This is a genomic window from Arsenicicoccus sp. UBA6765, from assembly GCF_002453335.1.
GTDB lineage: Bacteria > Actinomycetota > Actinomycetes > Actinomycetales > Dermatophilaceae > Arsenicicoccus > Arsenicicoccus bolidensis.
Genome location: NZ_DKGR01000020.1, coordinates 1 through 56,487, shown reverse-complemented (window position 1 = coordinate 56,487; position 56,487 = coordinate 1). Strand labels below are relative to the sequence as shown.

At 72.1% G+C, this 56,487-nt stretch carries 53 protein-coding genes (1 of these 53 only partly in view); 20 read left to right on the top strand and 33 right to left on the bottom strand.

Annotated features, from left to right (window positions below; all coding sequences use genetic code 11):
- From B4K29_RS05865 to B4K29_RS05850, 4 genes are all read right to left on the bottom strand, one after another.
- Positions 1–475: the 5' portion of a DUF4328 domain-containing protein gene (locus B4K29_RS05865; protein ID WP_286966614.1), read on the bottom strand. 359 nt of this gene lie to the left of the window's left edge; only the first 475 of its 834 coding nucleotides appear in the window; it begins with the start codon at positions 473–475; its stop codon lies beyond the left edge, outside the window.
- A 127-nt stretch (positions 476–602) separates the two neighbouring features.
- Entirely contained in the window at positions 603–4,112 is a 3,510-nt protein-coding gene (locus B4K29_RS05860; RefSeq protein WP_286966613.1) for a DEAD/DEAH box helicase, read from the bottom strand.
- Positions 4,113–4,249: 137 nt separating this feature from the next.
- Positions 4,250–5,002: a cobalamin B12-binding domain-containing protein gene (locus B4K29_RS05855; RefSeq protein ID WP_169516829.1), complete on the bottom strand. Its 753-nt coding sequence runs from the start codon at positions 5,000–5,002 to the stop codon at positions 4,250–4,252.
- A 68-nt stretch (positions 5,003–5,070) separates the two neighbouring features.
- Positions 5,071–5,697 (bottom strand): TetR/AcrR family transcriptional regulator, encoded by a 627-nt coding sequence (locus tag B4K29_RS05850; protein WP_286958174.1) that lies wholly within the window; start codon positions 5,695–5,697, stop codon positions 5,071–5,073.
- Positions 5,698–5,790: 93 nt separating this feature from the next.
- Here B4K29_RS05850 and B4K29_RS05845 point away from each other — a divergent pair, with 93 nt between their 5' ends.
- Together B4K29_RS05845 and B4K29_RS05840 are read left to right on the top strand one after the other, a co-directional pair.
- On the top strand, positions 5,791–6,558 hold the full coding sequence (locus B4K29_RS05845; protein WP_286966612.1) for a VOC family protein: 768 nt from the start codon (positions 5,791–5,793) through the stop codon (positions 6,556–6,558).
- A gap of 1 nt (position 6,559) precedes the next feature.
- A complete protein-coding gene (locus tag B4K29_RS05840; protein WP_286966611.1) occupies positions 6,560–7,051 on the top strand; it encodes an SRPBCC domain-containing protein in 492 nt (163 codons plus the stop codon).
- Between the two features lie 332 nt (positions 7,052–7,383).
- On the opposite strand, the gene B4K29_RS05835 is transcribed toward B4K29_RS05840, so the two are convergent.
- Together B4K29_RS05835 and B4K29_RS05830 are read right to left on the bottom strand one after the other, a co-directional pair.
- Entirely contained in the window at positions 7,384–9,528 is a 2,145-nt protein-coding gene (locus B4K29_RS05835; protein WP_286966610.1) for a glycosyltransferase family 39 protein, read from the bottom strand.
- A gap of 125 nt (positions 9,529–9,653) precedes the next feature.
- Complete coding sequence (locus B4K29_RS05830) at positions 9,654–10,367, bottom strand: GAP family protein (protein ID WP_286966609.1); 714 nt, start codon at positions 10,365–10,367, stop codon at positions 9,654–9,656.
- A 119-nt stretch (positions 10,368–10,486) separates the two neighbouring features.
- Here B4K29_RS05830 and B4K29_RS05825 point away from each other — a divergent pair, with 119 nt between their 5' ends.
- Entirely contained in the window at positions 10,487–11,776 is a 1,290-nt protein-coding gene (locus B4K29_RS05825) for a sensor histidine kinase (protein ID WP_286959779.1), read from the top strand.
- Positions 11,773–12,453 carry a response regulator gene (locus B4K29_RS05820; protein WP_286966608.1) on the top strand — a complete coding sequence of 227 codons (681 nt, stop codon included), beginning with the start codon at positions 11,773–11,775 and terminating at the stop codon, positions 12,451–12,453. The genes B4K29_RS05825 and B4K29_RS05820 overlap by 4 nt, the downstream gene beginning before the upstream one ends.
- 251 nt (positions 12,454–12,704) lie before the next feature.
- Here B4K29_RS05820 and B4K29_RS05815 read toward each other — a convergent pair whose 3' ends face one another.
- From B4K29_RS05815 to B4K29_RS05805, 3 genes are all read right to left on the bottom strand, one after another.
- Positions 12,705–14,444: an NAD-binding protein gene (locus B4K29_RS05815; protein ID WP_286966607.1), complete on the bottom strand. Its 1,740-nt coding sequence runs from the start codon at positions 14,442–14,444 to the stop codon at positions 12,705–12,707.
- Positions 14,445–14,509: 65 nt separating this feature from the next.
- Complete coding sequence (locus B4K29_RS05810; protein ID WP_029211135.1) at positions 14,510–14,896, bottom strand: DUF6394 family protein; 387 nt, start codon at positions 14,894–14,896, stop codon at positions 14,510–14,512.
- Between the two features lie 98 nt (positions 14,897–14,994).
- Positions 14,995–15,405: a VOC family protein gene (locus B4K29_RS05805; RefSeq protein ID WP_029211134.1), complete on the bottom strand. Its 411-nt coding sequence runs from the start codon at positions 15,403–15,405 to the stop codon at positions 14,995–14,997.
- Positions 15,406–15,781: 376 nt separating this feature from the next.
- On the opposite strand from B4K29_RS05805, the gene B4K29_RS05800 reads away from it, so the two are divergent.
- The 5 genes from B4K29_RS05800 to B4K29_RS05780 all read left to right on the top strand — a co-directional run bounded on the left by B4K29_RS05800 (position 15,782) and on the right by B4K29_RS05780 (position 22,988).
- Entirely contained in the window at positions 15,782–16,627 is an 846-nt protein-coding gene (locus B4K29_RS05800) for an aldo/keto reductase (RefSeq protein WP_019286754.1), read from the top strand.
- Positions 16,628–16,828: 201 nt separating this feature from the next.
- Positions 16,829–17,935 carry a glycosyltransferase family 1 protein gene (locus B4K29_RS05795; RefSeq protein ID WP_286966606.1) on the top strand — a complete coding sequence of 369 codons (1,107 nt, stop codon included), beginning with the start codon at positions 16,829–16,831 and terminating at the stop codon, positions 17,933–17,935.
- Between the two features lie 136 nt (positions 17,936–18,071).
- Positions 18,072–20,060: a solute carrier family 23 protein gene (locus B4K29_RS05790; protein ID WP_286966605.1), complete on the top strand. Its 1,989-nt coding sequence runs from the start codon at positions 18,072–18,074 to the stop codon at positions 20,058–20,060.
- Positions 20,061–20,496: 436 nt separating this feature from the next.
- The gene (locus tag B4K29_RS05785) at positions 20,497–21,978 is read left to right on the top strand and encodes a hemolysin family protein (RefSeq protein WP_286959775.1); all 1,482 of its coding nucleotides are present in this window, start codon (positions 20,497–20,499) and stop codon (positions 21,976–21,978) included.
- Positions 21,975–22,988 (top strand): hemolysin family protein, encoded by a 1,014-nt coding sequence (locus B4K29_RS05780; protein WP_286966604.1) that lies wholly within the window; start codon positions 21,975–21,977, stop codon positions 22,986–22,988. The genes B4K29_RS05785 and B4K29_RS05780 overlap by 4 nt, the downstream gene beginning before the upstream one ends.
- Positions 22,989–23,147: 159 nt before the next feature.
- Here B4K29_RS05780 and B4K29_RS05775 read toward each other — a convergent pair whose 3' ends face one another.
- The 10 genes from B4K29_RS05775 to B4K29_RS05730 form a co-directional block, all read right to left on the bottom strand.
- Complete coding sequence (locus B4K29_RS05775) at positions 23,148–24,161, bottom strand: hypothetical protein (protein ID WP_286966603.1); 1,014 nt, start codon at positions 24,159–24,161, stop codon at positions 23,148–23,150.
- A gap of 172 nt (positions 24,162–24,333) precedes the next feature.
- On the bottom strand, positions 24,334–25,023 hold the full coding sequence (locus B4K29_RS05770; RefSeq protein WP_286966602.1) for a TlpA family protein disulfide reductase: 690 nt from the start codon (positions 25,021–25,023) through the stop codon (positions 24,334–24,336).
- 5 nt (positions 25,024–25,028) lie between these two features.
- Positions 25,029–25,955: a c-type cytochrome biogenesis protein CcsB gene (gene ccsB, locus B4K29_RS05765; protein ID WP_239264176.1), complete on the bottom strand. Its 927-nt coding sequence runs from the start codon at positions 25,953–25,955 to the stop codon at positions 25,029–25,031.
- A gap of 2 nt (positions 25,956–25,957) precedes the next feature.
- The gene (gene resB / locus B4K29_RS05760) at positions 25,958–27,463 is read right to left on the bottom strand and encodes a cytochrome c biogenesis protein ResB (RefSeq protein ID WP_029211125.1); all 1,506 of its coding nucleotides are present in this window, start codon (positions 27,461–27,463) and stop codon (positions 25,958–25,960) included.
- A gap of 14 nt (positions 27,464–27,477) precedes the next feature.
- The gene (locus tag B4K29_RS05755) at positions 27,478–28,197 is read right to left on the bottom strand and encodes a cytochrome c biogenesis CcdA family protein (protein ID WP_019286763.1); all 720 of its coding nucleotides are present in this window, start codon (positions 28,195–28,197) and stop codon (positions 27,478–27,480) included.
- 1 nt (position 28,198) lies between these two features.
- Positions 28,199–29,167, bottom strand: a complete 969-nt coding sequence (locus tag B4K29_RS05750; protein WP_019286764.1) for a tetratricopeptide repeat protein — start codon at positions 29,165–29,167, stop codon at positions 28,199–28,201.
- A 289-nt stretch (positions 29,168–29,456) separates the two neighbouring features.
- Positions 29,457–31,004: an ammonia-forming cytochrome c nitrite reductase subunit c552 gene (locus tag B4K29_RS05745; protein WP_286958473.1), complete on the bottom strand. Its 1,548-nt coding sequence runs from the start codon at positions 31,002–31,004 to the stop codon at positions 29,457–29,459.
- 4 nt (positions 31,005–31,008) lie between these two features.
- On the bottom strand, positions 31,009–31,497 hold the full coding sequence (nrfH, locus tag B4K29_RS05740; RefSeq protein ID WP_286966601.1) for a cytochrome c nitrite reductase small subunit: 489 nt from the start codon (positions 31,495–31,497) through the stop codon (positions 31,009–31,011).
- 164 nt (positions 31,498–31,661) lie between these two features.
- Complete coding sequence (locus tag B4K29_RS05735; RefSeq protein WP_019286767.1) at positions 31,662–32,366, bottom strand: response regulator; 705 nt, start codon at positions 32,364–32,366, stop codon at positions 31,662–31,664.
- Positions 32,363–32,962: a sensor histidine kinase gene (locus B4K29_RS05730; protein ID WP_286966600.1), complete on the bottom strand. Its 600-nt coding sequence runs from the start codon at positions 32,960–32,962 to the stop codon at positions 32,363–32,365. Before B4K29_RS05730 ends, B4K29_RS05735 begins: the two co-directional genes overlap by 4 nt.
- Positions 32,963–32,976: 14 nt before the next feature.
- Between B4K29_RS05730 and B4K29_RS05725 the strand changes: the two genes are divergently transcribed.
- On the top strand, positions 32,977–33,288 hold the full coding sequence (locus B4K29_RS05725) for a hypothetical protein (RefSeq protein WP_286966599.1): 312 nt from the start codon (positions 32,977–32,979) through the stop codon (positions 33,286–33,288).
- A 37-nt stretch (positions 33,289–33,325) separates the two neighbouring features.
- On the opposite strand, the gene ligD is transcribed toward B4K29_RS05725, so the two are convergent.
- Both ligD and B4K29_RS05715 read right to left on the bottom strand, forming a co-directional pair.
- Complete coding sequence (gene ligD / locus B4K29_RS05720) at positions 33,326–34,342, bottom strand: non-homologous end-joining DNA ligase (protein WP_029211117.1); 1,017 nt, start codon at positions 34,340–34,342, stop codon at positions 33,326–33,328.
- Complete coding sequence (locus B4K29_RS05715) at positions 34,339–34,806, bottom strand: DoxX family protein (protein WP_029211116.1); 468 nt, start codon at positions 34,804–34,806, stop codon at positions 34,339–34,341. Before B4K29_RS05715 ends, ligD begins: the two co-directional genes overlap by 4 nt.
- 387 nt (positions 34,807–35,193) lie before the next feature.
- Here B4K29_RS05715 and B4K29_RS05710 point away from each other — a divergent pair, with 387 nt between their 5' ends.
- The gene (locus B4K29_RS05710) at positions 35,194–35,394 is read left to right on the top strand and encodes a helix-turn-helix domain-containing protein (RefSeq protein WP_019286771.1); all 201 of its coding nucleotides are present in this window, start codon (positions 35,194–35,196) and stop codon (positions 35,392–35,394) included.
- 92 nt (positions 35,395–35,486) lie between these two features.
- Here B4K29_RS05710 and B4K29_RS05705 read toward each other — a convergent pair whose 3' ends face one another.
- From B4K29_RS05705 to B4K29_RS05690, 4 genes are all read right to left on the bottom strand, one after another.
- On the bottom strand, positions 35,487–36,446 hold the full coding sequence (locus B4K29_RS05705) for an exodeoxyribonuclease III (RefSeq protein ID WP_286966598.1): 960 nt from the start codon (positions 36,444–36,446) through the stop codon (positions 35,487–35,489).
- A gap of 13 nt (positions 36,447–36,459) precedes the next feature.
- On the bottom strand, positions 36,460–37,863 hold the full coding sequence (locus B4K29_RS05700) for a polysaccharide deacetylase (RefSeq protein ID WP_286966597.1): 1,404 nt from the start codon (positions 37,861–37,863) through the stop codon (positions 36,460–36,462).
- A gap of 169 nt (positions 37,864–38,032) precedes the next feature.
- Positions 38,033–38,791: a 3-hydroxybutyrate dehydrogenase gene (locus B4K29_RS05695; RefSeq protein ID WP_286966596.1), complete on the bottom strand. Its 759-nt coding sequence runs from the start codon at positions 38,789–38,791 to the stop codon at positions 38,033–38,035.
- 116 nt (positions 38,792–38,907) lie between these two features.
- A complete protein-coding gene (locus tag B4K29_RS05690) occupies positions 38,908–40,305 on the bottom strand; it encodes a GntP family permease (protein WP_286966595.1) in 1,398 nt (465 codons plus the stop codon).
- A gap of 195 nt (positions 40,306–40,500) precedes the next feature.
- Here B4K29_RS05690 and B4K29_RS05685 point away from each other — a divergent pair, with 195 nt between their 5' ends.
- Positions 40,501–40,902, top strand: coding sequence for a hypothetical protein (locus B4K29_RS05685; protein ID WP_286966594.1), 402 nt, complete (start codon positions 40,501–40,503; stop codon positions 40,900–40,902).
- 224 nt (positions 40,903–41,126) lie between these two features.
- Positions 41,127–42,974 (top strand): choline/carnitine O-acyltransferase, encoded by a 1,848-nt coding sequence (locus B4K29_RS05680; RefSeq protein WP_286966593.1) that lies wholly within the window; start codon positions 41,127–41,129, stop codon positions 42,972–42,974.
- Positions 42,975–42,991: 17 nt separating this feature from the next.
- Here the strand turns inward: B4K29_RS05680 and B4K29_RS05675 are convergent, their stop codons facing one another.
- From B4K29_RS05675 to B4K29_RS05655, 5 genes are all read right to left on the bottom strand, one after another.
- Entirely contained in the window at positions 42,992–44,836 is a 1,845-nt protein-coding gene (locus B4K29_RS05675; protein ID WP_286958506.1) for an ABC transporter ATP-binding protein, read from the bottom strand.
- Entirely contained in the window at positions 44,836–45,717 is an 882-nt protein-coding gene (locus B4K29_RS05670; protein ID WP_286958509.1) for an ABC transporter permease, read from the bottom strand. The genes B4K29_RS05675 and B4K29_RS05670 overlap by 1 nt, the downstream gene beginning before the upstream one ends.
- Positions 45,714–46,787, bottom strand: a complete 1,074-nt coding sequence (locus B4K29_RS05665) for an ABC transporter permease (protein ID WP_286966592.1) — start codon at positions 46,785–46,787, stop codon at positions 45,714–45,716. The genes B4K29_RS05670 and B4K29_RS05665 overlap by 4 nt, the downstream gene beginning before the upstream one ends.
- Positions 46,787–48,322, bottom strand: a complete 1,536-nt coding sequence (locus B4K29_RS05660; protein WP_286959752.1) for an ABC transporter substrate-binding protein — start codon at positions 48,320–48,322, stop codon at positions 46,787–46,789. Before B4K29_RS05660 ends, B4K29_RS05665 begins: the two co-directional genes overlap by 1 nt.
- A gap of 120 nt (positions 48,323–48,442) precedes the next feature.
- The gene (locus tag B4K29_RS05655; protein ID WP_286958522.1) at positions 48,443–49,324 is read right to left on the bottom strand and encodes a peptidylprolyl isomerase; all 882 of its coding nucleotides are present in this window, start codon (positions 49,322–49,324) and stop codon (positions 48,443–48,445) included.
- Positions 49,325–49,657: 333 nt separating this feature from the next.
- On the opposite strand from B4K29_RS05655, the gene B4K29_RS05650 reads away from it, so the two are divergent.
- Genes B4K29_RS05650 through B4K29_RS05640 form a run of 3 tightly spaced genes read left to right on the top strand, consistent with a single transcriptional unit; the run spans position 49,658 to position 51,808 of the window.
- Positions 49,658–50,098, top strand: coding sequence for a DUF6069 family protein (locus tag B4K29_RS05650; RefSeq protein ID WP_286966591.1), 441 nt, complete (start codon positions 49,658–49,660; stop codon positions 50,096–50,098).
- A gap of 22 nt (positions 50,099–50,120) precedes the next feature.
- Positions 50,121–51,206, top strand: coding sequence for a sensor histidine kinase (locus B4K29_RS05645; protein WP_286959750.1), 1,086 nt, complete (start codon positions 50,121–50,123; stop codon positions 51,204–51,206).
- Entirely contained in the window at positions 51,203–51,808 is a 606-nt protein-coding gene (locus B4K29_RS05640; RefSeq protein ID WP_286958534.1) for a response regulator transcription factor, read from the top strand. The genes B4K29_RS05645 and B4K29_RS05640 overlap by 4 nt, the downstream gene beginning before the upstream one ends.
- Positions 51,809–51,957: 149 nt before the next feature.
- Here the strand turns inward: B4K29_RS05640 and B4K29_RS05635 are convergent, their stop codons facing one another.
- Together B4K29_RS05635 and B4K29_RS05630 are read right to left on the bottom strand one after the other, a co-directional pair.
- Positions 51,958–52,542 carry a DUF664 domain-containing protein gene (locus B4K29_RS05635; protein WP_286959749.1) on the bottom strand — a complete coding sequence of 195 codons (585 nt, stop codon included), beginning with the start codon at positions 52,540–52,542 and terminating at the stop codon, positions 51,958–51,960.
- Positions 52,539–53,186, bottom strand: coding sequence for a GNAT family N-acetyltransferase (locus B4K29_RS05630; protein WP_019286788.1), 648 nt, complete (start codon positions 53,184–53,186; stop codon positions 52,539–52,541). Before B4K29_RS05630 ends, B4K29_RS05635 begins: the two co-directional genes overlap by 4 nt.
- Positions 53,187–53,355: 169 nt before the next feature.
- Here B4K29_RS05630 and B4K29_RS05625 point away from each other — a divergent pair, with 169 nt between their 5' ends.
- Complete coding sequence (locus tag B4K29_RS05625) at positions 53,356–53,739, top strand: hypothetical protein (protein WP_286966590.1); 384 nt, start codon at positions 53,356–53,358, stop codon at positions 53,737–53,739.
- 147 nt (positions 53,740–53,886) lie between these two features.
- On the opposite strand, the gene B4K29_RS05620 is transcribed toward B4K29_RS05625, so the two are convergent.
- A complete protein-coding gene (locus B4K29_RS05620; protein WP_019286790.1) occupies positions 53,887–54,804 on the bottom strand; it encodes an SDR family oxidoreductase in 918 nt (305 codons plus the stop codon).
- 170 nt (positions 54,805–54,974) lie between these two features.
- On the opposite strand from B4K29_RS05620, the gene B4K29_RS05615 reads away from it, so the two are divergent.
- The 3 genes from B4K29_RS05615 to B4K29_RS05605 all read left to right on the top strand — a co-directional run.
- Positions 54,975–55,334 carry a YciI family protein gene (locus B4K29_RS05615; protein ID WP_286958546.1) on the top strand — a complete coding sequence of 120 codons (360 nt, stop codon included), beginning with the start codon at positions 54,975–54,977 and terminating at the stop codon, positions 55,332–55,334.
- Positions 55,334–55,681 (top strand): YciI family protein, encoded by a 348-nt coding sequence (locus B4K29_RS05610; protein ID WP_019286792.1) that lies wholly within the window; start codon positions 55,334–55,336, stop codon positions 55,679–55,681. The genes B4K29_RS05615 and B4K29_RS05610 overlap by 1 nt, the downstream gene beginning before the upstream one ends.
- 6 nt (positions 55,682–55,687) lie before the next feature.
- Positions 55,688–56,487, top strand: an 800-nt coding sequence (locus tag B4K29_RS05605) for an RNA polymerase sigma factor (protein ID WP_286966589.1), incomplete at its 3' end; no start/stop codon positions are given.

Sequence of the window (56,487 nt, the reverse complement as noted above, 5' to 3'; positions counted from 1 at the left end):
CGCGGTCGAGGTCGCTGACGTTCTGGAAGGGGAACCACAGGTTCGCGACGGGGATGAACCACGACCCGACGTGCCAGCCCGGCGACCGCCGCACCGCGCGACGGTCGACCCTCGCGCTCGAGGCGAGCCGGTGCTGCCAGACCAGCCAGCAGATGCCGGCGGCGAGCAGGAGCAGCAGATAGGGGACGAGCAGCTGGAGGGTGAGGCGGTCCGCGGCGTCGAGGTCGGAGTCGAGCCCTTCGCGGCCGGAACCGACCTCGCCGAGGAGTCGCAGCATCCGGATGCCCCCGGCGAGCTGGGCGAGCTCGAGGAGTCCTACGAGCCCGATCAGCACGGTGAGCGCCGTGCCGAGCGTCCGGAAGCTCCGGTCGAGGGGCGGTCCCGAGGGTGGTGCGGCGAACCAGCCCTGCGGCTGGTGGGCGGAGCTCTGCTGCATGGCGCCGGGCTCGTGGCCGGGCGACGTCGGTGTCGACATGAGCACAGTGTCCGCCGTGGACACGCACGGTGAGGAACGTTCGGGTTTGCCCCCCTCTTTGGTCACCCATTCGGGCGTATGACGACCTCTGATCCAGGCCGCCGACAGGGGAAGGACCAGGCCCCCTCTAGTCGAGAAGACCGCGGATGTCGTCAGCCGTGACCGCGCCGGACATCGCGTCGCCGTCGTCGACGACCTGGGCGAACAGCTCGCGCTTGCGCTGCTGCAGCGCCACGACCTTGTCCTCGATGGTGTCCTCCGAGACCAGGCGATAGACGTTGACGTGCTTGTCCTGCCCGATGCGGTGGGTGCGGTCGATGGCCTGGGTCTCGGCGGCGGGGTTCCACCAGGGGTCGAGGACGTAGACATAGTCCGCCTCGGTGAGGGTGAGCCCGAAGCCGCCGGCCTTGAGCGAGATCAGGAACGCCGGCTGCGTGCCCGTGCGGAAGTCCTCGATGCGCTCGGCGCGGTTGCGGGTGCGTCCGTCCAGGTAGCTGTAGTCGATGCCCTCACGGTCCAGCCGCTCGCGCACCAGCCGCAGGTAGCCGGTGAACTGACTGAACACCAGCGCCCGGTGGCCCTCGGCGGCGAGCTCGCCGAGGTGCTGGACGAGCAGGTCGATCTTGGCGCTCTCGCCGGCGCCGGCGTGGGACCCGTCGACGAGGGCGGGGTGCAGCGCGAGCTGGCGCATGGCGGTCAGCGCCCGCAGGATCGCGATGCGGTGCTTGCTGAAGTCCTCGTCGAGCAGCCCCAGCAGGCGTTGCCGCTCGCGCTGCAGGTGCCGGTCGTAGATGGTGCGGTGCCGCGGGTGCAGCGGCACCGTCACGACCTGCTCCTGCTTGGGCGGCAGCTCGCGCGCGACCTGCTCCTTGGTCCGGCGCATCATCAGCGGGCGGATGCGGCGACGCAGCGTGGTGAGGAGCTCGGCGCCCTCGCCGGCCTCGATCGGCTTGACGTAGGTGTCGCGGAACTCGACGGGCCTCGGATAGAGCCCCGGCGCAGCCACGGACAGCAGCGACCACAGGTCCATGAGGGAGTTCTCGAGCGGGGTGCCGGTGATGGCGAGCTTCATGCCCGCGTCGAGGCGGCGCACCACCTGGTAGGTCTTGGCCTGGTGGTTCTTGACGAACTGCGCCTCGTCGAGGACGAGCCCGCCCCAGCGCCGCGACAGATAGGCGTCCTCGTCGAGCCGGACCAGCGCGTATGACGTGACGACGACGTCCGCGCCCTCGATCACCGTCTCGAGCGTGGCACCGCTCTTGCGCAACGTGCTCATCACGGTGGTCACCCGCAGGTCGGGGGTGAACCGGGCGGCCTCGGAGGCCCAGGTGCCGACGACGCTGGTGGGCGCCACGATGAGCAGCGGGTCCGCGAGGTCGCCGCGCTCCTTGGCGCGCAGCACCATCGCGAGGGTCTGCAGCGTCTTGCCGAGGCCCATGTCGTCGGCGAGGATCCCGCCGAGCCGGGCCTCCCACAGCAGCGAGAGCCACTGGAAGCCGTCGAGCTGGTAGGGCCGCAGGGTGGCCTGCAGGCCCTCGGGCACGGGGCGGTCGCCGGAGGCGAGCCCCAGCAGGGCGTCGACGGTCTGCTGCCAGCGGCTGCTCTGGCGCTCGACGACCCCGAGCTCGACCAGCTCGTCCCAGAGCCCCGCGTGCAGGGCGTTGACCCGGAGCGGCCCGTCGGGCTCGTCCTGCAGGTCGGCCGCCTCGCGCAGGATCGCCGCGAGCGCGATCAGGCGCTCGTCGTCGAGCCGCAGCCAGGTGCCCGAGGGCAGCACCAGCACCTCCTGGCCGGTGGTCAGCGCCACGATGAGCTCGCGCAGCGGCACGTCCTGCTCGTCGACGGTCACCGACACGTCGAGGTCGAACCAGTCGGTGCTCCTGCTGCCGTGACCGCCCGCGGAGGTCGCCGAGCGGGTGAGGGCGTCGGCCTCTGGGGAGTCCGGGCCGCCACCGCCCGCCGCACCACCGCCGGTCGCACCACCGTCGACCGCGCCACCGCCGTCGTCCGCGTCGTCGAGACCGAGGGACACGACCGGCGCCGACGTGGCCTCGACGTAGTCCGGCAGCTCCGAGGCCTGCTCGACGACGACGTCCGGGTCGTCGCGCAGGGTGGGCAGGACGTCGGCCAGGGCGATGGTCTGAGCAGGTTGCAGGGTGGCGCCGTGGGCGTGGGTCCAGTCGGTGCCGATCGGCAGGGCACCCGCCAGGAGGGGTCGCAGCACGTCGTCGAGCCGACCCACGACGAGCGCCTCGGCCTCGTGGTCGCGCAGCCGCTCGGCCGCTCGGGCCGCGGGGTCGCGCGGCGACCAGCGCTGGGAGTGGCGAGCCCGCCGGGACGCCCCGCCGGCGGGGGGCGCGGGCACCTCGCGCGCGACCGGGGGGATGTCGACGTGCTGCCCCGCCACGTCGTAGCGCCAGCCCAGCCGGACCTCGGTGCGGTGCCCGGGATGCGGTGTCACCTGCACGAGCAGGCGGGGCTGGGCGGACGCCTCGGTCTCGAGGTCGGGGTCGAGCACCACGTGCACGCGGCGCCGCAGCGCCGGCAGCTGTTCGATGACGAAGCTCGGCCAGTCCTCCATCGGCACCCGCAGGGAGCTCTCGCGCAGCAGGGACTCCTCGACGCGCGTGAGCGGCGGGTCCAGCCCCACGATCACGAGGCCGTCGTCCGTGGTGGCGTAAACCCCGACGGCCGGGAGGCCGATCGGCTCGGTCTCGACGCCGTCGAGGCTGGGCGGGAGGGCGAGGTGGGCGCGCATGACGACCTCGGACCCGCGCTCGGTCTCCTCACGCTCCAGGTGCAGCTCGAAGCGGCCGGACTCCTCGGGCACCAGCACCGGGCGGCCCTGCTCGTCGACGAGGGCGACCCCGGACTGCTCGACGTCGCGCAGCAGCCGCACCGCGGCGGGGCCCACCTCGCCGAGGGTGACGCGCTCGACGGCGGCGTAGGCCGAACCCGTGCGTCGAGCTCGCACCGCGCGCGTGATCTCCTGCAGCGCCTGCTCCTGCAGCGGGTCGATGTCGGCCTTGACGGTGCCGTAGAGCGCGCCGGGGTCGAGCCCGGTCCAGCTGATGCCCGTGCGGATCCACCCGCGGGCGCCCTCGACCAGCGGCGTCATCGTGATGCTCGAGCCCCAGTCGCCACGACCCCGCGGCGGCTGGGTCACCGCCAGCTGCAGAGCCACGCGATCGGGGACGTCCTCGGCCGCCACCGCGCCGAGGGCGTCGCGCCAGTGGGCGCGGTGGGCGGGCGGCATACCTCGCCACCAGTGACCACCGGAGTCGTCGAGCGCGCCGGACTCGGCGCGCTCCTCGGCGTCGCGGACCTGGGCCTGCAGGATGAGGGCGACCACGTGCTTGCAGTCGGCGCCGACGGGGCAGGTGCACGACGAGGTCCAGCTCGAGTGCCCGGGTCGCCCGGGATGGTCGCGCAGCTCGGCCCAGGCGGCGTAGGGCTTGGCCCGGGACCCCTCGACGGTGCCGTGGAGGCGCCGACGATCACCGGACGGGACGATGTCGAGCACCCGATCTCGACGGGCATAGGCCTGCCCGCGCTGGACCGATCCCGACCCGCACAGGCGAGCCAGCACCACCGCGTCCAGATCGGTCAGGCGGGTCGCCTGCACCAGCTGCACCACTGAGACCTCCTCGACCACCCCGACTGCCCCACCCTAGCCACCAGGACCGACAGACCCCGACCATGCCCAGGAGGCAGACGCCCGGCGAGCGGCCGGTCAGCGCTCCCGGGACAGGCTCCACGAGTCCCCCACAGACCTCAGGAGGCGCCCGCGAAGGAGTCGTCGGCGACGTCCATCGAGGCAGGCCCCGGACCGGGCTCGCGCACGAGACGCGCCGCCACGTCGACGGCCTGCACGGGATCGGGCGGCAGCAGCGCCGCACCCAGCTCGCGCGCGACCTCGGGACGGGCCCCACCACCTCCGAGGGCCGTGCGGTACTGCGCGCACAGCCGGCGCATGCTCGCCGACCGCGAGGTGAAGACCGAGGGGCGGGAGCCGGCCAGGACCAGCAGGTCGGCCGAGGACTGACGACAGGTCACCGCGATGGCCGCGGTGGGGGTGTCCGCGCCGAGCAGGAGCACCCGCCAGCCCTCGCGCTGCAGGAGCAGGGCGAAGCAGCTGAGCACCAGGTCGTGCCGCTCCCCGGGCGGGCAGGCGAGCACCGCCGTGTGGCGCGTGCCGGGCTCCACCTCGAGCGCCAGCGCCGACAGCCGTCGCGCGAGGACGCCGCTGGCCAGGTGCTCGTGCGCCACGCCCAGCCGTCCGCTCTCCCACTGGTCACCGATCTCGCGGAGCAGCGGCATGAGGACGAGCTGGATGACGTGCTCGACCGAGCCCGCGGCGAAGGCGTCGTCCAGCGCGCTCCCCAGGGCGACGGGGTCGAGGGCGGCGACGGCCGTCAGCACGGCGTCGACGTGGGCGGACGCGTCGGTGAGGACGGCCTGGCCCCGCTGCGGGCCGCGGCGGGCGACGTCGCCGAGCGCCACGGGGGGCGGGAGATGGTCAGGCACCGGGATACCGTACGACGCCCGCCCTCACCGCCGGGCGGGATGCGTCCGGACGGGTGACGGGCGGTCCGTCATACCTGCGTGACCCCCACGACGATGCTGTCGACCACCCGCTCCGACAACGCGTCCACCGCCTCGGGCGGCAGCTCGCGCAGCGGACCCTGGACGACCAGCATCGCGAAGCCGTGCACCGCCGACCAGGCCGGGACCTCGGCGTGCGGGCGCCGCTCCGGGGGCAGGCTGCCGTCGACGACCATCTGGTCGAGGGCGTCGGACAGCAGCTGGTATGGCGTCCGCCCGCTGTCACCGTAGGCGACCGGATCCTCGGTGCGGGCCCGGTCGACCGGCTCGAGGTAGGCCGCCTGGAAGAGCCCCGGCTCCGCCCTCGCGAAGTCGATGTAGCCGAGCCCGACGGCCCGCATCCGGTCCCGTCCGGCGGGCTCGTGCAGGGCGTCGAGGCGGCGCTCCATGGCGCGTGCCGACATCCCCTGGCCGTGCCCGGCGACGACCAGCATGAGCGCGTCCCGGTCCGCGAAGTGACGGTAGGCGGCGTTGACGGACACCCCCGCCCGCCGCGTGATGTCACGCAGGGTCACCGCGTGGGGGCCGCTCGTGCGGGAGACGTCGATGGCCTCGCGCAGCAGGGCGGCCCTGAGGTCCCCGTGGTGATAGCTGGACCTGCGGGGTGTTGCGGTCATCACACCTCCATGTATACGGTGTTCACATCCTACCCCGTGGCACCCCCCACGACGTCATCGGCCCCCCTTCCACCGTCCGCAAGGAGCACCCCCATGACCGCACGCACCACGGCCCAGACCCCCGGCACCCCCACCTGGCTCGACCTGTGGGTCGGCGACATCCCCGCCACCGCGACCTTCTTCCGGGACCTGCTGGGCTACGACATCCCCGACGGCACCCCGGAGTTCGGCGGTTACACCGTCGCCCACCGCGACGACCGCTATGTCTTCGGCATCGGCACGGACATGCCCGGGCAGCAGCACGACCTGGCCTCCCTCTATCTCGCGACCGACGACGTCGAGGCGACCGTGGCCAGGGCGCAGGAGCTCGGCGCCACGATCCTCAAGGAGCCCACGGAGATCCCCGGTCACGGCCACATGGCCGTCGTCACCGACCCCGGCGGCGTCACCGTGGCCTTCTGGCAGGCGACGGGGATCGTGGGCTACGGCGCGGTCGACGAGCTCGGCTTCCCGTGCTGGCAGGACTGCCTCACCGGCGACGTCGAGCGGTCCGCCGCGTTCTACCGCGACCTGTTCGGCTTCACCACCGAGCCGATGGGCGACGGCGTGCTGCTCGCCAGGCTCGGCGACGACGGCCACTTCACCATCGGGGCCTGCACCGAGGTCGACGACCCGCACTGGGTGTCCTACCTGCTCGTGGAGGACCTCGACGCCATGACGGCCCGCGCCCGGTCGCTCGGCGCGTCGGTGACGATGGGGCCGATGGACATCCCCTTCGGACGGTTCGTGCACCTGGCCACGCCCGGCGGCGCGCCGTTCGGCCTCTTCCAGGGCACCGGCGACCTGCCCGCCGAGGCCTGAGGTGCACGAGCTGCACGGCACCGTCTCGCACGACGACGGCCTGACCCTCGCCCTGACCCGAGACATCGCGATCCCCGTCGAGGAGCTGTGGTCCTGGATCACCGAGTCCGACCGCACCGCCCGGTGGTACGGCCCGTGGTCGGGCGAGGGCCGCGTCGGCGCCACGATCCAGGTGACGATGGCGAGCGAGGAGGGATCCCCGACGATGGGGATGCGCATCACCGAGTGCTCCCGCCCGCACCGCCTCGGCCTCGCCTCGGATGCGCCGCCGCCGTTCGCGTGGCCCCTCGCCCTGGAGCGCGCGGCGCGAGACGGTGGCTCGTCGATCACGTTGCGGCACACGCAGATCCCCGCCGAGATGTCCCTGGGCGACATCGGACCCGGGTGGGAGTTCTACCTCGACCACCTGGTCTGCGCGATCGAGGGACGCGAGGCGGCGCCATTCGAGGACTACCTGCGCGACCTGTCCGAGCGCTACGCCGCCCTCGCCTGACCCGCCCCCTCCCCCCAAGATCGTGAGGGTTTCGTCCACCTTTCTTGGACGAAACCCTCACGATCTTTGGAGGTGGGGTGGAACTGTGAGGGGGCGGGGAGGCGCGTGAGCCGAGGCCGGGGGCTCCCTGACATCGGGGCCACTCCTGGTGGTGATAGCAACCAGAAGTGGCCCCGTTCCTGTGGTGGCGCGGCGCCACCTGTCAGCCCCGTCGTCGGGGAGCTTTGGTGCTGCCTGGGCAACACCTTGTCTCCCCAGCGACGGGGCTCGTATGCCGACGCCGCCTGCCCTCACGCGGGGTGGGGGCGGGCGGCGCCGGCATACGGCCTCGGTCAGCTGGTCGGCGAGGTGAGGTCGTAGACCGGGGTGCCGCCCACCGTCGTCGCCGTGTAGTGGGACTGGACCCACGCGGTGATCTGCGAGGCGGTCGAGGTGCTGTCGCTGCCGCCGGGGCCACCGCCGGCTCGCCCGCCGGAGACGAAGTAGTGGATCCGGCCGTCCGCGACGTACTGCTGGAACTCCGCGAGGGTCGGGCTGGCGTCGGTGCCGCTCCAGCCGCCGATCGCCATGACGGCGGTGTCGGTGCTGAGGATGTAGCCCGCCGCGGTCTGGTCGCCGACGACGGCGGCGGACCAGGTGGTGCCGGCGTTCTGCAGGAGCGTCGTGACGTCATCGGCGGACGTGGTGGTGCCCGTCGACGAGCCGCTGGAGCCGGCTGAGCTGCTCGAGCTGGCCGAGCTGCTCGGGCCAGCCTGCCCCGCCGGCGCCGGACCCGTCTGACCCGTGGGCGCCTGACCCGTGGGCGCCTGACCTCCGGGAGCGCCGCCTGTCCGACCCGCGCCACCGGCCACGGCAGGCCCGCTCGTCGGCGTGGAGCCGGTGTGGCTCTGGCCGATCGTCGCGACCGTCCAGGCGGTGGTGCCGGCGAGGCCGCCGAGCGAGCCGACCAGCAGGGCCACGGCCGCCGCCTTGCGGAACCGCTGCTCGCCGCCCAGCGCCACGAAGCCCATCGCGCCGAGGGTGGTGACCGCCAGGGCGATCCAGCGCAGCGCCGGCAGCCACGAGTCCGCGTGGACGTGCAGGAGGTAGACGCTCCACACGCCCGCCACCGCCACCGCGCCACCGAGGACGACGCGCCACACGAGCGACGAGCGACGGTCCCAGGCGAGGCGCCCGCCGATGGCGATCACGGCGGCGATGGCCGGGGCGAGGGCGACGGAGTAGTAGGGGTGGACCGTGCCCTCCATGAAGGACAGGATCAGCGCCGACACGAGCAGCCAGCCGCCCCACAGGATCAGCGAGGCGCGGGCGGCCGAGGCGCGGGCGGCCGAGGTGCGGGCGGCGCGGCCGGCGGCCACGAACCCGGCGACGAGCAGGACGAGCGCGGTGGGCAGCAGCCAGGAGATCTCGGCGCCGAAGGCCGACCCGAACATCCGGGTGATGCCCGTGGCGCCGCCGAACATCCCCCCGCCACCGCCGCCACCACCGTTGCCCTCGCCGCCGAGGATCCGGCCGAGGCCGTTGTAGCCGAGCGCGAGCTCCCACAGCGTGTCGTTGGTCGAGCCACCGATGTAGGGACGCGAGGACGCCGGCCACAGCGACACGAGCGCGACGAACCAGCCGGCACCCACCATCATGGCGAGGCCCGCGGCCACCAGGTGACCGAGACGCGTGCGCAGCGAGAACCGCGCGGCCACGAGATAAGCCAGGGCGAACGCCGGCACGACCAGCAGGCCCTGCAGCATCTTGGTGAGGAAGGCGAAGCCGATCGCCGCGCCGCACGCCACCATCCACCACAGCGCCGCCTTGCCGCGGGTGGTCTCGATCGCACGGACCACGAAGTAGGCGGCAGCCGTCATCAGCAGCACGAGCAGCGCGTCGGGGTTGTTGAACCGGAACATCAGCGCGGCGACGGGGGTGAGCGCGACCAGCAGCCCCGCGACCAGACTGGCGACGTGGCCGGACACGCGGCGCACGGATGCGGCGGTCAGCGCCACGGTCCCGACGCCGGCGAGCGCCTGCGGCAGCAGCATCGCGACGCTCGAGAAGCCGAAGATCCGGCAGCTCAGCACCATCAGCCACAGCGCGACCGGGGGCTTGTCGACGGTGATGGAGTTCGCGGAGTCGAGCGAGCCGAACACCCACGCCGTGAGGTCCTGCGTCCCGGACTTCACCGCGGCGGCGTAGAAGTCGTTGGCGTAGCCGTTGCTCGAGAGGTTCCACAGATAGAGGGCCGCGGTCAGCGCCAGCAAGGCCCACAGGGCCGGCCGGGCCCACCGGGGAGCCGCCGCGTCTGAGGGTGTCGAGCCGGCGACGGTGGTCGCGCCCGAGGGGGTGGTCGGGTCGGAGGACGAGCCCGGCCGTATGCCGTCCGGCGCCCCGGCGGTCGCCCCGGTCGCCGTCTCGGCGCCAGGTGCGGCCACCGACGCCGTGCGCGGCCAGAGGCGGCGGCGCAGGAGTGGTGTGGTCGTGGTCATGTGCGGTCCTTGGCGTGGGGGCGGTGGGCGGTCCGACATACGACCTGCCCTCGGTCACCACCGACTCTGCGGCGCGGGACTATCGCGATCCGTTGAGGTTCCTGTGAGGCGCCCATGACCGCGGCTCACCCCCAGACGGCGCCGCGCAGGATCAGGACGCCCATGATCGCGAGGATCCAGGCGACGGTCTCGCCGCTCTGCCGCTCCATCCACGCGGCGAGCCGGCGCAACGTCGGCTCGACGCGTGACCCGAGCCCCAGCCGCAGGGCGAGCAGCACGAGCGCCGGCGCGATCATCAGGAGGCAGTAGCCCACGAGCACCACGACGCGCCCCGTCATCGGCAGGGGGGACGCGCTGAGCATCCCGATCGCGGCGAGGTAGGGCAGCATCGACGCCGCCTCCACGGTGGCCGCCGCGAGCGCGAGCCCGATCAGCGCACCCGCGCCGCCGCCGGCCGCGTCGACACCCATGGCCCGGGCGCGCCACCGGCTCACGCGGGTCGCGGCGCCGTCGTTCGCGCGCTCGCTCCGCGCCTTGCGGTTGCCTGGGAGCAGGATGCCGATCGCGATCAGGCCGATCCCGACCACCTTGCGCGCGAGCTGTCCAGTCTCGGTGTCGAGCCAGCCCGACAGGTCGTCGAGGAAGGTCACGGCCCCGGCGCTCAGCAGCAGCCCGAGGACCCAGTAGAACGCGGCGATCGTCCCGAGGAACACGAGCACCCGCGCGGCGCGGATCCGGCCTGGCGTGAGCAGGAACCACACGGGGATCAGCAGCGTGCCGAAGCTCGTGGCGTCGATCAGGGCGAGCAGGACCAGCGGTCCGAGGAGTGCGAGTGTCATGCCCCGACCCTCCGCCCGGCCGGGTGCGCGGCGCGTCGGCCGGTCGGCCGATCCTCGCGGGTGGGGGCTACATCCTTCGGCGTATGCCGGAAGGGCGGCGTGCGTGCTGCAATGGCACGGTGAACCAGACCGCCGACCTGCCGCGGCGCGACGTCGACCTCGACGTGCGCGGGCCGCTGCTGATGGCGGTGGTGGGGCTGCTGCTCCTGCAGATCGACCTCGTCGACATCTGGGGCGACAGCCTGCCCGGGCCCGACAACCGGTGGTGGCACGCGGTGCCGCTGCTGGCGCTGTGCGCGCTGATGGCCTGGCGGCGACGACGGCCGATGACCTGCCTGGCGCTGGGCCTGGTGGTGTTCGTGGCCGAGGCGGCGTTCGGCGGGAGCGTGGGGTCGCTGCTGGTGACCATCGAGCTGGTCTATGCGGCCGGGCTGCACGGGCGGCGTCCCGTCGTGGACTACCTGGAGTGGGTGGTGGCCGGCGCCGTCCTGCTGTCCGGCGGAGTCACCCTGGCCGCGACCCGTGACCTGCGCCTGGCCGTGCTGACGGCGCTGACGGTGTTCGCCGTGTTCGGCACGTCCTACTGGTGGGGGGCCTCCAGCCGCAAGCAGCTGGACCTCGTCGAGGCCGAGCGCCGCCGCGCCGCCGACGAAGCCCGCCTCGCCGAGCTGCGCGAGGCCGACGCCCGCCGCTCCGAGCGCGAGCAGATGGCCCGTGACCTGCACGACGCCCTGTCCGGCAGCCTGTCCGCCATCGCGATCCACGCCGAGGCGGGGCTGCAGAGCGAGGCAGCACGCGACGAGGCCCTGCGGGTCGTGCGGGCGACCTCGCGCCAGGCGATGGGCGAGCTGCAGACGATGCTGACGGTGCTGCGGCCCGACCCTGCGGCGACCTCGTCCCCGCTGCTGCAGGGCCCGCAGGACCTCGCCGGCGTGGTCGAGCAGGCTCGCGCCCGCGGCCTGGCGGTCCGCCTCGAGGTGTCCCCCGACCCGCTGCCGCCGCTGCCCGCCGCGGTCGGGCAGGCCGCCCACCGGGTGCTGCAGGAGTCTCTGCACAACGTCGGTCGCCACTCCCCCTCGCGGTCCGCCGTCGTGGGGATCCGCGCCCACGGCGACCTGGAGCTCGAGGTGGTGTCGGTCGGCGGAGCGCCGGCGCCCTCGTCGAGCTCGGCGGGCTCTGCGGGGTCGGGGTCCTCGGGGTTGGGCCTGCACACGATGCGGGAACGCGTCACCGCCCTCGGCGGCTGGCTGGACGCCGGCCCATCTCCCTCGCCCGCTGCCGGTCGAGGCGACGGTCCGGGCGGAGGTGCGGACAGCGTCTCCGGCGGTGGCACGGAGCAGTGCGGCGACCCCGAGGTGTGGCAGGTCCGCGCCGTCATACCGCTGCCCTCTGCAGGAGAAGCCACATGATCACCGTCCTGCTCGCCGACGACCACGCGACCGTGCGCTCCGGGCTGCGGCTGCTCCTGTCCGCGCAGCCCGACCTCGAGGTGATCGGCGAGGCCGGCGACGGCGCCGTGGCCGTCGCGCAGGCCCGCGCCCTGCGGCCCGACGTCACGCTCATGGACGTCCGGATGCCCGGCGTCGACGGGTTGGCCGCCACGGAGCAGATCGTCGCCGCCGGGTGGTCGCGGGTGCTGGTGCTGACCAGCTTCGAGGTGGACGAGTACGTCGCGGGGGCGCTGCGGGCGGGCGCCGACGGCTACCTGCTCAAGACGGTCGACGCGGGTCCGCTGGCCGACGCCATCCGTCGGGTCGCCGCCGGCGAGGCGGTGCTGGCGCCGGAGGTGACGCGGCAGGTCATCGCGGGCTTCGCCGCGGCGCAGGCACCGCGCACGCCCCCGACCAGCCTCGATGGCCCCGCTGCTGCCGCCGCGGCCGACCGGGTCGCCCGCCTCCACGACCTCACCGACCGCGAGCGCGAGGTGCTCGAGGTGATCGCGCAGGGCCTGTCCAACGCCCAGATCGCCGCGGCCCTGACCATCAGCGAGGCCACCGCCAAGACGCACGTCTCCCGCGTCCTCGCCAAGCTCGGCTGCACCTCGCGCGTTCAGGCCGCGATCCTCGCCCGCGAGGCCGGCAGCTGACCGCACGTCCCCGCCCCACGCGTGAGAGGGCACGTCTCGTCCCTCCCCGCGTCCGCGAGCCACCACGTCCGCCCACTCACTGATCCGGCCCCGGCAGCGGGGAGCTTTGGTGTCGCCATGGCAGCACCAAGCTTCCCCAACGGCGGGGGTGGGGTGTCGTGGCGAGACGGGCGGGCGGGGTGGGGCGTCGTGGCGAGACGGGACGGGCGAGACGGGGCGGGGTGGGGCGGGACGGGACGGGCGAGCGGAGGTCAGGTGCGGCGCTGGCGGCGACGCTCGACCGCGCGCGTCACGGCCCGCCCGACCCACGTGATCGGCACGTCGCGCCCGGTGGCGGCGTGCTCGACCGCGGTCTCCTGCAGCAGCACCGGCGTCATGGAGGCGAGGGCCCCGAGGCGCCCGGCCACGAGCACCTGGTCGCCGGGGCGCAGCAGCATGTCCTCGTCGGGCATGTGGTGCGGGGTGCCGTCGCGCATGAGCACGAGAGGGACGACCGCGAGCATCCGCTCCCGGTCCTCGGGGTCGCGCAGCAGGTCGCGGAGCCTGAAGTCGTGGTTGCGCACCCAACGCGTGAGGGCGGGCGCGTTGCGGAGGTCGATGGTCACGAGGTCCCGCTCGGGGGCCTTGCGGCCGCACCGGTCGGTGAGGCGGGTGAGCGCGGCGGCCGCCCAGTCCTCGTCCTGCCCCAGCGCGTGCTCGACGAAGGTCCAGAAGGTCGGCGTCACGACCCGCGCCAGCACCTCCGAGGCGACGAGGTCGCTGGGGGTGTAGACGGAGTCGATGTCGAGGGCGCGCACCAGGGCACGGCGCTCGGTGGAGTGCTGGCGCACGACCACGAAGATCTCGGGGTCCACGAGGCGCGCGTGCTCGGCCATGGCGAGGTTGAGGGTGTCGCTGTCGGACCCGGCGATGAAGCCCGTGGCTCCCCGCAGCTCGGGGTAGCCCTCGTGCGGGTCGACCCACTCGACCTCCTGCCCGGCCCGGCTGAGGTCGTTGCAGATCTCGTCGCGGAAGTGGCCCTCGGCCGCGACGATCCAGCGACCGTCGTGCTTGTCCTCGCGCCGGGCCTGCAGCGGCATGCCCGCCGAGCTCATCAGCCACGAGACGAGGTGGAAGGTCGTGGGGCGCTGCATCGCGAGCAGCAGGTAACCCCCGAACCGGTCGCTGGGGTTGATCACGGCGGCCGCGCTGAAGTCGTGCATGCGTTCCTCGGTGACCCGGCTGTGGCAGCGCGCGAGGACGGGCAGCTCGGGACGCAGGAGGTCGACGCACATCACGACGGCGAGGTTGACGTCGTCGTCGTCGGTGAGGGCGATCACGCCCTCGCAGTTGGGCAGCCCCAGCCCAGCCAGACCGAGGACCCCGGGCAGGGAGGCGTCGGCGTCGATGCCGGGGACGTCGGCGTGCAGCTGGTCGGACGAGAGCTTGTCGACGCGGTCCTTGTCGCTGTCGATGACGACCATCCGCCGCCCGGCCTCGTCGAGCTCGGCGCACACCGCGCGCCCCGACTGGCCGTAGCCCGCGACGATGAAGAACGGTTCCTTGATGGTCATCACGCGCCGGCGGAAGCGCTGCGTGGCCACCGCCTCACGGAAGGCCGCGTCCTGGAAGAGCGCGAGCAGCGTGCCGATCGCGTAGGCCCAGCCCACCACGGTGCTGTAGATCGAGAAGGTCACCCACAGCCGCTGGATCGCCGTGAACGGCACGATCTCGCCGAACCCGATGGTCGTCGCGGTGTAGCTGATGAAGTAGAACGCGTCGAAGGGCGAGATCCGCTGCCCGTCCTTGCCGGGGATCAGCGCCAGCCCGAACACCGAGATGGAGAAGATCGCCACGAGGACGACGAGCGGGGTGCGCATCCGTCGGAGCACGAGAAAGATCGCGTCGGTCGAGGGCACCTCGGTGGGGACGCGGACGCGCTCGCGCGGTCGCCGCACGCCGTGCTGTCGGGTCGAGGGGCGCGCGAAGAAGAGGAGAAGCGGGTTGGTCATGCCCGCACCTCCTCGTCGGACGCGCCCTGGTCAGCCATGACGGGAGCGGTATGCCGCAGCCGGGGTCACCGGCGGCGGAAGGACACCGTCTCGGCGACGAGCAGCACCAGCGACACCATGTTGGCGAGGGCCGCCCCGCAGGCGAGGGAAACGACGCTCGCGATCTCGGGACCGGTGATGGACTCGGAGTGCGACGACGTGAAGTAGATGTAGAGCGACGCGGCGGCGATCAGCTGCAGCACCGCGACCAGGCTCGTGGCGAGGTGGGTGGCGCCGATCTGCGTGCGGTCGCCGAACTTCAGCACCAGGGCGACGACGTTGACCACGATCGCGGCATACAGCTCCCAGATGTTGTGCATGTCCGGGTCGCCGAGGTCGCCGACGACGAAGCCGAAGTTCACCGTCGCCGCGAGCAGCACGAAGAACCCGAAGATGACCTTCTCGAGATTCACCCTGCCGAGGCTACCTGCGCGGGCGCGGACATCGGGGACGGTCGACGCCGACCGGCGCATAACGATCTGTCGCGCCGACCTCCCCGACAGGCCGTGGATCAGGCGGCGGCGCCGGCGATGTTGCACATCCAGGCGACGCCGAACCTGTCGGTGACCATGCCGAACTCGTCGCCCCACATCTGCTTCTCGAGCGGCAGGGTCACCTGACCGCCCTCGGCGAGGCCGGCGAAGTAGCCGCGCAGCTCGTCGGCGTCGTCACCGGACAGGCTGCAGGAGATGCGGGCGCCGTCGTCGTGCGGCATGCCCTCGGGGGCGTCGGACACCATGAGCGTGTAGCCGGCCGCGGTGTCGAGCTGGCCGTGCATGACCTTGTCCGCATCGGCCCCCTCGGTGCCCATCTGGCCGAAGGTCATGATGCGGGGTTCGCCGCCGAAGACGGACGCGTAGAAATCGAGGGCCTCACGGGCCTGGTCGACGAAGGAGATGTAGGGGTTCAGGACGGACGACATGGTGGACTCCCGGTGGTTTCAGGAACGTCGGACGACGCGGTGGCGGGCTGCCAGTTCGCAGCGTAGCCGTGACCTAGGACACACCCCAGGGGCTGCGGACGCCGGCCACCCCGACGGGTGCCCGCACGCCGCCTGACGGTGGTCGCACCCGGCATACGACCGAGGTCGCACCACCCGGCCGGCGGGTCCCGACCATGGGCCGATGTGCGCGAGCGCCCGCGGGCGAGAGCGTGGAGCCATGACCACCCACGACCTGTTCACCGTCGCCATCGCCTTCGTCGTCGCCGCGCTCCTGCTGGCCATGACGTCGGTGCCGTTCCTGCTCGACCTCGCCGACCGGGCGGCCGCCTGACCGGCGCCGTCCTAGGGTGGCCGTATGACGCGCACCACCGCCTTCGCCGGCCACCGGGTCCCCGCGATCGGCCTCGGCACCTGGAACGTGGGTGACTCCGCCGCCGCGCACGACGAGGAGGTCGCCGCCCTCCGGGCCGGGCTCGACGCGGGGCTGAGCGTCATCGACACGGCCGAGATGTACGGCTCGGGCCGCTCCGAGGAGCTCGTCGGCGAGGCCCTGCGAGGACGACGCGACGACGCGGTCCTCGTCTCCAAGGTGCTGCCCTCCAACGCCTCCCGCCGCGGCACGGTCCAGGCCTGCGAGGCGTCCTTGCGCCGGCTCGGCACCGACCACCTCGACGTCTACCTGCTGCACTGGCGCGGCCACCACCCGCTCGCCGACACCGTCGCCGCGATGGAGGAGCTCGTCCGCGACGGCAAGATCCGCGCCTGGGGCGTCTCCAACCTCGACACCGAGGACATGGCCGAGCTGCTGCGGCTCGACGGCGGGCCGGCCTGCGCGACGGACCAGGTCCTCTACAACCTGTCCCGCCGGGGGCCGGAGCTCGACCTCTTCCCGATGCTGCACCGCCACCACGTGCCGGTGATGGCCTACTCCCCCATCGAGCAGGCCCGGCTGCTCGAGCCCGGCGCAGGGCTGCACGCGCTGGAGGACGTCGCCGAGCGTCACGGGGCGACCCCCGCCCAGGTGGCCCTCGCGTGGACGATCCGGGACCCCGGGGTCATCGCGATCCCCAAGTCCTCGTCGGTCGCGCACACCCTCGACAACGCGGGAGCGCTCGAGCTCCGCCTCTCCGAGCGCGACCTCGACGACCTGGACTCGGCCTTCCCCGCCCCGTCCGAGCCCGTCCCCCTCGAGCTCCTCTGACCTACCTCAGGTAGGCACATCCGCCCGACTTCGCACGCCAGGCCGACAGACCTACCTCAGGTAAGCACATCCGCCTGACTTCGCACGCCGGCCCGCTCAGGCCCACCCCGCCCGCAGCCACCTGACGAGCCAGGTGCACCATGGTCGGAAGGCCGCCCGCGGCAGGCTGCCGCGCGGCCCTGCGCACGAGGAGGTGCGGCCATGAAGGTTGCCGTCAAGCTCGGCCCCATCGGCGAGGGACCACACATCGACACGTCCGGGCAGCTGGTCACAGACTCGGCGGGCACCCGCCTGGTGTCACGGCTCCTGCGGCTCTATCCCGAGGCGGTCGTCGTCGGCCCGGAGCCGCGCACCGGACCCGGCCTGCAGGTCGTCACCCTCGAGGACCTGGACCCGACCAGCACCCTGCTCGTCAACATGGAGCCGCTGGACTCCGTGGCGTGCTTCCAGGTGCTGCACCGGCACCTCGACGAGCCGCGCATCATGAACCTCGTCTGGACCAACCCCAGCTCCTTCCACCACCCGGTCAACTTCGCGGCGCTGGGGCTGTCCTTCGCGATGTTCCCGACCTACTGCAACAGCGAGCGCATCGCCGGTGAGGTGCGTGAGGTCGTCCAGCACTGGACCGCACCCCACCTCGCGTCCCAGGCCCGCATCGACTGGGCCAACCTCGGCGTCAACGTCGAGCGGGCGTCCACGCGCAGGCCCACGGACGTCCCGGTCGTCCTCTATCCCGCGATCACGCTCGAGCGCCGCAAGCGGCCGGGCCTCTTCATGGACGTGGTGCGGCGGGTGGCCCGCCAGGTGCCGCTCCGCGCCGAGGCCCGGCTCCAGGAGCAGCACCTCACGTCGACGGCGGCGATGGACATGACGCGGGACAAGTGGATGTGGGTCGGGCCCCTCACGACCCGCGACGGCTACTGGGACGCCCTGTCGCGGACGACCGCCTTCCTGGCCACCGCGGCCCAGGAGTCCTACGGGCTGGAGTATGTCGAGGCCATGCTCGAGGGCGTGATCGGCATCCTCCCCGACACCGGGTGGGCGCGGGCGCTCGTGCCCGAGCGCTACCCCTATCTCTACGACTCGCCCGCCGTCGCCGAGCAGCTGCTGCTCGAGGCCCTGCGCGACCCGGAGGCCTGCCGTCGCGAGCTGGACGCCTGCGTGGGTGGCAGCTTCACGGCGTGGATCGCGGCCCGCCACAACGACGACGACTTCGAGCACGCCTTCACCACGCGGGTGACCGAGTGGTTCGGGGCGGGTGCGGCGACGCACGAGCCGATCGTGCACCACCGCGAGCGCCTCACCTGACGGTCGGGCGCCAGGGGACCAAGCCCAGGCCGTATGACGGGACGAGCCCGTCATACGGGGATCGGTCTCGCGCTCGGTAGGATCACGGTCGTCAGTGACGACGCCCTGACGTCCCCCTCCCCAGCGAAGGTCACCCATGTCCCAGGCCTCCCTCGCGCCCGCCCCGCGCACCGTCCACCCCGTCGACCAGGTGCCCCCGGCGCCGAAGCTGGCGGTCCTCGGGCTGCAGCACGTCCTCGCGTTCTACGCCGGGGCGGTGATCGTGCCGCTGGTCATCGCGCAGGCGCTGAAGCTGAGCCCGCAGGACACGGTCCACCTCATCAACGCCGACCTGTTCACGTGCGGCATCGCCTCGATCATCCAGGCGGCCGGCTTCGGCAAGGTCGGGGTGCGGCTGCCGCTCGTGCAGGGGGTGACGTTCACCGCCGTCTCCCCGATCATCGCGATCGGCCTCGCGTCCGGTGGCGGCACGCAGGGGCTGGCCGAGGTCTACGGCGCGATCATCGTCGCTGGTCTCGTGACCTTCTTCGCGGCGCCGTACTTCTCCCGCCTGCTCCGCTTCTTCCCGCCCGTGGTGACCGGCTCCGTGCTGACGATCATGGGCACGACCCTGCTGGGCGTCGCGGCCGGCGACGTCGTGCGCAACGCGCAGGACCCGGCCAACCCGGCGGCGCCGCTGAACCACGCGGCCCTCACCGAGTCGCTGCTCTACGCCTTCGGCACGCTCGCGCTGATCATCGTCATCCAGCGGGTGTTCTCCGGCTTCCTGGCGACGGTGTCGGTGCTCATTGGTCTGGTGGCGGGCACCGCCGTGGCCTGGGCGCTCGGCGAGCCGATCTTCGCCGGCGTCGCGTCCGCGGCTCCGGTGGGCGTGACGACGCCGTTCTTCTTCGGGTGGCCGGCGTTCTCGCTGACGGCGTGCATCTCGATGATCGTCGTCATGGCCATCACCGCCGTCGAGACGACCGGCGACGTCTTCGCCACCGGCGAGGTCGTCGGCAAGCGGATCCGCCCGACCCACGTGGCCGCCGCCCTGCGCGCCGACGGTCTGTCGACCACGCTCGGCGGCGTCCTCAACTCCTTCCCCTACACCTGCTTCGCCCAGAACGTCGGCCTCGTGCGCCTCACCCGCGTCAAGAGCCGCTGGGTCGTCGTCATGGCCGGCGTCATCATGATCGTGCTGGGCCTGCTCCCCAAGGCGGCCGCCGTCGTGGCCGCCATCCCCGCCCCCGTGCTGGGCGGCGCCTCGATCGCGATGTTCGCCAACGTCGCGGTGGTCGGCATCCAGACGCTCGCCAAGGCCGACCTGCACGACAACCGCAACGCCGTCATCGTCTCGACCGCCCTCGGTCTGGCGATGCTCGTCACCCTGCAGCCGCACGTCGCGGAGGTCCTGCCCTCGTGGGCGCAGATCCTCTTCGCCTCCGGCGTGACCCTCGGTTCCATCACCGCGATCCTGCTCAACCTGCTCTTCTTCCACGTCGGCCAGCAGCGTGGCGCCGAGGTCGCCCGGTCCGGCGACCGCACCGTCACCATCGACGACGTGGACGCCATGGGCCGCGACGAGTTCGTGGCGACCTTCGGATCGCTCTACACCGGCGCGACGTGGCCGGTCGAGCGCGCTTGGGAGGCACGGCCGTTCGGCTCCACCACCGCACTGCGCGCGGCTCTGCAGGAGGCCGTGCTGTCCGGCACGCGCGAGGAGCAGGACGCCCTCGTCCGCAGCTATCGCGACGTGGGCGAGCTCGTCCTCGCGGCCGTCGACGCCGAGGACGCCGGCACGCCCCGCGGGCCCATCGCCTCCGACACCGAGGTCGCCCTCCTCGACACCAGCTCGCTGGCCCTCGACCGGATCGACGACGTGCAGCGTGACGAGATCCACCGCCTGTCGACGGCCTACCAGGACACCCACGGACGGCCGCTCGTCATGTGCGTCACCAACCTCGCCGACCTCGACCAGCTCGTCGAGCAGGGGTGGCGCCGCGTCGAGAGCTCGCCCGCGCGCGAGCACCGGGCCTCCCTCGGCCAGGTCTCGGCGATCGCGGACGCCCGCTTCGACGCCCTCGTCGCCGACGCCAGCCCGATCCGCAGCGCGTGGAGCCGCAAGTTCGAGCAGCTCACCTGACCCGCCGCGCCCACCGGCCAGCCCTCCGGACGACACAACCTGAGCTCCCGGCTCACAACGGGCCGCCCATACCCCCGGCCCAGCCGTCCGGACGACCCGAACTGAGCTCCCAACTCACTTCGGGCCGCCTACACCCCCGGTCCAGCCGTCCGGACGACCCAAGCTGAGCTCCCGGCTCACCTCGGGTCGCCATTGACACCCCTCGGCCGTATGACGCCGCCGCCGCCATCGCGACTACCGTCGATGGCGTCGGGGTACGACATACCGACGGCCCTCCCCCGGGCGCACCGGGAACCTCGAGGACCGACCGGACGTTCTCCGACCGCCCCCGCACCCTCCCCCAGTCCCCGGAAAGGCCCATGCACACTCGCCAGCCTGACGAGCCCTGCAGTCCCGGCACCGCCACGCGCGGTCTCACCCCTGAGGGGCAGGCGCGATGAGCCCGGTCCTCTCGCTCGTGATCGGCCTGGTGGTCGTGCTGCTGATCACGGCGGCCACGGGCTACTTCGTGGCGCAGGAGTTCGCCTTCATGGCGGTGGACCGGTCCCGGCTCGGGGCGCGGCACCGCGAGGGTGACGAGGTCGCCGGCAAGACCCTCGAGATCACCCGCCGCACGTCGTTCATGCTGTCCGGCGCGCAGCTGGGCATCACCGTCACCGGGCTGCTCGTCGGTTACGTCGCCGAGCCGCTGATCGGCTCCGCGATCGGCACCATGCTCGGCGACACCGGCGTCCCGGTGGCCGTGTCGGTCACCATCGGCGCGGTCTTCGCGCTCGTCTTCTCGACCGTGGTGCAGATGCTCTTCGGCGAGCTCTTCCCCAAGAACTACGCCATCGCCCGCCCCGACCAGGTCTCCACCTGGCTGACGCGGTCGACCTCGCTCTACCTCACCGTCCTCGGCCCCGTCATCTGGGTCTTCGACAAGTCCGCGGAGCTGCTCCTGCGGGCCCTGCACATCGAGCCGGTCCACGACGTGCAGCACGCCGCCACGGCCCGCGACCTGCAGCACGTCGTCGAGCTCTCGCGCGAGAGCGGCGACCTGCCGGACGAGCTGTCGATCATGGTCGACCGCATCCTCGACTTCCCCGGCGAGGACGTCGCGCACGCGATGATCCCGCGCGCCCAGGTCGACTCGCTGCGCACCGAGACCACGGTCGCCGAGGTGCGCGAGCTGATGCACACGGGTCACACCCGCTACCCGGTCATCGGGGACGAGGACGACGTGGTCGGCGTGGTGCACCTCGTCGACGTGCTGTCCCACCGGGGTGACGACGACGCGCCGTGCTCCGAGATCATGCGCGAGCCCCTCGTCGTGCCCGAGCTCATGAGCCTGCCCGACGCGCTGCGCGAGCTCGACGACCGCCGCGAGCAGCTCGCCTGCGTCGTCGACGAGTACGGCGGCTTCACCGGGATCCTGACGATGGAGGACCTCGCCGAGGAGATCGTCGGCGAGATCACGGACGAGCACGACCCGGAGGAGCCGTCATACGTGCCGGTCCCGGACGACGGCATCTGGGTCATGGAGGGCGACGTCCACATCGACGAGGTGGAGCGTTCGCTCGGCGTCGACCTGCCCGAGGGTGACTTCGAGACCATCGGCGGCCTGGTCATCGACCACGTCGGCGGCCTGCCGGAGGACGGCACGCTGATCGAGGTGCCGCTCCGCCAGGAGCACCTGCACCTCGACGACGACCGGCGCAAGGTCCTCACGGTCGAGGTGCTGGAGGTCGAGCGCTACGTCCCGTCCCGGGTTCGCCTCACGCTGACCGAGACCGACGCCGTCGACGCCGACTCCCCCGACCGCAGCGACGGGGACGGCGACGGCCCTGAGTCCCCACCCGACCGTGAGTCTCGCCACCACTCCCATCAGGACGCCCAGGGTGGCGCCACCAACGTGACCGAGGAGGGCACCCGATGAGCTGGCTCGTCACCACCCTCGCGACCGTCGCGATCATCGCGCTCAGCGCGTTCTTCGTCGCCGTCGAGTTCTCGCTGATCAACGCCAAGCGCCACCGGCTCGAGGACGCCGCGGCCACCTCCGCGTCGGCACGGGCCGCCCTGCGCAGCTCCTCCGAGCTCACCCTGCTGCTCGCCGGGTCGCAGCTCGGCATCACCGTCTGCACGCTGGCCCTCGGTGCCATCACCAAGCCGGCTGTCCACCACGCACTGATGGGGCCGCTGGAGGCCATTGGCCTGCCGACCGGTGCCGCGGACGTCGTGGCCTTCGTGGTCGCCTTGATCATCGTGACCTTCATCCACCTCGTGGTCGGTGAGATGGCCCCCAAGTCCTGGGCCATCGCCCACCCGGAAAGGTCCGCGATCCTGCTGGCCGTCCCCATGCGGGGCTTCCTGTGGCTGACCCGTCCCGCCCTCAAGGCCCTCAACCACGCCGCCAACGCCCTCGTGCGCCGCACCGGAGTCGAGCCCGTGGACGAGGTCGACGAGGTGCAGGACGAGCACGGGCTGCGCGAGCTCGTCGAGCACTCCGCGGACGCGGGCACCCTCGAGGCGTCCTACAGCGCCTCGATCACCAACGCCCTCGACATGCGCGACATCACCATGGACGAGCTGATCCGGCACCGCCGGCGCCCCACGGCCGTCGACATCGACGCCACGGTGGCGGACGTCCAGGCCGCGACCGTCGAGCACGGCCACATGCGGATCCTGCTGCTCGACGAGGGCCGGGTCGCGGGCACCGTGCACGTGCGCGACACCTTCGGGGAGCCGGCGGACCGTCCCGCGCGCGAGCTGGCCCGCGAGACCCTGGCCGTGGCGGCCGAGACCCCGCTGCACGAGGCGTTCACGTTCATGCGCGAGACGCAGACCCAGCTGGCCGTGGTGCATCGCGGCGGCGAGTTCGCCGGCGTCGTGACGATGAGCGACATCCTGCCGCGGTTCTTCCCCCGCGAGACCAGCGCGCGAGCCTGACCGCCGCACCTGACCGCGAGGGACAGTAGCTCCACGCACGACTCGGCCCCCGTCCCAGCTGGGACGGGGGCCGAGTCGCACCCGCCGGGGGCCGAGGCATCAGCCTGGGGAACGAACGCCGGTCGATGCCTTCGCCCCCGGCGGGTCTGCGCACGGGGGTCAGCGGCGGGCGCGGTCCGTCACGTCCAGGAAGGGATGCGGACGCGCCACCGCGGCCTGGCCCTGCCCCTGCGCCACCGCCGTCGCGCCATGTGTGGCCGCGCCCTGTGTGGTCGCGCCGGTCGCTCCCTCAGCCGCGACGCCACCGGTCGCAACGCCGCCGGTCGCAACGCCGCCGGTCGCAGCACCACCAGCCGACGTGCCGCGGGCCTGCATCACCTGCGTGAGCCGTGCGCTCACCTCGTCGTATGCCGCCGCGCGCTCTCCCGGCGTCGTGCTGTTGGCGCGCATGAACTCCAGGGTCGCCGTGACCTCCTCGAGCGTGCGGCGCTCGTCCTCGGTGAAGGTGCTCGCGACGAGCCGCTCGGCGTTGGCCTCGGCGGCCTCGAGGGCAACCTGGAAGTCGGCGACCGCCCGTGCGTAGTCGGTGTCGCGCACGTCGCGGGTGCCGGCCGGCGGGGTGGCGGCCCGCAGCTCGCGGCAGCGCAGCATGGCGTCGATCGCGCCGCGGGTCAGCGGGTCGGTGTGGTCGCTCATCACCGGGAAGTTGACCGCGGCCTCCAGGTCGCGCTCGTAGCGCAGCAGCCGTTGCGTCAGCTCCGTGTCCAGCGCGATCAGGCTGGCCCACTCCCGCGGGAAGTCCGCCGGGGTGCCGCGGCGCATGGCCCGTCGTCGAGCGACCAGGGGTATGCCGTCCGCCACCGCGTCGACGCCTGCTCGCACCTGGCGGGTCACCCTCCTGCTCGACAGCCACATGCCGGCGGCCACGGTGCCGAGGCCACCCATGGCGAGGACGTTGTAGACCCCGAGCGCCAGCGCTGCCGCAGGGTCCGCCACCTGCAGCTGGTCGGTCAGGACGAGCACGTCCGGCGACAGGACCAGCCCACCGCCGGCGGCGGTCAGGGCGACGCCGGGCGCCAGGCGGTGACCCGTGATCGCGTCCTTGCGGTGTCGCCAGCGGTCAGCGGCATACCGTCCGACCCCGACGGTGACGGCCACCAGGCCCGTGCTCACGAGAAGTCCGCTGAGGACCACCCTCATCACTCCCAACCGATGCGTGCGTGTCTCGATGACAACGCTGCCGGTGGGACGGACGTTCCGCCAGGGGGGATCCCCCTGATCCGCCCCTGCCTCACGATCGGCGAGCCCGACGTGGGCAGGTGGCAGGGGCGGCAGGGGGCGGTGATCAGCGGGCGAGCGTGCCGATCTGCTGGTCCATCGCGCTGCGGGTGAGGACGCCGATGTGCTGGGAGCGCAGCACGCCCTCCTTGTCGATGAAGAAGTGGGAGGGCAGGCCCATCACGCGGTACTTCGAGGCGAGGGCGGTGTCGGGGTCGGCGACCTGGGGAAAGGTCAGGCCCAGCTTGCCGGCGTAGGACACCACGTCGGCGGGGAGCTCCTGCATGTTGACGGAGACGATCTCCACCCCGGAGGCCTTGGCCGCCGTGTAGGCCGCCTGCATGTCGGGGGCCTCGGCGCGGCAGGCCGTGCACCAGGACGCCCCGAAGGTCAGCCACACCGGGCGGCCCTTGAGCTCGGACAGGGAGATCGGCTCCCCCTTGACGGTCCGCGCCGTGAAGTCCTGCGCGGGCTTGCCGACCTCGGGGGCGGGCCCGGAGGTGTCGCCCGTGACCTGGACGGCCTGGGCGCCGTTCAGGGGGGCGCTCTTGGCGGAGCCGGCCTTGCCGCCGAGCAGCCAGGCCCCTCCGGCGACGAGCAGCGCCGTCACGAGCAGGACGAGGAGCTGCTTGTTCCCGCTGGCCCGTATGCCGCCGCGCCAGTCCTCCTTCGGCCCGGCCTGGGTGGCGCCCGCCGTCGGCTGGTCGGCACCCGCCGCTCCCTGGTCGGCACCCGCGGCGTGGGTGCGGTCGGTCACGTCGCTCACATCGACCCCCCGTAGGAGTGCAGGCCACCGAAGAAGTAGTTGCCGAAGAAGGTGAACAGGATGGCCACGAAGCCGAGGATCAGCAGGTAGGCGGACCGGTCTCCGCGCCAGCCGCGGGCCACGCGGGCGTGCAGGTAGGCGCCGTAGATCAGCCAGGTGACCAGGGCGGCGGTCTCCTTGGGGTCCCAGCTCCAGTAGCGGCCCCACGCGATGTCGGCCCAGATGGCGCCGAGGATGATCATGACGGTGAGGAGCGGGTAGGCGATCATCACCGCGCGGTAGCCGAGCTCGTCCAGGAAGGACCGCTTGGGCATGCCCTTCCAGGTGAGGTGCGGGGCGACGAGGTAGCCGATGCCTGCGCCGCACGCCACCGCGGCGGCGCCGTAGCCGAGGACGGCGGTGAAGACGTGCGCGGTCAGCAGCAGGGAGTTCTGCAGGGCGGGGACCAGGGGGCCGGGCTTGGCGTCGACGGTGGTCGCGTAGGTCAGCATGGCCGCGGCGATCGGGAGCACGAAGACGGCGAGCGCCTTGACGTCATACCGCCACTCGAAGAAGACGTAGGCCGCGAGGACGCCCCAGGCGAAGGACACCGCGAACTCGTGCTGGTTGGAGAAGGGCCCGTGGCCGGTGGCCGCCGCGCTGGCGGCGAGCGCGACCGTGAGGCACAGGAGCGCGACCTGGGTGACCTTGGTGGCGTACCACGCCGGTCCGCGCACCCCGGTGCGGCCGAGGGCGGTCGGCGCGTGGCCGGTCAGGACAGCGGTGCCGCCGCCCGCGAGCGCGGCGCCGCCGACGGTGGCGCGAGCGGGGGCGATCGCCTCGCGCTCGGCGGGCTTGCGGGTCAGGTTGACGATCGTGGCGGCGACACCGAGCCACACGAGGATCGTCCCCGCGATCAGGGCGTACTGGGAGAGGGCGAACATCGTCAGGCTCCTACCGTGCTGGCAAGGTCGGCGCGGTCGTGGTCACGACCGGCGGTGGTGTGGTGGCCCGGGGTGGGCGTGGCGCCGAGGTCGGCGGACAGGTCGTCGACGAGGCGGGAGACCCAGCCCTCGTAGGCCGTGTCGTGGCGCTCGGACGAGGCGAGGCGGATGCGCGAGCCGTCGCCGGACGGCTGGACGCGGACCCAGATCCGGCGGTGCCGGAAGAACATCGTGATGGTCATGCCGGCGACGATCATCGTGGAGCCGACCCAGACCCACAGGGCGCCCGGGTCGTCGGAGACCATGAGCCCGGTGTACTGCTGCTCGCGCAGGAAGGTGTAGGTCAGGTCGCCGATCTGCGCGGTCTGGCCCTGGGTGATGACCTTCTGGCCGATGGTGCTGTCCTGGTCGGTGGGCTGCACCTTGATGGCAACGTCGCCGGGCTGGATCTGCGCGTCGGTCTGCCCGGAGGCCGCCGTGATGACGAAGGCGTCGACGCCCTGGTTCGGCAGCGGCAGCTTGCCGAAGGAGTTCTTCTGGTCCTCGGTCGTGTACTGCAGCGGCACGCCACCCTCGTGGAGCACCTTGCCGGTGGAGTCCTTGACCTGGATGCGGGCCGCGAAGCCGAAGCTGGCCTGGAAGAACTTGACCCCCTCGTAGCGCAGCGGCTCGTTGACCCGGGTGTCCTGCTCCTTGACCTGCACGCCGTCCTTGTAGAGGACGAGGTGGCTGACGTAGTCCTTGGGCCGGCCGTCCTCGTAGTAGGTGTCGGAGAAGGAGGTGGCGGTGATGGTCAGGCCGGTGCCGTGGCCGATGTCGACGCGGTCACCGATCGAGACCGGGACGTTGTCCTCGGAGAAGCCGGTGTTGGACGTGACCAGGACGCCGAGCAGGATGATGACGAACGCGACGTGGGCGAAGATCGTGCCGAACGGCGGCCACCGGAACTTGTCGGTGTAGAGGTTGAGGCCGGGTCCGCGGGGGTCGTCGATCACGCGATAGCCCTTGCGCCGCATGGTCGTGCGGAGGTGCTCGAGGCTCTGCTCGGCGGGCACCGGGGCGGTCACGTCGTGGTGGATGCTCGCGTGGGCGAAGAATCCCTCGGTGACGTGCAGCTGGGGGCGGGTGGCCCGCTTCCACAGCAGCGGGATGCGGTGCATGATGCAGCACAGGATCGAGATGCACAGCAGCACGTTGACGGCCTTGAACCACACCGAGCCGAAGACGTTGAACATGCCGAGCAGGTCCAGCACGCCGGTCCAGCCCTGGTAGCGAGGCCGCACCGAGTCCAGCCAGTCGGCGTAGGCGGTGGCGTCGGCCCGGTTGTTCTCCGTGGACTGCTGGATCAGCGTCCCCATGAGGGTGAGGAAGCCCATCGCGAGGATGAGGCCGATGCCGGTGCGCTTGGAGATGAAGACCCGATAGACCTTGTAGAGCGGCCGGGGCATGCGGATCGTGTCGGCGGACTCGATCGTGTCCTCGGTCAGGAGGTGGGTGTCGTTGCTCATGAGCTCTGCCTGTCTCACACGCCGACGGCCGGGATGAGGCCGGACAGCTTGCCGAAGATGTTGGTGACCATGGCGAACCCGATGAGGACGAGCATCGCGCCGGACAGGAGGGACATCGCCATCTCGTGCTTGCGCAGCCAGCCGAGACGGGCGGTGATCTCGGTGGCGCCCATCGCGACGAGCACGAAGGGGATGCCGAGACCGAGGGCGAAGGCGACCAGCAGGAGCGCGCCGCGCCCCACCGAGTCGCTCGCCGTGGCGAGCCCGAGGACGCCGCCGAGGACCGGTCCGATGCACGGGGTCCAGCCGGCGCCGAAGGCGAGGCCCATCAGCAGGGATCGCCGGTATGTCGGGGCCTGCTGCCCCGGGAGCTGCGGCCGGCCGCCGACGGGGGCGTGGACCTCGCGGTAGAGGACGGGGATCTCGATCAGCCGGGCGACGTGCAGGCCCATGACGATCAGGGCGACCCCGCCGATGATGCGCAGGGCGTCGCGGTGGTCGCCGACGGCATACCCGATCAGTCCGATGGAGCACCACAGGGCGATGAAGACGACCCCGAAGCCGAGCACGAAGGCCAGGGCCTGGGCGGCGGCGTTGCGCCGGGCCCGTCCCCCGCCGACCGGCGAGGTCCCCGCGACATAGCTCACGAAGACCGGCACGACCGGCAGGAAGCAGGGTGAGGCGAAGGCGACGATTCCCGCCAGCAGCGCGAGCGGGATGGTGATCCCGTCCATGTCACTTGCTGGTCGTCGGTGCGGGCGTGGCCCCGGAGCCGTGGGCGGCGCCGGTGGGGGCGGGCGTCATGATCGCGCCCATGTGGTTCTGGACCTTCTGGGCCAGCGGACCGTTGGGGTCGAGCTCGATGACCTTGTCCCACAGCGCCTTGGCGCCGGCGGAGTCGGGCGGGGTCTGGCTGAGCTTGAGGAAGCCCAGGTCGTAGTACGCCTCGGCCTTCTTGGGGTCGACCTTGATCGCGTTGTTCCACTGGGCCTCGGCGCCCTTGAGGTCGCGGGCGTTGAAGAGCGCGACCCCGGTCGACAGCATCAGGTTGGTGTCGTTGGGCTTGAGCGCCAGCATCTTCTGCCGCAGGGCCGCGGCCTTCTGGAAGTGGTTGGCCCCGAAGTAGAGGTCACCGAGCTCGGCCATGGCCTGCTCGTCCTTGGGGTTGGCCTTGATCTTGTCCTCGAGCGCCTTGGCCTTGGCGGTGTCCAGGGTCGTGGCGGTCGGCGACGGCTTGGCGGTGGCGCCCGCGGCCGCCTGGTCCGCCATCGCCACGGGCGGGTTGGCCTGCGTGGGGTTGCGGGACGGGCCCCAGACGTAGACGCCGACCACGATGGCGGCGATCAGTGCGATGGACCCGAGCACGGTGACCAGCTTGGGGATCTGCGGCCGGTCGCCCGTCCGCCGAGCCGCCGTCACGGGCGTCGCGCGGCGGCTCAGGACGTCGCCGGCCTTGCCGGTGAGCACGGCGTGGGCCGCGTCGGCGGCCGTCGCCTGCTGGGTGGCCCAGCCGGACAGCTCGGTCGGTGCCGAGGAGAGGTATGTCGCGACGTGCTCGTGGGCGGCCTCGACCGCCTCGGGCGTGGCGTCGGCGGGGAGGCCGAGCGACGCGAGCAGGGCCTGGCGCAGGTCGCCGCTCTCGTGCGTCGGGGCGGGGGTGCCGCCGCCTGCGGGTGGTGTCTGGGGCGCCTGGCGCTGCGTCATACGAGTGTCCTGTGCTCGGGCGGCCGGTGGGCCGCGGGGAGTCCGATGACCCCAGCCTCCGCCTCGACCACCCGGTCGGACCATCCGTCGTAGGGCACGTCTTGGATAGAACCAAGGTATTTAGAGGATATAGACGACGGCCGCGGGGATAGACCGGACCTGTGCCCCGGCCGTCGCGGGAGAGGGCGGGCCAGGACCCCCACGCACGGGCAGACCGCCTCGTCCCCACGAGGCGGTCTGGTCCGTGTGGGAGGGGCACCGAGTCGGGTGCGGTGCCCCTCCGATCCCGTCAGCGAGACGGGGTGGGCGTCGGCGTCGCCGTCGCTGCCGGCGTGGCCGGAGCCTTGGGGCCGGCGGCAGCGGCCTTGGCGTCGGCGGCCTTCTTCTCCTTCCACATCTGGAAGGCCTTGGCGGCGGTCGGGTCCGCCTTCTCCTTGCCCAGCAGGGCGAGCTGGCCCTTGCGGACCGCGTCGGTCGCCGTCTGCATGTAGCGGATGGACTCCTCGGGGGCGTGGAAGCCCGTCGAGTTCTCCGAGATCACGTAGTCGATGTAGAACGACGCCTTGCGGTGCCAGGTCTGCGCGGCCACGATCCGGTCCTCGGGAGCACCGGCCTTCTTGGCGTCCTCGAGGTCCTTGATCAGGGCGGTCAGGCCGTCGAAGGCCTGGCTGCGGCTGGTGGCCACGCGGGTCTGGATCGTCTCGACGCGGGACTTCAGCTCGTCCTCGGAGGCGTGGTGGCACACCTGGCAGGACTTGTTGACGTTCAGCATCGGGCTGCGGACCCAGTGGTCGGAGACCTTCTGCGCACCGACCGCGGTGTACGGCATGTGGCAGTCAGCGCAGGTCACGCCGGCCTTGGCGTGCACGCCCTGGTTCCACATCTCGAACTCAGGGTGCTGGGCCTTGAGCATCGGGGTGCCGGTCGTCTTGTGCTCCCAGTCGGTGAAGCCCACCTCCTGGTAGTACGCGAACTCGTTGTCCAGGTTGACGCCCTTGGCCCACGGGAAGGTCAGCGTCTTGTCCTTGCCCTTGAAGTAGTACTCCACGTGGCACTGGGCGCAGACGAAGGAGCGCATCTCCTGGGTGGTGGCCTGGGTGTTGACGTCGAAGTTCGGGACGCCCTGGCTGGCCTTGAGCGCCTTGATGCCCTCCTGGAAGGCAGGACGCGTGATCCGCAGCTGCATCGTCTTGGGGTCGTGGCAGTCGATGCAGGCCACCGGGTGGTCCACCAGCTTGGTGGCCTCCTGGTAGGTCATGTGGTTGATCTTGTCGAAGCCGGCCTTGGCGTCACCGTTGCCGAGGTCCTTGTAGACCTTGGCCATGGAGGCGTGGCAGTTGAGGCAGGTGCCCGGCTGCTTGAACTCGTTGACCCGCTTGGTGTCTCGCTGGTCGACGAGCATGTAGGCGTGGCCGCGCTTCTCGCGGTAGTCGGTCGCGAAGGCGTAGCCGGCCCACATCTGGACGAGCCGCGGGTCCTTCTCGAGCTTCTGCCCCGCCACGGTGGTGCGGGCGTCCGCGCCCTCGGGGACGTGGGGCACCGCCTCGGAGCCACCGAACTTCGTGCGCTGCTGGTCGGTGGTCCGCTTGTACATGTCGTACTGCAGCGGGAAGTTCTTGCCCCACACGGCCGGGTCGACGACGGTCTCGTCGAGCTGCACCACCGCGAAGTTGGTGTCCTGGGCCTCCTGCTTGTGCTGGAAGATGTTGACGAGGAGGGCGACGACGCCCACCGTCACCAACGCGGTGGCCAGGACGATCGCGGCCAGGAGTCCCTTGCGGCCTCCGCCACGACGCTTCCTCGCGCCCTTGGGATTGTCAGATGCTGTCGCGTTCATGTCCTCACCTCATGTGCCCGACGTCGGCGTGACACTGCACGCACGAGACCTTCTGGTTGGGGGGCCGGCTGTGCTGGATGCCCTCCACCAGCTGTTGGTGGCAGCGCAAGCAGTTCTCCTCGACGGTCGCCAGGCTCCGCTCCTTGATCTGGATGTTCTGCGGGAAGTTGCCGGTCGTGAAGGCGAGGGAGTGGTTCCACCCGTGCTCGGCCTTCGTCAGGTACTTCCCCACCAGGTCGTGGGGGGTGTGGCAGTCGTTGCAGGTCGCTACCTTGCCGTGGCTGGACTTGACCCAGGCGTTGTACTCCGTGTTCATCACGTGGCAGTTGACGCAGGCCTTCGGGTCGCTCGAGAGGTACGAAGCGCCATTGGCGTAGACCATCGTGAAGAGCACGACGCCGACCAGGGTGCCGATGCCCAGGGACAGGAAGACGGAGAAGAGTCCTCTGGGTGACAGAAGCCACCCGAGGCGCGACCCCTGGGGAGCGGCCACCTCGTCACCATCCTTTGCGTGCGCGTGCGGACCTGCCGCTGTCGGCACGTCCATCGCACTCATCCTGCTGCCGGTGGTGGGTCCCGGACCATCCGTCGATGGATAGAAGAGAGGTATATGCAGGATCCCCCAGGCTGTACCCAGGGGTCAGGGGTGGCAGGGGATCAGTCGGTGCGCGGCGGCTCGGCATAGCCCGAGCGCACCATGTAGGCCGCGGCCTGGATGCGGGTGTCGAGCCCGAGCTTGTGCAGCGCGTTGTGCACGTGGTTCTTGACGGTGCCCTCGGTGATGGACAGCGCGCGACCTATCTCGCGGTTGGACATGCCCCGCGCGACGAGCTTGAGGGTGTCCATCTCGCGCTGGGACAGCTGAGGCTCCGCGGCCTGCGCCGTGGCAGGCGAGGTATGCCGAGCGCCGCCCCCGCGCAGCTCGGCCAGGAGGCGGCCCACCAGCTGGGGAGACACCGGGGTCTCGTCGCGGGCCGCCGACCGGAGCATGGCGAACAGCTCCTCGGGGTGCAGGTCCTTGAGCAGGTAGCCGTGAACGCCCATGCGGATGGCCCCGAGCAGCCGCTCGTCGTCGTCGCAGACCGTCAGCATGATCACCTTGATGCCGGGGAGCTGCTCGAGGATCACCTTGGCGGCCTCGATGCCCGTCATGACCGGCATCTCCATGTCCATGACCACCAGGTCGGGCTGCAGCCGTCGCGCCTGCTCGACGCCCTCGAGGCCGTTGTCGGCCTGGCCGACGACCTCCAGGTCCGGCTGGGCGTCGACCAGCGTCGCGATCGCGCGGCGGAACAACGCGGTGTCGTCGACGAGCAGCACCCGGGTGGGGCGCGCGGTCGTGGGGTCGGCGGCGTTCGTCATACGGACATCCCGGAGGGGTGACGGGTGCCGCGCTGACCGCGGGGCACCGTGATGGTGATCTTGGTGCCGAGCCCGGGGCCGGACTCGACGAGCAGGCGGCCACCGACGAGCTCGGTGCGCTCCCGCATGGAGTGCAGGCCGAAGCCCTCGCGCTCGCCCGGCGCCACGTCGACCACGAAGCCCTGGCCGTCGTCCTCGACGACGAAGCTCGTCCAGTCCAGTGTCTCGTCGACGGTGATCCGGGCTCGCCGGGCCCCGGAGTGCTTGCGCGCGTTGGTCAGGGCCTCCTGGATGATCCGGATGACCTGGACCTCGCGGTGCGGGGTGAGGGAGGGCTCGCCGGGGATCTCGGCGACGACCGTGGTGTCGATGCCGGACTGCCGCGAGAACTTCTCGGCATAGCTGGCCAGGCCCTCGAGGAAGGTGTGGTCGGTGCGGTTGTGCTCGCGCAGCCCCAGGATCGCCTCCCGCACGTCGCGATAGGCGTCCTGGCAGTCGTGGGCGACGTCGGCCAGCTCGGTCTTGAGGTCGTCGTGGTCCTGGACCGCCGGGTGGTATGCCGCAGCCTGGAGCCGCAGCTGCGTGGCGCCCAGCACCTGGCCAGGGAGTCGTGCAGCTCGCGCGCGATCCGGTCGCGCTCGGTGACGGTCGACCGATAGCGGTCGTCCTCCACGAGCTGGTCGATGAGCCGGAACATCATGAGGCCGAACGCGATCGCGGCCAGCGCCGTGAGGACGCTGACGATGGTGTCGCCGTCCCGCGGCCAGTAGCGGTCGAAGAAGATCGGCCGCAGCAGCTGGACGATGACGATGAACAGCGCCGGCAGGCCCACACCCACGAGGCGCAGCTGCCGCAGCCACAGGTCGTTGTCGCCGTGTCGGCCCAGCTCTGGCACAACACCTCCCTGGGCCGTTCGGTCTAGCCTCCCCTTATCTTCCACGGGAATGACAGGGGAAATCCTAGATCCTGGGTGTATCGGTCGGCATGGTGGGGTCGCTCTCCGGGGTCTCTGGGCCGTCTGGGCCGTCAGGGCCGGCGCTGCCCTCGCGCTCGTCCCGCTCCGCCCACGCCAGCAGCGGTGCGATGTCGTGGGCGACGTCGTCGATGTGGGCGTGCAGGTCCCCGAGCCGGGCGAACCGCTCGGGCACGGTGGCGATGGTCAGGTCGGACGGCTCCACGTCCGCGACCTCGTCCCAGGTGATCGGGCACGAGACGGTGGCCGTGGGGGTGCCGCGCACGGAGTAGGCCGCGGCGATCGTGTGGTCCCGGGCGTTCTGGTTGTAGTCCACGAAGACCGCTGCGGGGTCGCGGTCCTTGCGCCACCAGGTGGTGGTGACCAGCTCTGGCGCGCGGCGCTCCACCTCGCGGGCGAAGGCCAGCGCCGCCCTCCGGACGTCGGCGTGCTCGTGGTCCGGGGCGATCCGGACGTAGACGTGCAGACCGTGGCCGCCCGAGGTCTTGGGGTAGCCGACGATGCCCAGCTCGTCGAGCAGCTCGTGCACCACCGCGGCCACCTGACGGACCTGGTCCAGCCCGGCCTCGGGCATCGGGTCGAGGTCGATGCGCCACTCGTCGGGCCGCTCCACGTCGGCGCGGCGGCTGTTCCACGGGTGCAGCTCGACGGTGCTCATCTGGACGGCCCACACGACGTGGGCGAGGTCGGTGACGCACAGCTCGCGCACCGTCCGCTTGAACCGCGGGAAGTAGACCGGGGCCGTCTCCACCCAGTCGGGCGCCCCCTTGGGGAGCTGCTTCTGGTGGACCTTGTCGCCCGCCAGGCCGTCGGGGTAGCGGTGCATCATGCAGGGGCGGTCGCGCAGGGCCCGCACGATCCCCTCGCCCACCGCGAGGTAGTAGTCGACGAGATCCCGCTTGGTCGCGCCGATCTCCGGGAAGTAGACGCGGTCGGGGTTGCTGACGCGGACGACCCGGCCGGCGACCTCGACCTCCTCGGCCGGACCCCGCGAGGGCGTCACGGTCGGTCCTCGCGCGGGGCGTCGCCGACGTGTCGCGAGCCTCGCCGGTCCCGGCGCTCGGGCAGTCCCGCGGCCCAGAGCGCGGCGGCGACCAGGGCGGGCTGCCCGAACAAGCGGGCCAGGCGCTTGCCGTCGGTGTCGAGGCCGAACGCGTCGACGCCCTCGACATACTGGCCGATGTTGCCGGGGAACACGGCGACGTAGAACGCCGCCAGGGCGATGCCCGTGAGCCGGCGCTGCCGCGGGAGGGCGAGCAGGGCTGCCCCGAGCCCGATCTCGACGACCCCCGACGCCAGGACGACCAGGTCCTCGTCCAACGGGAACCACCCCGGGACCTGGGCCTGGAAGTCCTGCCGCGCAAAGGTGAGGTGGGAGACGCCGGCGAACGCCATGAAGGCGCCCAGCGTCAGCCGGGTCACCTCCTGCGAGCGGGTGGGCGGGGTGCTGGTACGAAGGACGGACATGGGTGGCTCCTCGCGGTGGGGATCACGGGCAGGTCGCGCGGTGCGTGGCGCGTCGTGGCTCATGCTGGCACGCCGGCCCCGTCCGCAGCGGTTCGAGGGGTTTCGGGGTGAGGGGCACCCTCAGGTGATGGGTCCTGATGTCGGCGGACCACTCCTGGCCTGGGCCCTGCTGGTGGGCCTGCACCTGGCCTCTGGCTGTCGCCATACCGGCACGATCCTGCCGGTATGGCGACAGGGCCACCGTTACCCGGCCCCACCCACCCGCGACCGGCACGATCGTGCCGACGAGCCCCGACGGGGCGCCTGGCGCGATAACCTGAATCCGGACCGGCGCGATCGTGCCGGTGCGGGGCACAATCGCTGCACGGACGGCAGGAAGAGGCGAGCATGTCCTTGGGTCACGAGATTCGCGAGCGGCGTCGCTCGCTCGGCCTGCTGCAGATCGACGTGGCCGAGATGGCCAGCGTCTCCGAGAGGTTCGTCCGGGAGGCGGAGCACGACAAGCCCACGCTCCGGCTCGACAAGCTGGCCGCGGTTCTCGACGTCCTGGGCCTCGAGCTCCACGCCCGGCCCAGCGGCGACGCTTGAGTCTGCTCAAAGGACGGGCCGACCTGGGGGGCTGAGCACCGTTCAGGATGGGCGCTGGCCGGTCGCACGCAGATCGACCGGCCTTGGTCACATCAGCCTGGGGTGCGAAGGCCGGTCGATGTGACTACCTGGGGTAGGTCGTAGTCGACGACGACCGGGGCGTGGTCGCTGAGGCGCTCGGCCGCCGAGGCCTCGCGGTCCGTCCCGCCCGCGATCGCCGCCTTGGCGAGGCGCGGGGAGGCGAGGTGGTAGTCGATGCGCCAGCCGGTGTCCCGGTCGAAGGCCCCTCCCATCCAGCTCCACCACGAGTAGGGGCCGTCCACGTCCGGGTGCAGCCGGCGCACCACGTCGACCAGCGAGCGCGGCGACAGGATCGACCCGAACCACTCGCGCTCCTCCGGCAGGAATCCCTCAGAACGCTGACTGGTGCGCCAGTTCTTGACGTCCAGCCGGGTGTGGGCGACGTTGAAGTCCCCCATCACGAGGAACTCCCGGCCTTGCGCCGCGGCTGCCCGGCGGGTCGCCGTCAGGTGTCGCGCGAAGCCCCGCAGGAAGCGCATCTTGCGCTCGTACTTCGCTCCCCCGTCGGGCTTCTCGCGCATCCGGCCCGGCTGCTGCAGGTGCGCAGGTAGCCCCCCCTTGGGGAGGTAGAGGGACGCCACCGTGAGCGGCTGGTCCGCGAGATCGACCTCCACGTAACGCCCCTCGGCGGCGAACGCCTTGAGCTCCCGTGCCAGAGACCCGGTCTCGGCGTGCTCGCGCAGCTCGACGTGGCTGTCCCCGGGTGCGCGGACGAGCACGCCCGCACCCCAGCTCCGCACGGCGGCCGGCGCCTCGCGCGTCAGCACGGCCACGCCGTTGCGCCCGGCCGTCTGGCCGGCGTCATACGTCAGGTGGTAGTCCCGGAAGACGCCGTCCGGCAGGAGCGGGACGGGGCACCGGACCTCCTGGAGCGCCACGACGTCGCAGCCGCGCGCGGCGAGCCAGTCGTCGAAGCCACGACGCTGCGTGGCCCGGATCCCGTTGACGTTGAAGGAGGCGATGCGCAGCACCCGCCGATCCTAGTCAGCCGCCGGCGGTGGGTCCGCCGATGGACGGCACGGGCAGGGGCCGCTTCTTGTCGATCGTGGACCTGGTGTCGAAGAACTGGGTGATCGCGGAGCGCTTGCCGTCGAGGGCACGCTGCATCGACAGCCCGTCGACGTTGATTCGGGCCTGACGCAGGGTCGTCGGGCCGAGCTGCACCCAGCTCGGCGAGGTCCCGTCGACGCCGAAGAAGTAGTCGAACTTCTCGGTGCCGCGCAGGAAGGCGACCTTGGGGTTCGCGTCCGAGTAGGGCTTGGCGTCGGAGACGTCGGCGCCGAAGGGATAGATCATCAGGTCGGTGTCGCCGAGGATCGGGCGGACCTCACGGTCCCAGCGGCCCGCGTCGGCCTTGATCTGCCCGAGCCCGCTGCGGGTCATGTTGATGTGGCCCCAGGAGTGCGAGGCGAACTTCCAGCCGTTGGCCTTGATGGCGTCGGCGACGACCTTGGCCTTGGCCTGGGCGTCCTTGGTGGTGGGGTTCGCGCCGTACTTGCGCTCGGAGGTGCGGTAGCCGAGGACGCCGTTGTAGCCGGTCATCGCGATGGACCCCTTGTCGCCGTGGTAGGCGAAGTCCGGGTGCTCGCGCACGAAGTCGTCCAGGATCGGCACGCAGTCGTAGCTGCCCTCGACGGTCTTGCCGGACCGGTCGGTGTAGGTGTTGACGACGCGACCGTCGTCCTTCTTGACCAGGACGTTCGCGAAGCCCTTGCCCATCATGTACTCGTAGTAGCTGAGGTCGTCGAGGGACAGCACCACGGGCTTCTTGCCGGGCGGCAGCATGATCGGCTGGAAGCGCATGACCCCGTCGGGGCCCTTCTTGGCGATGCGCTGCGGGTGCACCAGCACGAAGCCCCGCTCGTGCATCTGCTTGATCTGGGCCTTGAACTCGTCGACCGTCGCCATGTACTGGCTGAACCCGACACCCTCCGAGCCACCGGTGAAGGTCTTGGCGGGGTCCACGGACAGCGAGTGGTAGAAGAGGTGCGGGATCTTGGTGTTGTCGGCCCACCTCACGGCCTTGGCCTTGGCGGCCTGCACCTGGGCGACCTGCGCCTTGGCCTCGTCGGACCCGTCGGCGAACAGCGTCTTGAGGGCGCCGTCGTAGTCGTACTGCGCAGCCTGGACCTTGGCCTTGGCGAGCGCGTCCTGGGTGGGGGTCGGCGTCGGGGTCGAGCCCGCACCCGAGGAACCTGCAGACCCGCCCGACGTCGCACCGTTCGCCCCGCCGGAGCGCGCGGCCTGGCCGCCGCCGTCGTTGCTCCCGGTCGTGCAGGCCGCGAGCAGGACGGCGCTGACGCCGAGCACGACGACCCCGAGCACGGATCCCCCGACCTGACGGCCGCGCCCTCGCTGCACCGTCGTTCCCTGGTCCCCCCGAGACATCCACTTCTCCCTTGCGAATCATTGGCAACTGCACTATTCGCGACGGTACCGCTTCGTAGCGTCACCATCACGTATCTAGGACGCCCCTGACCCCTCCAAGGTTGTGAGGGGTCAGGGGCGTTCTCTGGCGGAGGCGATCGTCTCCCCGCCCGCGGAGCCTCGGCCGGGGTCAGTGGGCGGTCCAGCCCCCGTCCATGGCGTATGACGACCCGCTCATCGAGGCAGCGGACGGACCCGTCAAGAAGGTGACGAGGTCCGCGACCTCCGCCGGCTCGACCAGGCGCTTGACGGCGACCGGCGTCAGCATGATCTGCTCGACGACCTGGTCCTCCGGGATGCCGTGGGTGCGGGCCTGGTCGGCGATCTGCTGCTCCACCAACGGGGTCCGCACGTAGGCCGGGTTGACGGTCACGCTCGTCACGCCGTGCGCGGCGCCCTCCAGGGCCACCGTCTTGCTGAGGCCCTCCATGCCGTGCTTGGCCGTGACGTACGCCGACTTGAAGGCGCTCGCCCGCAGCCCGTGGACGCTCGACACGTTGACGACCCGGCCCCAGCCGCGGGAGTACATGTGGGGCAGCGACTGACGGACGAGATAGAACGGCGCGTGCAGCATGAGCCGCATGATCAGCTCGAACCGCTCGAGCGGGAACTCCTCGATCGGCGAGACGTGCTGGATGCCGGCGTTGTTGACCAGGATGTCGACGTCGTGGGGCAGGGCGGCGAGGCCGTCGAGGTCGGACAGGTCGCAGGGCACGGCCTCGACCCCCTGGACCCGCGCGGCGAGCGCCGCCAGCCCGTCGGCGTCGCGATCCACGGCGAGGACGTGCGCCCCGCTCGCAGCGAGGCTCTCGCAGCAGGCGGCGCCGATGCCGCTGGCGGCCCCGGTGACGAGGGCGCGGCGGCCGGTGTGGTCGATGGTCGGGCTCATGAGGTTCTCCCTGGGCGGATCGGGCGGTGCGAGGTCAGGTCGGGCGGTGCGAGGTCAGGTCGGGTGGTGGGTGTGAGTCGGGCGGGAGGAGCGGCATACGGCCGGGTGCGGCGCGGTCAGACCAGGCCGGTGGCGTAGAAGACGCCGATGACGACGAAGACGGCGACGGTCTTGATGATGGTCATGACGAAGATGTCCTTGTAGGACTCGCGGTGGGTCAGGCCGGTGACGGCGAGCAGCGTGATGACGGCGCCGTTGTGCGGCAGCGTGTCCATGCCGCCGCTCGCCATCGAGGCCACGCGGTGCAGCACCTCCATGGGGATCCCGGAGGCCTGCGCGTTGGCGATGAACTGGTCGGCCATGGCGCCGAGCGCGATGCTCATGCCGCCCGAGGCGGACCCGGTGATGCCGGCGAGCGCGGTCACCGAGATCGCCTCGTTGACCAGGGGGTTCGGGATCGCCTTCAGGCCCTCGGCCACCGTGAGGAAGCCGGCGAGGGAGGCGATGACGGCACCGAAGCCGTACTCGGAGGCGGTGTTCATCGTCGCGAGCAGGGACCCGCTGATGGCGGGCTTGGCGCTCTCGGCGAAGGACGTGACCACGGGCCGCCACGCGAGGACGAAGACGCTGAGGATCCCGACGAGCAGGGCCCCCTCGACGGCCCAGATGGCGGTGCTGGCGGCGACGGGGACGCTGACGGGCTTGGCCGCCCCGACCACCGCCGGGTTGAACGAGACGGACTCGCCGTAGAACCCGGGGATGACCGTGGTGAGGACCTTGTTGACGACGCCGACCAGGACCAGCGGGACGATGGCCAGCAGAGCGTGCGGCAGCCGACCGCCCTCGTATGCCGTGGGCTCGTTGCTGTGCTCCTTGCCGTAGCCCTCGCCGCGTGCTGCGGCGCGCCGGCGCTGCCACTCGAGGTACGCCATGCCGATCGCCAGCACGAACGCGCCCCCGACGAGGCCGAGCACCGGGGCGGCATACGCGTCGGTCTCGAAGAAGGTGGTGGGGATGATGTTCTGGATCTGGGGCGTGCCCGGCAGGGCGTCCATGGTGAAGGTGAACGCGCCGAGCGCGATGGTGGCGGGGATGAGCCGCTTGGGGATGTCGCTCTGGCGGAACATCTCTGCGGCGAAGGGATAGACGGCGAAGACGACGACGAACAGCGAGACGCCGCCATAGGTCAGGATCGCCCCGACCAGGACGATCGAGAGCATGGCCCGCTTGGGCCCGACGATCCGCATGACCGACGTGACGATGGCCTGGGCGAATCCCGAGGTCTCCATGAGCTTGCCGAAGATCGCTCCGAGCAGGAAGACGGGGAAGTAGTTCTTGATGAAGCCGACCATCTTGTCCATGAAGAGGCCGGTGAAGACGGGCGCCACGAGCTGCGGGTCGGTCACCAGCACCGCCGCCATGGCCGCGATGGGGGCGAAGAGGATCACGCTGTGGCCGCGGTAGGCCATGTACATGAGGAAGGCCAGGGCGGCCAGGACGATGATGAGGCTCACGCGTGCTCCGTTGCATAGGGGCGGCGTCACTGCCGCCGAAGGGCTTGTGCCGCGCCCTAGTTGGTCGACGGTGACACACTGTGACCGGGTCCACGCCCGCAGCGGGAACAACGGGGCGTGACTTTTCGTTGACGCTTCAACGAGTACGGTTCGACCCGTGACCCATCTGACCCCGCAGACCCCAGGAGACAACGCATGAGCATCGCCGCAGCCCCCGCCCGCATCGCCACCGGCCTCTTCCTGATCAACTCCGGCCTCGGCAAGCGCAACCTGCCCGAGGAGGCCGCCCAGGGCCTGCGCGACATGGGCGCCGTGGGCGTCCCGCAGCTCAAGGACGTGCCGGCCAAGCAGTTCGGTCAGGCGCTGGCCTACGGCGAGATCGCGCTCGGCGCGGCCCTGCTGCTCCCCGTCGTCCCGGGCTGGCTCGCCGGTGCGGGCCTCGGTGCGTTCAGCGCCGGCCTGCTCAACATGTACCGCCAGACCCCCGGCATGACGATCGACGGCATCCGCCCCACCCAGGAGGGCACGGGCGTGGCCAAGGACGTCTTCATGCTCGGCATCGCCGGCTCCCTGGTCATCGACTCGATCGCCAACTGACCTGGTCCCTCGCGCCTCGCGCCCGTCGACCTGACGGCCCCCTCCACCCGGTGTGGAGGGGGCCGTCGTTCGTCCGCTGCGACAGAGTGGTCGCAGATCCGACGTCTGGGGCGCCCTGGTGTCGGGTCTGTGACCACTCTGTCGTCCGGCAGCATCGCTCCAGGGCCGTATGACGCCGCCGCCCCGCGTCTGACGGTGGCTAGGCTGACGCGCAAGGAGGGTCCATGACCGCTGCGAGCACGCCCACCCCCACGACCTCGAAGACACTGCCGGTGCCCCCGCTGCGCCAGACGCTCGACCGCTATCTCGAGACGGTGGCCGTGCTGCTGTCGCCGGAGGAGCTCGAGGTCACGCGTGGTGCGGTCGAGGCCTTCGCGGCCGGCGACGGGCCGGCCTGCCAGTCCGCCCTCGAGGCCTTCGCGGCCGAGGAGGACGCGCTCGGGCGGAGCTGGCTGTGGGAGGCCTGGCTCGAGGCCTACCACGTGACGCGGGTGGCGCTGCCGCTGTCGAGCAACGTGGGCTTCGAGCTGGCCATGCCGACGACCGGGAGCGGTCTGGACCGCGCGGCCGAGCTGGTGCACCGGATGGCCGCGGCCTACCTCGCGCACCTGCGCGGGGACGCGGGCGCCGACGTCAGCCCGCGCGGCGAGCCGTTGTGCCAGCAGCAGTGGGACCACGTCGAGGGCGGCCTCCGCGACCCGAGGCAGGGCCTGGACGTCTTCCTGCCCGGCCGCCAGGACGCCGCCGACCGCGAGGTCGTGGCCCTGTGGCGCGGGCGCGCGGTGGCGGTGGGCGTGAGCGACACCTCCGGAGAACCGTTGTCGGTCACGGCGATCCGCGCCGGGCTCGACGAGGTCGTGGCGCTGCCGGAGGCCGAGGGGCCAGGGTTCACCGCTGCGGGCTACCTCGCGGGTGACGACGCCGCCGCGATGCTGGCCGAGCTGCAGCAGGACGGCGACAACGCCCACACCTACTCGCGGCTGCGGGAGGCGTTGTTCCTCATCGCCCTCACCGACTCCTCCGCCGAGGCCTCCGAGATCACCGGGTCCACCGAGGTCACCGCGGTCACCAAGGCCTCCAAGGCCTCCAAGGTCACTGAAGCCACCGAAGCCGCAGCGCCGGAGGACGGAGCGGACACGGCGGACCACCTGCGGCAGGTGGCGTTCGCACCCGGTCTGGCCTGGCCGTTCAAGCCGGTCACGCTGCAGGTCGACCTGGCCGACGACTTCACGGGCCTGCACCTCGAGCACAGCACCCTCGACGGGTCCACCCTCGTGGCGATCCTCGGCCGGGCCCAGGACGTGACCCTCGACCAGGGCGGCCTGCACGACGAGCCCGCGTCGACGGAGCCCCTCGCCTGGGTCCTCTCGACCGACCAGCGCACGGCCCTGGAGCAGGGCGTCGGCGACTACGCCCGCGAGGCGGACCGGCAGCGTGTGCGGATCCTGCGCGTGCCGGCCGGCCCGCTGCCCACCCTGCCGGTCAAGGTCTCGATGGACGCCTGCCTGCAGGCCGTCATGCTCTACGCCCAGCTGCGGACCTACGGCCGGGTCCGCTCGACCTACGAGTCCGTGGACATGCGGGAGTACCAGGGCGGCCGCACCGAGTGCCTGCGCCCCAACACCAGGGCGGCCGTCGAGCTGGCGAGCGCCCTCGTCGACGGCACCGCCACCCCGGATCTCCTGCTGGCCCACCTGGACTCGCACCGCACGCAGGTCAAGCGGTGCAAGAGCGGTCAGGGGATCGACCGGCACCTCTTCGGCCTGCGGCTGATGGCGGATCGCCACGGGTATGCCGTGCCGCTGCACGACGACCCGGCATACGGCCGGCTCACCACCGACTTCCTGTCGACGACGTCGCTGGGCGACCCCTCGCGCATCGTGCGGGCGGCCTTCGCGGCGACGAGCGAGGGCGGCATCGGCATCTACTACGTGCCGCTGCCCGACCAAGGAGTCGTGGAGTTCACGCTGAGCTGGATCGACGGTGTCGCGGAGCACGTCGGCGAGCTGGAGCAGGCCCTGGCCGATGGGGTCGCAGCCCTGTGGAGCCTTCTCGAGGACACCGCCGGCTGACGGCCGGGGCGGTCGGCTCAGTCGAAGGCGTTGGCCAGCTGCGGGGTGTGGGCCAGCAGCTCGCGCGTGTAGTCCTCCTGCGGGTGGTCGAGCACCTGCGCCGTGAGGCCCTGCTCGACGACGCGGCCGTCGCTGAGCACGACGATGCGGTCGGCGATCGAGCGCACGAGGGCGAGGTCGTGCGTCACGAACAGCATGGAGATGCCGCGCTCGGCCTTGATCCGGTCGAGCAGCGCCGTGATCGAGCCCTGGATCGACACGTCCAGCGCCGAGGTGATCTCGTCGCACACCAGCACGTCCGGCTCGGCGGCGAGGGCTCGCGCGATCGCGACCCGCTGTCGCTCGCCGCCGGACAGCCGCCCCGCGCGCAGCCTCAGCAGGGAGGGATCGAGCTGGACCTGGTCGAGCAGCTCCGCCGAGCGCTCGCGGGCCGCCCGGCCACGAGCGATCCCGAAGAGCGCGAGCGGGCGGGTGAGGATCTGCTCGACCGTGCGGCGGGGGTTCAGCGACTGGTAGGGGTTCTGGAAGATGTACTGCACCCGCTTGCGCTGCTCCGGGGAGCGCCGCCGCGCCGACGCCACGAGCTGCTCGCCCTCGAGCTCGATCCGGCCGGTCCAGTCCTGGTGCAGGCCGGCGACGCACCGCGACGTGGTGGTCTTGCCGGAGCCGGACTCCCCGACCAGCGCGACGATCTCGCGGCGGGCCAGGTCGAAGCTGACGTCGTGGACGACCTGGGTGCGGCCATAGCTCACGTCCAGCCCCGCGACCTCGAGCACGATCTCGCGCTCCCGGTCGGGGACGGTGTCGCTGACCGCGCGGTCCTCGGGGTCCCACGGTGGCAGCTCGTCGACGCGGATGCAGCGCGCGACGTGGCTCTCGCCGCCCGTCCGCGAGACCTCGACGAGGGCGGGCTGGGTGGCCCGGCACGCCTCGACCGCGTGCTCGCACCGGTCGTTGAAGCGGCACCCGTCGGGCCGTCGCCCCGGTGCGGGAGCGAGGCCGGGGATGCCGCTGAGGGCATAGGGCTTGTGCAGGTGCGGTATGGCGCGCAGCAACGCCCGCGTGTAGGGGTGGGCCGGCTCGGCGAACACCGCACGCGTGGCGCCGACCTCGACGACCTGTCCGGCATACATCACCGCGACGCGGTCGGCGATGGTGGCGACCACCGACAGGTCGTGGGTGACGTAGAGCGCGGCGACGTCGAACCGGCGGCACAGCTCCCCGAGGGTGTCGAGGACCTTGCCCTGGGTCGTGACGTCGAGGCCCGTGGTGGGCTCGTCGAGGACGAGCACCGCCGGGCGCGGCAGGAAGACCATGGCCAGGGCCACCCGTTGCACCTGCCCGCCGGACAGCTGGTGGGGGTAGCGGCGCAGGAAGGCGTCGTCGGCGGGCAGCCCCACCTCGGGCAGGATCTCGCGGACGCGCTCGTCGCGCTCCTGCGGGGTCCCGATCGAGTGCAGGTCCAGCAGCTCGCGCAGCTGCTGCCCGATCCGGATGGCGGGGTTGAGCGCCGAGCTCGGGTCCTGGGGGACGTAGCCGACGTCGAGCCCGCGCACGGCCCGCACCTGCTGCCAGCTCATCGAGCGCAGGTCGTGCCCGGCGACGTCGATGCGGCCGCCGGTGATCTCGGCGCCGGTGCGGGCATAGCCCAGCAGCGCCGTGCCCGTGGTGGTCTTGCCCGAGCCGGACTCGCCGACCAGGCCGAGCACCTCGCCGGCGGACACGACGAGGTCGACGTCCTCGACCACGTCGAGCCCGCGTCCGGTGAGCCCGACGCGCAGGCCCTCGACCACGCAGACGGGGCCCTCGGGGGTGTCGGGGGTGGTGCTCGCCGCGTCTCTCGCGGGTCCGGTGCTGTCCATCACTCCCCCTTGGCGGCCCGGGCGCCCAGCGCGTCCGCGATGAGGTTGGTGCCGATGGTGAAGACCGCGATGATCAGCACCGGCGCGAGCACGCCCCAGGGCTGCACGAGCAGGCCGAGTCGGTTCTCGTTGGTCATCTGCCCCCAGTCGGCGGCGCCGGGGTCGGAGGCGAACCCGAGGAACCCGATGCCGGCGATGAGGCCGATGGAGTAGGTCAGGCGCAGCCCCGCCTCGGCGAGCAGCGGCACGGTGAGGTTGGGGCCGAGCTCGGTCGCCACGATCCGCCAGCGCTTCTCGCCGATGGCCTCCGCGGCCCCGACGAAGTCCTGGTGGACATAGGTCAGGGCGACGCCGCGCGCCACGCGCGCCACCCGGGGGAAGTGCGCGAGGCCGACGAACAGCACGATCACCCACCAGGCCGGCTGCTTGACGGCGGACAGCACGAGCAGCGCCACGAGGATCTGCGGGAACGCCAGGAGGACGTCGTTGGCCCGCATCAGCAGCTCGTCGGCCCAGCCACCCGCGTAGGCGGCGAGGACGCCATACACGACTCCCACCAGCACGCCCAGGACGGTCGCGAGGACCGAGGTGACCAGGATGGCGCGCCCGCCGTGCAGCACCCGGGACAGGACGTCCTGCCCGAGGTAGTCGGTGCCGAGGAAGGAGCCCTGGCGCGTGAACGGCCTTCCCACGATGTCGAACTCGCCGTGCGGGGCGATCCACGGGCCGCACACGCCGAGCAGCACGACGACCAGGGTCAGGATCGTCCCGATGACGACGCGGGGGTCGCGCGCCAGCCCGGCGAGACGCGACCGGGAGCGCGTGCCGGTGCCGGTCTGGCCGCCGGTGCTGGTGCTGCTGCTGCTGCTGCTGCTGCTCATGCGACCATCCCCGTCCGGGCGCGCGGCGTCAGCAGGATCGACAGGGCGTCCGCCACGAGGTTGAGCAGGACGTAGGCCGCGGCGATGAGCATCGCGAGCGCCTGCACCATCGGGTAGTCGGAGTTGCGGACCGAGTCGACGAGGGTCGCGCCGATGCCGGGGAAGTTGAAGAGGTACTCGACCAGGACGACGCCGCCGACCAGCCAGGCCAGCTGCAGCGCGGTGACCTGGACGGTGGGGACCAGGGTGTTGGGCAGGGCGTGGCGGCGCAGCACGCGGTCCTCGGGGATGCCCTTGAGCCGGGCGAGCTCGACGTAGTCCGAGTCGAGGGTCTCGACGAGGTTGGAGCGCAGGATGCGGATCAGGTAGGGGACGACGGCGACGACGAGGGTGGCCACGGGCAGGACCAGCGACGCGGGACGCTCCCAGACCATCGCCCCGGCGGGCAGGACCGTGACGGCGGGCAGGACGTGGAAGACGCTGGTGGACAGCAGCGCCACGAGCAGGATGCCCGTCACGAACTCCGGCACGCCCGCGAGCGCGAGGGTGATGACCTGCAGGACGTTGTCGACGGCGCGGCCGCGGTGCCGCGCGGCCAGGACCGCGAGACCGAGCGAGAGCGGCACCATCACGAGGGCGACCACGAGGACGAGGAAGGCGCTGTTGGCGACCTTGTCGGCGAGGAGCTGGCCGACCGGTTGCTGGCTGGCGATGCTGGTGCCGAGGTCGCCGCGGAGCAGCCCGCCGAGCCAGGTGAGGTAGCGCTCGGGCAGCGACTGGTCCAGGTGCAGCGTCTCGCGGATCTGGGCGACGCGCTCGGGGCTGACGGCATAGTCCTTGCCAAGGATCGCGCGGACCGGGTCGCCGAGGGCGGTGGTCGCGAGGAAGACGATGACCGAGACGACCCAGAGGCTGGCGAGGGCGAGCAGGACCCGGCGGACGAGCCAGCGGGTCCAGGCCCGGACCGGCGAGCGGCGGCTCGAGGCGGCGGCGCTCTCGCTCGACGCCGACGCGGACGGGGCGGTGTGCTCGGTGCGCGGGGTGTGCGGGGTGTGCGGGGTGGCTCCCATCAGCTCCCCTTCAGCGTGATCGTGTTGAACCGGAATGCCGAGACGGGTTGCTCGCGAGCCGGCTGCAGGCCGGTGACCTGGTGGCTGTAGCCGTCGACCTGGTTGGCGAACGCCCAGATGATCAGGCCGCCCTCCTCGTGCTCGATCCGCTGCGCGTCCTGCACGAGCGTGCGGCGCCGCGCGGGGTCGGTGGTGCGGCGGGCCGAGGTGATCAGCTCGGTGAACTGCGGGTGGTTGAAGTGGGTCTCGTTGTAGGCCGAGGTCTTGAGCGCGCACGCGATCGCCTGCGGGAGGTAGAGGCGGGTCGACCAGAAGTCCTGGGCGAACACCCAGGACAGGTAGCGCTCGCCATAGAAGGCGCCGGCGTCGGCCTTGGTGACGCGCACCTGGACGCCCGCCTTGGCGGCCTGCTGGACGAAGAGGTTGGCGGACTCGACGCCGCCGGTGCCGACGGCGGTGGAGGTGACCAGCTCGACCTGCAGGTCCTCCTGGCCGGCGGCCTTGAGCAGGTGCCTGGCCTGGGCGATGTCCTGGTGCCGCTGCGGCAGCGCGCCGCCGAGGTAGTCCGGGTCGAACGGGCCGTAGAGGTCGTTGCCGGGCCGCCCGAAGCCGCTCAGCGCCTGGTCGATCATCTGCTGGCGGTCCACGATGAGGCGCATCGCCTGACGGACCCGGTTGTCGGAGAACGGCTTGGCGTCGACCCGCATCGTGAACGGCACCCAGCCGCCCGTCTCGGAGACGAGGGTGTGGGCGCCCTGCCGCTCGATCGCCCCCGCGAGGTAGGCCGGGAGGTTGTCGATGGTGTGGACCTGGCCGGCGAGCAGCGCCGAGACCTTGGCGGCGTCGTCGGTGAAGTCGATGATCACGAGCGAGTCGACGCTGGCCTTGCGGTCCCAGTAGCCGTCGTGGCGAAGGAATCTCGAGCGCTGCCCCGGCACGAAGGACTCGTAGCGGAAGGGGCCCGTGCCGATCGGACGGGCCAGGTCGAAGTCCTGGGGGACGATGCCCATCGTGTAGGCCGCGAGCAGCTGGTCCATGATCCCGTAGGGCTGCTTGAGGACGAGCTGGTAGGTGCGCGGGTCGACCGCCCGGCTCGCCGCGAAGTCGATGAGCGGGGCGACGTCGCTGAGCAGGGCGGTGGGGTTCTTGGGGTCGCCCATCCGCTCGAGCGAGGCCTTGACGTCCGTGGCGGTGAGGGGCCGCCCGTCGTGGAAGGTCACCCCCTCGCGCAGGTGGAAGGTCCAGCGGGTGGCGTCGGTGTTGTGCTCCACGCTCTCGGCCAGGCACGGCTCGATGCGGTAGTCCGGGGTGAACCGCAGCAGCGGCTCGAACAGGCTGCGCACCCGCGCGATGTCCGGCATCGTCACCGGGAAGTGCGGGTCGACGGTGTCCTTGAGCCCACCGCCGGTGGCGCCGTGGATCAGCTCGGAGGTGACCGAGTCGGGGGCGGGCGAGCACGCGGCGAGGGCGGCTCCCGCGGTCAGTCCCGCGCCGAGCCGAAGCACCTCCCTGCGACTGATCGCCTTGCCTGCCATAGCCGTTCCCTCTCCTCTGAGGTCCTGCCACAGTACCGAGGGGGACGCGCGGGCGTTCGGCGGGCGCAACGCTTGGCGGATCGGGCGCGGGGCCGCGGGAGATGCCCGACGTGCTCTCCCTCAGCGGGTGGCGCCGACCCCGGTGCGCTTCTCGCGCTCGATGACCGTGGTGAGCGCCGGGGCACCGTCCTGGGGCGTGCCCTCGGTGCCGGGGTCGATCCCGCCGGCGGCGATCTGGTCGAGGACCTGCATGCCCTCCTCGGTCACGTGGCCGAAGACGGTGTAGTCCGGTCGCAGCCGCGAGCCCTCGTAGACGAGGAAGAACTGGCTGCCGTTGGTGTCCGGGCCGCCGTTGGCCATGGCGAGGGTGCCGCGGGGATAGAGCTTGCGGCTGCCGTCGGGGAAGCCCGGCCAGTTGGTCAGAGCCTGGGCCGTGGTCAGCTCGTCCTTGAACGAGTAGCCGGGGTCGCCCCAGCCCGTCCCGAGCGGGTCACCGCACTGCAGGACCGACAGCGCCGCCGGGGGCGTGTGGTAGGCCGTGAGCCGGTGGCAGGTCGTGCCGTCGTAGAACTTCTGGCGGGTGAGGAACAGGAAGCTCTGCACGGTGCAGGGGGCTCCGGCCTTGTCGAGGACCAGGGGTATGTCGCCCCGGTTGGTCTGCAGGACGACGGCGGCCTTGCCGTGGGTCTGGGCCTTCTTGGGGTCGGGCGGCAGCCCCACCCACGTGGAGTAGGTGCGGTCCTCGAGCGGGGTGAAGCCGCACGCGCCGGTCGTGGGGCCTCCGGGCGGTGCGGGCCTGGCGGCTGCCGAGGCGGTCGCCGACGAGCCGGGGGCCGGCACGGCCGTGGCGCTCGGTGCCGCGGCGAGGGCGGTGGTCGCGGCCAGCGCCACGACGGCCGCTGCGGCACGCGTCGCTCGCGCGGGTCCGGTGGATCGCGTGGACCGGGCAGACCGGGTGGCGCTGTCAGGATGGATGAACCAGGCAGAACGGATGGACGTCATCGTCGGATCCCTTCGGGGGGTGGGGGTCACGGCTGGTCGAGCCGTGGCTCGTCAATCTAGACGCCGACCGCCCGCTCGGCAGGAGATGGGTGGGCCCTGGCAGATCGGTGGGCCCTGGCAGATCGGTGCAGGTCCGGTGTCAGATCTGACGTACGACCTGCACCGGTCCTGGCGGGCCCACGCGGGCGCCTCGCGCAGCAGGTCCGCCGTGCTCGGCAGGACATCTGTCCTGCCAGGCGTGCCCCCGCCGTCCCTGCCCCCGCCCGACCCCGGCTCCTAGCGTCGATGACATGGCCTCCGACGGCCACCACCCACGACCCGCAGGAGCACCCCATGACACGCACCGCTTCGCTCGCCACCCATCCCCTCCCGACGCACCGCACGACCCGCGCGCCGTGGACGGCCGACCTCGCGGGGACGGGGGCCGCTGTCGTCTGCGCCCTCGTGACCTGGGCCTGCGCGGTTCCCCTGGTCGGCGTCGACCTGACCGTCCTGGCCGGCGGGCAGACCCGACAGGTCGGCCCGCTCGACGTCGTGGTGGCCGCCGCCGTCAGCGCGGCTGCCGGGTTCCTCACGCTGCGGCTGCTCGAGCGCCTCACCCGCACCCGCCGGGCCCTGCGGATCTGGCTGGTGACCGCCACCGTCGTGGCGCTGGTCTCGCTGCTGGGGACGACGGCCGGGGTCAGCTGGGGGGCGACCATGACGCTGGTCTCGCTGCACTCGGTGGTGGCGGCGGTCGTCATCGCGGCCGGCTGGCGCTCCCGGACGTGCTGAGCACCGGCGTACGGTGAGTCTCATGCGGGTGCGCAGCACCGTCACCCAGCGGCACGCCGCCGTCCTGGTGTGGGTCCCCGTGCTCCTGGCGCAGCTCGTCGTGTCGCGACCGGCGGGGTCGGCGGCCTACCTCAGCCTCGCGCTGGGCCTCGTCGCGGCGGTCACCTGCGTCACGGCGGTGCTGCTCAGCTGGCCGACCCCCACGTGGCGCTCGACGCTCGCCCTCCTCGCGCTGGCCGTCGTCGTCCTCGGATCGACGCTGGCCTGGCCGGGGTGGGAGCCCGCGTGGCTGCTGGTGGCCATGACCGCCGGAGTAGCGCTGCGGGGTCGTCACGGGCTTGTCGCCATACCGGCCTGCGCGGTCGCCGCCGGGGTGACCATGTCCCAGGTCTCGGGGGTCGACGACGCGACGGTGCCGCAGGCGTTCGTCGTCGCCCTGGCCGGCACCACCGCCGCCGCGCTGAGCCGGCTCGTGGCCACGGCCGAGGCGCTGCGGCGCACCCGCGAGCAGCTGGCCGTCAGCGCGGTCGGCGCCGAGCGGGAGCGCGTCGCGCGAGACCTGCACGACGTCCTCGGCCACACCCTGTCGCTCATGGTCGTCAAGGCCGCGGCGGTCCGTCGGCTCGCCCCGACCGACCCGGCAGCGGCCGCGAGCCACGCCGAGGGCATCGAGCGCATCGGGCGGACGGCGATGAGCCAGGTCCGCGACACCATCCACGACGCCCAGGCGCCCACCCTGGAGGAGCAGCTCGGCGCTGCCCGCGACGCCCTGTCCGCGGCCGACGTGGTGACCAGCATCCGCATCGAGTCCCCACCGGTCGGCGTGGCCGACGAGCTGCTGGCCTGGACGCTGCGCGAGGGGGTCACCAATGTCCTGCGCCACGCCTGCGCCGACCACTGCTGGTTGACCCTCGCGCACGCCGGGGGCGCCCACCGGCTGACCGTCTGCGACGACGGCGTCGGGTCGCGTGGCCGTCCCCTTGGGCAGGGCGGGCTGGAGGGCCTGCGCGTGCGCCTGGAGTCCGCCGGCGGAGGTATGACGACCCGCGGCACCCCCGAGGGGTTCACCCTCACCGCCTGGGTCCCCGACGAGCAGGGGGAGGCATGATCCGTCTCCTGCTGGCCGAGGACCAGGCGATGATGCGCAGCGCGCTGGCCCTGCTCCTGAACCTCGAGGACGACATGGAGGTGGTCGCCGAGGTGGGTGACGCCGAGTCGCTCCTCGCGGTGGCGTCCCGGTCACGCCCGGACGTCGCGCTGATCGACATCGAGCTCCCCGGGCGCAGCGGGCTCGACGTCGCAGCCGAGCTGGTGACGGTGCTGCCGGGGTGCGCGATCGTGATCGTCACGACCTTCGCCCGCCCCGGCTACGTGCAGCGCGCGATGGCGGTGGGGGCGCGGGGCTTCGTCGCCAAGGACGGGCCGGTCGAGGCGCTGGTCGACGCCATCCGCCAGGTCGTCGCCGGAGCCACGGTCATCGACCCGGAGCTCGCCCGGCACGCGCTGCGCAGCGGCGCCAGCCCCCTCACCGAGCGCGAACGGGCCGTGCTGGTGGAGGCGGAGCACGGTGGCTCGACCTCCGACATCGCCGGCCGGCTGCACCTGTCGCGGAGCACGGTGCGCAACTACCTGTCCAGCGCGATCGGCAAGACGGCGACGCGCACCAGGACCGAAGCCGCGCGCGTGGCCCGCCGCAACGGCTGGCTCTGACCGGCTCGGGCGGACACGTGGAGATGGGTGGGCCCTGGCAGTTCGGTGGGCCCTGGCAGATGGGTGAGCCCTGGCAGATCGGTGCAGGTCCGGTGTCAGATCTGACGTACGACCTGCACCGATCCGCGCGGGCCCACGCGCACCGGCGGTCAGAGGGCGGGCCTCAGAGCGGGCCACGCCCAGTCGCCGGGCGGGTCCTCGCCGACGCGGCCGTCGATCGCCTCGCGCAGCAGATCGGCGTGGCCGGTGTGGCGGCCGTACTCCTCGACCAGGTCGCACACGAATCGCCGGATGCTGGGCCGCAGCCCGTCGGGCTGCAGGTGCGCGGGCTCGTCGAGACGCCCCTGCGCCACGATCTCGGCGAGCCGCGTGCGCGAGCGGGCGACGGCCTCGTCATACAGGGCGTAGATCTCCTCGGCCGTCTTCCCCTCCCCCACGGTGAACTGCCACACGTCCACGTCCACGTCCTCGCCCTGGGGCACCCGCGTCCTGGTGACGGGCCGCTCGCCGGCGATGGCCCAGCACAGGACATCGTCCTCCACGAGGGCGAGGTGCTTGAGCAGCCCGCCCATCGTGAGGGTCGAGGACGGTATGCCGGACCGGAGCTGGGCCAGGTCGAGGCCGTCCGCCTTCCAGCGGAACGTCGCGCGCAGGCGGTCCAGCATGCCGACGAGGTGCTCGGCCTCGTCGCCGGCGATCGGGGGCTCCCAGGGCGGGAGGTCGGTGGTGGTCATGGCGTCTCCTTCGGTGGGTGGACTCGCGCGGCCTGCGCGGATGGTGCGGGTATGCCGTGGACGGGGGTGGCAGGGGTCGCGTGGGCAGGGGCGACGGTGCGGCTGAGGATCCAGGCGTGCTTGCCGACCTGGCGCACGCGCTGGAAGTCGTGGTCCTCGTAGAGCTCGGCCGTGGCGCTGAACAGGAACCGTCCCTGGGCCTGCCGCCCCACGGTGGTCTCGCTGATCGCCTCCACGAGGCCACCTCCTGCGGCGGCGATGAGCTCGAGCGCGCCGCTGAGGGCGAGCCGGGCGATCCCCTGCCCGCGGTGGCGGCGGTCGACGTAGATGCAGGTGATGCGCCAGTCCGGCTCGGGCGGCGGGTCCTGGTCGTAGGCCCGCTTGTGCTTGATGCCGGCGAGCTCGTCGGGGTCGCCGTACTGCGCCCAGCCCTGCGCGAGCCCGTCCTCGTCGATCACGAGCGCGGCGTGCGCGCCGTCCGTCATGACGCGCTCGCGCTTGGCGGCGCGGTGGTCGATGCGCTGCCCGCACTCGGGGTGGAAGCCGATGCACCAGCAGCCGCCATACACCCCGTTGTTGCGCTCGACGAGCTCGGCGAACGGCTCCCAGGTGTCCGGTCCGAGAGGGACCACGCGATAGCTCATGGCCCCGACGCTAGGGCCCGTTGCGGACGATCCGCGTCCTGACGCTCATCCTCACGATGATCGGGGCGGGGGGCCGCAAGGGCCGCCAGGCGCGGCCGGCGAACTAGGCTCGAGGAACGTCATGGCGGACGAGCATCCGGCTCGGCGCCCAGTCCACCGGGAGGCCCCCATGTCCGAGAGCTTTCAGCCAGGTCACGAGCACGTCGAGAGCCGCGACGCGATCGTCACGCTCAGCACCCCCATGCTCGAGCAGCTCGACGACCGGCAGCGCCGCATCCTGGTCAACGACCTGGTCGAGCTGTCCCAGTCCGGGCGGGACCACCACGCGGTGTCGGAGATGCTCGGCGAGCGCCTGACCAAGCTCGGCATCGAGCAGCCCAAGCACGTCGTCGACCGCCTCTCGGAGAACATCGCGAAGGCCAGCAACCTCACCATCTCCCTCGACGACGGCACCGTGCTGCACGGCGACCCGAGCTGGACCCCGGCGACGCACGACACCGACGTCCAGGGCACCGAGGACCCGGCGGACGGGGACCGCCCCACCTACAGCTGACGTCAGAGGTCGGGGAGCCGACGACCGACGTCCAGCGCCCCAGAGCGCCTGCCCCAGAGCGCCTGCCCCAGAGCACAAAGATCGTGAGGGTTTGGTCCAAGGAAATTGGACCAAACCCTCACGATCTTGGGTGAACGCAGGGCGCGATCAGGGGGTCGGCATACCGCCGTTGACGTTGAGCGTCTCGCCGATCACGTAGCTCGACTCGGGCGAGGCGAGGAAGACGTAGGCGGGGGCGAGCTCGGTCGGCTGGCCGGCGCGGCCGAGGGCGGTCGACTTGCCGAACTCCGGCAGGTCGTCGGGGAGCTGGCCGCCGGACGGCTGCAGCGGGGTCCAGATCGGGCCCGGGGCCACCGCGTTGACACGAATCCCCTTGGGCGCCAGCTGCTCCGCCAGGCCCTTCGTGAAGTTGTTGATCGCGGCCTTGGTCGACGCGTAGTCGATCAGCGTCGCCGACGGCGAGTAGGCCTGGATCGACGTGGTGTTGATGATCGTCGCGCCCGGCTCGAGGTGCGGCAGGGCGGCGCGCACGAGGCGGAACATCGCGAGGATGTTGATGTCGTAGGTCGCCTCGAGCTGCTCGTCGTCGATGTCGTCGAAGGACTCCGTGGCGACCTGCTTGCCGCCGTTGTTGACCAGGATGTCCAGACCACCCAGGGTCTTGACGGCCTCGTCGACCAGGGTCTTGGCAAAGGCCTTGTCGCGCAGGTCACCCGGGACGGTGCCGACGGTGCGGCCCTCGGCCTCGATGATCGCGGCGACCTTCTTGGCGTCCTTCTCCTCCTCGGGGAGGTAGGTGATGACGACGTCGGCGCCCTCGCGGGCGTAGGCGATCGCGGTGGCCGCGCCGATGCCGGAGTCGCCACCGGTGATGAGCGCCTTGCGACCCTCGAGCCGACCGGTGCCGCGGTAGGACTTCTCGCCCAGGTCCGCCTTGGGCGTCATCTCGGCGTCCAGACCGGTGCCGGGCAGCGCCTCGGCGGGCGGCGTGATCGAGGGGTACCGCTTCACGGGGTCCTGCAGCGTCAGCTGGTCCACGGTGGTGGTGTTGGTGTCGTCGGACATGTGACTCTCCTTCGATGGTGGGCTTGTTCGTGCACCTACCCGGCAGGGAGGGGGTCTCACACGAGCGCCTCGCCGTCATTTCCCTCCCCTCAGCTGTCGATCTCGTGGGGGCCCGCGCGTCACAGTGGTGAGGTCGCACCCGCGGCCCGCAACCCGGATGGGAGATGACCATGGCTGACTACACCGTGCTGATCGTGGGAGACGCCGACCGTTGGTGGACCTCGATGAGCCTGGCGGAGCGCAAGGACGGCTACGCGCAGTACGAGAGGTTCGGCGAGGCCCTCGCCGCGGGCGGCCACCGCGTCGTGGGTGGTGCGGAGCTGACCCGTTCGTCGCAGTCGAGGTCGATCCCTGCGGGCGGCGGGCCCGTGACCGAGGGGCCCTACGCCGAGACGGCCGAGCAGGTCGGGGGCTACTACCAGATCGAGACGGACGACCTGGACGGCCTGCTCGAGTGCTGCCAGATCATCGCCGAGACGGGCGACGGCGTCGAGGTCCGCCCCAACGTCGATCCCGCGGATCGCCCGTAGTGACGCGCTATCTCGTGCTTCTCGCCTACGACCCGCGCACCTGGGAGTCGGCGACGGCGGAGGAGCAGCAGGAGTATGTCGACGCGCACGCCGCCTTCGAGGCCGCCGTCGACGCGCGCGGCCGCCGCCTCGGCTCGGCGCCCCTCGCGGGGGCAGACACCGCAACGACGGTGCGCCACGAGGGCGGCGAGGTCGTGGTGACGGACGGTCCGTTCGCGGAGACGGCCGAGATGATCGCCGGCTACTACGACGTCGAGCTGCCCGACCTGGACGCAGCGGTGGCGGTGGCGCGGCTGCTGCCGGCGACCTACACCGTCGAGATCCGTCCGACGATCGAGCTCGGCTGAGGCGCCGTGACCGGCGAACCTGACGCGTCGCTCGCGCTGCTCGGGTCCGTCGTGCGCGAGGAGTGGGGACGCCTGACGTCCCTGCTCCTCGCGCGCTTCCGCCGGCTCGACCTGGTCGAGGACGCCCTGGCCGACGCCGTCGAGGCCGCCGCGCGACGGTGGCCCGTGGACGGAGTCCCGGACAGCCCGGTGGCCTGGCTCCACACCGCGGCCGCGCGGCGGGTGCTCGACCGGCTGCGCGCCGAGGCCATGCAGCACCGCCGTATGCCGTTGCTGGTCAGCGACATCCAGCGCACCGCAGGGAGCGGAGGCGCCATGGCCGACCCCGGGGGTCTGGTGGAGGACGACCTCCTGAGGCTCGTCCTCATGTGCACCCACCCCGCGCTGGCGCCGGAGGCCGCGAGCGCCCTCGCCCTGCGTCTGGTGGTGGGGGTCAGCACGCCCGACATCGCCCGGCTGTTCCTGGTGCCCGAGGCCACGATGGCGGCCCGGCTGACGCGGGCCAAGAAGAAGGTCGTGGCGGCCGGCATCCCCTTCGCCGTGCCGGGTGCCGCCGAGCTGCCGGGCCGGCTGTCGACGGTCGCGCAGACGGTCTACCTCGCGTTCACCGCCGGGTATGCCCCGGGCAGCGGGCCTGACCCGGTGCGCGCCGAGCTGGCCGGCGAGGCGATCCGCCTGGTCCGTGCGGTGCGGGCGCTGACGCCCGGGGACCCCACCCTCACGGCCTTGCTCGCCCTGGTGCTGCTGCAGCACTCGCGCCGGGACGCCCGCACGGACGACGCCGGGCGGCTAGGGCGTGTCTCTTA

Bases quoted from the DNA above. Each gene is read 5' to 3' on its own strand.
- B4K29_RS05850 (WP_286958174.1), bottom strand. From the start codon at position 5,697: ATGACCGCAACACCCCGCAGGTCCAGCTATCACCACGGGGACCTCAGG.
- B4K29_RS05845 (WP_286966612.1), top strand. From the start codon at position 5,791: ATGACCGCACGCACCACGGCCCAGACCCCCGGCACCCCCACCTGGCTC.
- B4K29_RS05835 (WP_286966610.1), bottom strand. From the start codon at position 9,528: ATGACCACGACCACACCACTCCTGCGCCGCCGCCTCTGGCCGCGCACG.
- B4K29_RS05830 (WP_286966609.1), bottom strand. From the start codon at position 10,367: ATGACACTCGCACTCCTCGGACCGCTGGTCCTGCTCGCCCTGATCGAC.
- B4K29_RS05820 (WP_286966608.1), top strand. From the start codon at position 11,773: ATGATCACCGTCCTGCTCGCCGACGACCACGCGACCGTGCGCTCCGGG.
- B4K29_RS05815 (WP_286966607.1), bottom strand. From the start codon at position 14,444: ATGACCAACCCGCTTCTCCTCTTCTTCGCGCGCCCCTCGACCCGACAG.
- B4K29_RS05805 (WP_029211134.1), bottom strand. From the start codon at position 15,405: ATGTCGTCCGTCCTGAACCCCTACATCTCCTTCGTCGACCAGGCCCGT.
- B4K29_RS05800 (WP_019286754.1), top strand. From the start codon at position 15,782: ATGACGCGCACCACCGCCTTCGCCGGCCACCGGGTCCCCGCGATCGGC.
- B4K29_RS05795 (WP_286966606.1), top strand. From the start codon at position 16,829: ATGAAGGTTGCCGTCAAGCTCGGCCCCATCGGCGAGGGACCACACATC.
- B4K29_RS05790 (WP_286966605.1), top strand. From the start codon at position 18,072: ATGTCCCAGGCCTCCCTCGCGCCCGCCCCGCGCACCGTCCACCCCGTC.
- B4K29_RS05785 (WP_286959775.1), top strand. From the start codon at position 20,497: ATGAGCCCGGTCCTCTCGCTCGTGATCGGCCTGGTGGTCGTGCTGCTG.
- B4K29_RS05780 (WP_286966604.1), top strand. From the start codon at position 21,975: ATGAGCTGGCTCGTCACCACCCTCGCGACCGTCGCGATCATCGCGCTC.
- ccsB (WP_239264176.1), bottom strand. From the start codon at position 25,955: ATGTTCGCCCTCTCCCAGTACGCCCTGATCGCGGGGACGATCCTCGTG.
- resB (WP_029211125.1), bottom strand. From the start codon at position 27,463: ATGAGCAACGACACCCACCTCCTGACCGAGGACACGATCGAGTCCGCC.
- B4K29_RS05755 (WP_019286763.1), bottom strand. From the start codon at position 28,197: ATGGACGGGATCACCATCCCGCTCGCGCTGCTGGCGGGAATCGTCGCC.
- B4K29_RS05750 (WP_019286764.1), bottom strand. From the start codon at position 29,167: ATGACGCAGCGCCAGGCGCCCCAGACACCACCCGCAGGCGGCGGCACC.
- B4K29_RS05745 (WP_286958473.1), bottom strand. From the start codon at position 31,004: ATGAACGCGACAGCATCTGACAATCCCAAGGGCGCGAGGAAGCGTCGT.
- B4K29_RS05735 (WP_019286767.1), bottom strand. From the start codon at position 32,366: ATGACGAACGCCGCCGACCCCACGACCGCGCGCCCCACCCGGGTGCTG.
- B4K29_RS05715 (WP_029211116.1), bottom strand. From the start codon at position 34,806: ATGTCCGTCCTTCGTACCAGCACCCCGCCCACCCGCTCGCAGGAGGTG.
- B4K29_RS05710 (WP_019286771.1), top strand. From the start codon at position 35,194: ATGTCCTTGGGTCACGAGATTCGCGAGCGGCGTCGCTCGCTCGGCCTG.
- B4K29_RS05700 (WP_286966597.1), bottom strand. From the start codon at position 37,863: ATGTCTCGGGGGGACCAGGGAACGACGGTGCAGCGAGGGCGCGGCCGT.
- B4K29_RS05695 (WP_286966596.1), bottom strand. From the start codon at position 38,791: ATGAGCCCGACCATCGACCACACCGGCCGCCGCGCCCTCGTCACCGGG.
- B4K29_RS05685 (WP_286966594.1), top strand. From the start codon at position 40,501: ATGAGCATCGCCGCAGCCCCCGCCCGCATCGCCACCGGCCTCTTCCTG.
- B4K29_RS05680 (WP_286966593.1), top strand. From the start codon at position 41,127: ATGACCGCTGCGAGCACGCCCACCCCCACGACCTCGAAGACACTGCCG.
- B4K29_RS05675 (WP_286958506.1), bottom strand. From the start codon at position 44,836: ATGGACAGCACCGGACCCGCGAGAGACGCGGCGAGCACCACCCCCGAC.
- B4K29_RS05670 (WP_286958509.1), bottom strand. From the start codon at position 45,717: ATGAGCAGCAGCAGCAGCAGCAGCAGCACCAGCACCGGCGGCCAGACC.
- B4K29_RS05665 (WP_286966592.1), bottom strand. From the start codon at position 46,787: ATGGGAGCCACCCCGCACACCCCGCACACCCCGCGCACCGAGCACACC.
- B4K29_RS05660 (WP_286959752.1), bottom strand. From the start codon at position 48,322: ATGGCAGGCAAGGCGATCAGTCGCAGGGAGGTGCTTCGGCTCGGCGCG.
- B4K29_RS05655 (WP_286958522.1), bottom strand. From the start codon at position 49,324: ATGACGTCCATCCGTTCTGCCTGGTTCATCCATCCTGACAGCGCCACC.
- B4K29_RS05650 (WP_286966591.1), top strand. From the start codon at position 49,658: ATGACACGCACCGCTTCGCTCGCCACCCATCCCCTCCCGACGCACCGC.
- B4K29_RS05645 (WP_286959750.1), top strand. From the start codon at position 50,121: ATGCGGGTGCGCAGCACCGTCACCCAGCGGCACGCCGCCGTCCTGGTG.
- B4K29_RS05640 (WP_286958534.1), top strand. From the start codon at position 51,203: ATGATCCGTCTCCTGCTGGCCGAGGACCAGGCGATGATGCGCAGCGCG.
- B4K29_RS05635 (WP_286959749.1), bottom strand. From the start codon at position 52,542: ATGACCACCACCGACCTCCCGCCCTGGGAGCCCCCGATCGCCGGCGAC.
- B4K29_RS05630 (WP_019286788.1), bottom strand. From the start codon at position 53,186: ATGAGCTATCGCGTGGTCCCTCTCGGACCGGACACCTGGGAGCCGTTC.
- B4K29_RS05625 (WP_286966590.1), top strand. From the start codon at position 53,356: ATGTCCGAGAGCTTTCAGCCAGGTCACGAGCACGTCGAGAGCCGCGAC.
- B4K29_RS05620 (WP_019286790.1), bottom strand. From the start codon at position 54,804: ATGTCCGACGACACCAACACCACCACCGTGGACCAGCTGACGCTGCAG.
- B4K29_RS05615 (WP_286958546.1), top strand. From the start codon at position 54,975: ATGGCTGACTACACCGTGCTGATCGTGGGAGACGCCGACCGTTGGTGG.